53 protein-coding genes and 2 pseudogenes (1 of these 55 running past the window's edge) are annotated in these 57671 nt (G+C 49.8%); 19 read left to right on the forward strand and 36 right to left on the reverse strand.

Annotation, left to right across the window (positions count from 1 at the left end; genetic code table 11):
* From ACW9JE_RS02870 to ACW9JE_RS02890, 5 genes are all read right to left on the reverse strand, one after another.
* A partial coding sequence (locus tag ACW9JE_RS02870) for a heme lyase CcmF/NrfE family subunit (protein ID WP_457431831.1) occupies window positions 1–970 on the reverse strand: 970 nt, incomplete at its 3' end.
* Between the two features lie 3 nt (window positions 971–973).
* Window positions 974–1429, reverse strand: coding sequence for a cytochrome c maturation protein CcmE (gene ccmE / locus ACW9JE_RS02875; RefSeq protein ID WP_457431832.1), 456 nt, complete (start codon window positions 1427–1429; stop codon window positions 974–976).
* Window positions 1426–1602 carry a heme exporter protein CcmD gene (gene ccmD, locus ACW9JE_RS02880; RefSeq protein ID WP_457431833.1) on the reverse strand — a complete coding sequence of 59 codons (177 nt, stop codon included), beginning with the start codon at window positions 1600–1602 and terminating at the stop codon, window positions 1426–1428. Before ccmD ends, ccmE begins: the two co-directional genes overlap by 4 nt.
* Before the next feature lie 4 nt (window positions 1603–1606).
* Window positions 1607–2371, reverse strand: coding sequence for a heme ABC transporter permease (locus ACW9JE_RS02885; RefSeq protein WP_457431834.1), 765 nt, complete (start codon window positions 2369–2371; stop codon window positions 1607–1609).
* Window positions 2372–2455: 84 nt separating this feature from the next.
* Window positions 2456–2881, reverse strand: coding sequence for a c-type cytochrome (locus ACW9JE_RS02890; protein ID WP_457431835.1), 426 nt, complete (start codon window positions 2879–2881; stop codon window positions 2456–2458).
* A 367-nt stretch (window positions 2882–3248) separates the two neighbouring features.
* On the opposite strand from ACW9JE_RS02890, the gene ACW9JE_RS02895 reads away from it, so the two are divergent.
* The 3 genes from ACW9JE_RS02895 (at window position 3249) to ACW9JE_RS02905 (ending at window position 5816) form a co-directional block, all read left to right on the forward strand.
* The gene (locus tag ACW9JE_RS02895) at window positions 3249–3860 is read left to right on the forward strand and encodes a cytochrome P460 family protein (RefSeq protein WP_457431836.1); all 612 of its coding nucleotides are present in this window, start codon (window positions 3249–3251) and stop codon (window positions 3858–3860) included.
* 368 nt (window positions 3861–4228) lie between these two features.
* A complete protein-coding gene (locus tag ACW9JE_RS02900) occupies window positions 4229–4903 on the forward strand; it encodes a peroxiredoxin-like family protein (protein WP_457431837.1) in 675 nt (224 codons plus the stop codon).
* 34 nt (window positions 4904–4937) lie between these two features.
* Window positions 4938–5816: a helix-turn-helix transcriptional regulator gene (locus ACW9JE_RS02905; protein WP_457431838.1), complete on the forward strand. Its 879-nt coding sequence runs from the start codon at window positions 4938–4940 to the stop codon at window positions 5814–5816.
* 80 nt (window positions 5817–5896) lie between these two features.
* Here the strand turns inward: ACW9JE_RS02905 and ACW9JE_RS02910 are convergent, their stop codons facing one another.
* Complete coding sequence (locus tag ACW9JE_RS02910) at window positions 5897–7102, reverse strand: cytochrome c biogenesis protein DipZ (protein ID WP_457431839.1); 1206 nt, start codon at window positions 7100–7102, stop codon at window positions 5897–5899.
* A 204-nt stretch (window positions 7103–7306) separates the two neighbouring features.
* Window positions 7307–7840, reverse strand: coding sequence for a carboxymuconolactone decarboxylase family protein (locus ACW9JE_RS02915; RefSeq protein WP_457431840.1), 534 nt, complete (start codon window positions 7838–7840; stop codon window positions 7307–7309).
* A 114-nt stretch (window positions 7841–7954) separates the two neighbouring features.
* On the opposite strand from ACW9JE_RS02915, the gene ACW9JE_RS02920 reads away from it, so the two are divergent.
* Complete coding sequence (locus ACW9JE_RS02920; protein ID WP_457431841.1) at window positions 7955–8947, forward strand: AraC family transcriptional regulator; 993 nt, start codon at window positions 7955–7957, stop codon at window positions 8945–8947.
* A gap of 527 nt (window positions 8948–9474) precedes the next feature.
* Window positions 9475–9999 (forward strand): YkgB family protein, encoded by a 525-nt coding sequence (locus ACW9JE_RS02925; RefSeq protein ID WP_457431842.1) that lies wholly within the window; start codon window positions 9475–9477, stop codon window positions 9997–9999.
* A 75-nt stretch (window positions 10000–10074) separates the two neighbouring features.
* Here ACW9JE_RS02925 and ACW9JE_RS02930 read toward each other — a convergent pair whose 3' ends face one another.
* Window positions 10075–10983, reverse strand: a complete 909-nt coding sequence (locus ACW9JE_RS02930; protein ID WP_457431843.1) for a LysR family transcriptional regulator — start codon at window positions 10981–10983, stop codon at window positions 10075–10077.
* Between the two features lie 308 nt (window positions 10984–11291).
* Between ACW9JE_RS02930 and ACW9JE_RS02935 the strand changes: the two genes are divergently transcribed.
* From ACW9JE_RS02935 to ACW9JE_RS02960, 6 genes and pseudogenes are all read left to right on the forward strand, one after another.
* Window positions 11292–11825, forward strand: coding sequence for a carboxymuconolactone decarboxylase family protein (locus ACW9JE_RS02935; protein WP_457431844.1), 534 nt, complete (start codon window positions 11292–11294; stop codon window positions 11823–11825).
* A 455-nt stretch (window positions 11826–12280) separates the two neighbouring features.
* Window positions 12281–13168 (forward strand): helix-turn-helix domain-containing protein, encoded by an 888-nt coding sequence (locus ACW9JE_RS02940; protein ID WP_457431845.1) that lies wholly within the window; start codon window positions 12281–12283, stop codon window positions 13166–13168.
* Between the two features lie 154 nt (window positions 13169–13322).
* Window positions 13323–13955 (forward strand): cytochrome P460 family protein, encoded by a 633-nt coding sequence (locus ACW9JE_RS02945; protein WP_457431846.1) that lies wholly within the window; start codon window positions 13323–13325, stop codon window positions 13953–13955.
* Between the two features lie 368 nt (window positions 13956–14323).
* Window positions 14324–15295, forward strand: coding sequence for a YeeE/YedE thiosulfate transporter family protein (locus tag ACW9JE_RS02950; RefSeq protein ID WP_457431847.1), 972 nt, complete (start codon window positions 14324–14326; stop codon window positions 15293–15295).
* Between the two features lie 1241 nt (window positions 15296–16536).
* A pseudogene (locus tag ACW9JE_RS02955) lies at window positions 16537–16653 on the forward strand (HAMP domain-containing protein); the annotation flags it as partial.
* A gap of 150 nt (window positions 16654–16803) precedes the next feature.
* Complete coding sequence (locus tag ACW9JE_RS02960) at window positions 16804–17517, forward strand: methyl-accepting chemotaxis protein (protein ID WP_457431891.1); 714 nt, start codon at window positions 16804–16806, stop codon at window positions 17515–17517.
* Between the two features lie 195 nt (window positions 17518–17712).
* Here ACW9JE_RS02960 and ACW9JE_RS02965 read toward each other — a convergent pair whose 3' ends face one another.
* From ACW9JE_RS02965 to ACW9JE_RS02985, 5 genes are all read right to left on the reverse strand, one after another.
* Window positions 17713–18075 (reverse strand): histone-like nucleoid-structuring protein, MvaT/MvaU family, encoded by a 363-nt coding sequence (locus ACW9JE_RS02965; protein ID WP_457431848.1) that lies wholly within the window; start codon window positions 18073–18075, stop codon window positions 17713–17715.
* A 403-nt stretch (window positions 18076–18478) separates the two neighbouring features.
* A complete protein-coding gene (locus ACW9JE_RS02970) occupies window positions 18479–18928 on the reverse strand; it encodes a GNAT family N-acetyltransferase (RefSeq protein ID WP_457431849.1) in 450 nt (149 codons plus the stop codon).
* Between the two features lie 125 nt (window positions 18929–19053).
* Entirely contained in the window at window positions 19054–19683 is a 630-nt protein-coding gene (locus ACW9JE_RS02975) for an FMN-dependent NADH-azoreductase (protein WP_457431850.1), read from the reverse strand.
* Between the two features lie 357 nt (window positions 19684–20040).
* Window positions 20041–20586 carry a carboxymuconolactone decarboxylase family protein gene (locus ACW9JE_RS02980; protein WP_457431851.1) on the reverse strand — a complete coding sequence of 182 codons (546 nt, stop codon included), beginning with the start codon at window positions 20584–20586 and terminating at the stop codon, window positions 20041–20043.
* Between the two features lie 34 nt (window positions 20587–20620).
* A complete protein-coding gene (locus ACW9JE_RS02985) occupies window positions 20621–21238 on the reverse strand; it encodes a nitroreductase family protein (protein ID WP_457431852.1) in 618 nt (205 codons plus the stop codon).
* A 620-nt stretch (window positions 21239–21858) separates the two neighbouring features.
* Here ACW9JE_RS02985 and pdxR point away from each other — a divergent pair.
* Window positions 21859–23223, forward strand: coding sequence for a MocR-like pyridoxine biosynthesis transcription factor PdxR (gene pdxR / locus ACW9JE_RS02990; RefSeq protein ID WP_457431853.1), 1365 nt, complete (start codon window positions 21859–21861; stop codon window positions 23221–23223).
* 428 nt (window positions 23224–23651) lie between these two features.
* Here pdxR and ACW9JE_RS02995 read toward each other — a convergent pair whose 3' ends face one another.
* From ACW9JE_RS02995 to ACW9JE_RS03035, 9 genes are all read right to left on the reverse strand, one after another.
* Window positions 23652–24197: a carboxymuconolactone decarboxylase family protein gene (locus ACW9JE_RS02995; protein WP_457431854.1), complete on the reverse strand. Its 546-nt coding sequence runs from the start codon at window positions 24195–24197 to the stop codon at window positions 23652–23654.
* A 34-nt stretch (window positions 24198–24231) separates the two neighbouring features.
* Window positions 24232–24849 carry a nitroreductase family protein gene (locus ACW9JE_RS03000; RefSeq protein ID WP_457431855.1) on the reverse strand — a complete coding sequence of 206 codons (618 nt, stop codon included), beginning with the start codon at window positions 24847–24849 and terminating at the stop codon, window positions 24232–24234.
* Window positions 24850–24999: 150 nt separating this feature from the next.
* Complete coding sequence (locus tag ACW9JE_RS03005) at window positions 25000–25191, reverse strand: hypothetical protein (protein ID WP_457431856.1); 192 nt, start codon at window positions 25189–25191, stop codon at window positions 25000–25002.
* A gap of 263 nt (window positions 25192–25454) precedes the next feature.
* Window positions 25455–26411, reverse strand: a complete 957-nt coding sequence (locus tag ACW9JE_RS03010) for a cupin domain-containing protein (RefSeq protein ID WP_457431857.1) — start codon at window positions 26409–26411, stop codon at window positions 25455–25457.
* A 218-nt stretch (window positions 26412–26629) separates the two neighbouring features.
* The gene (locus ACW9JE_RS03015; protein ID WP_457431858.1) at window positions 26630–27127 is read right to left on the reverse strand and encodes a DUF3788 domain-containing protein; all 498 of its coding nucleotides are present in this window, start codon (window positions 27125–27127) and stop codon (window positions 26630–26632) included.
* A gap of 421 nt (window positions 27128–27548) precedes the next feature.
* A complete protein-coding gene (locus ACW9JE_RS03020; protein ID WP_457431859.1) occupies window positions 27549–28067 on the reverse strand; it encodes an acyloxyacyl hydrolase in 519 nt (172 codons plus the stop codon).
* 244 nt (window positions 28068–28311) lie between these two features.
* Entirely contained in the window at window positions 28312–28866 is a 555-nt protein-coding gene (locus tag ACW9JE_RS03025) for a carboxymuconolactone decarboxylase family protein (RefSeq protein WP_457431860.1), read from the reverse strand.
* Window positions 28867–29250: 384 nt separating this feature from the next.
* The gene (locus ACW9JE_RS03030; RefSeq protein ID WP_457431861.1) at window positions 29251–29799 is read right to left on the reverse strand and encodes a carboxymuconolactone decarboxylase family protein; all 549 of its coding nucleotides are present in this window, start codon (window positions 29797–29799) and stop codon (window positions 29251–29253) included.
* Window positions 29800–29882: 83 nt separating this feature from the next.
* Window positions 29883–30419 (reverse strand): carboxymuconolactone decarboxylase family protein, encoded by a 537-nt coding sequence (locus ACW9JE_RS03035; protein ID WP_457431862.1) that lies wholly within the window; start codon window positions 30417–30419, stop codon window positions 29883–29885.
* Window positions 30420–30754: 335 nt separating this feature from the next.
* On the opposite strand from ACW9JE_RS03035, the gene ACW9JE_RS03040 reads away from it, so the two are divergent.
* Complete coding sequence (locus tag ACW9JE_RS03040; protein ID WP_457431863.1) at window positions 30755–31717, forward strand: LysR family transcriptional regulator; 963 nt, start codon at window positions 30755–30757, stop codon at window positions 31715–31717.
* A gap of 228 nt (window positions 31718–31945) precedes the next feature.
* Here the strand turns inward: ACW9JE_RS03040 and gcvH are convergent, their stop codons facing one another.
* Entirely contained in the window at window positions 31946–32329 is a 384-nt protein-coding gene (gene gcvH / locus ACW9JE_RS03045) for a glycine cleavage system protein GcvH (protein WP_457431864.1), read from the reverse strand.
* A 645-nt stretch (window positions 32330–32974) separates the two neighbouring features.
* Between gcvH and ACW9JE_RS03050 the strand changes: the two genes are divergently transcribed.
* Window positions 32975–33385 (forward strand): hypothetical protein, encoded by a 411-nt coding sequence (locus tag ACW9JE_RS03050; protein ID WP_457431865.1) that lies wholly within the window; start codon window positions 32975–32977, stop codon window positions 33383–33385.
* On the opposite strand, the gene ACW9JE_RS03055 is transcribed toward ACW9JE_RS03050, so the two are convergent.
* From ACW9JE_RS03055 to ACW9JE_RS03065, 3 genes are all read right to left on the reverse strand, one after another.
* Window positions 33358–33810, reverse strand: a complete 453-nt coding sequence (locus ACW9JE_RS03055; protein ID WP_457431866.1) for a DUF6957 family protein — start codon at window positions 33808–33810, stop codon at window positions 33358–33360. The genes ACW9JE_RS03050 and ACW9JE_RS03055 overlap by 28 nt on opposite strands.
* 127 nt (window positions 33811–33937) lie before the next feature.
* Window positions 33938–34246 (reverse strand): hypothetical protein, encoded by a 309-nt coding sequence (locus ACW9JE_RS03060; RefSeq protein WP_457431867.1) that lies wholly within the window; start codon window positions 34244–34246, stop codon window positions 33938–33940.
* A 120-nt stretch (window positions 34247–34366) separates the two neighbouring features.
* Window positions 34367–35098, reverse strand: a complete 732-nt coding sequence (locus tag ACW9JE_RS03065; protein WP_457431868.1) for a metallophosphoesterase — start codon at window positions 35096–35098, stop codon at window positions 34367–34369.
* 179 nt (window positions 35099–35277) lie between these two features.
* On the opposite strand from ACW9JE_RS03065, the gene ACW9JE_RS03070 reads away from it, so the two are divergent.
* On the forward strand, window positions 35278–35727 hold the full coding sequence (locus ACW9JE_RS03070; protein WP_457431869.1) for a helix-turn-helix domain-containing protein: 450 nt from the start codon (window positions 35278–35280) through the stop codon (window positions 35725–35727).
* Between the two features lie 166 nt (window positions 35728–35893).
* Here ACW9JE_RS03070 and ACW9JE_RS03075 read toward each other — a convergent pair.
* Both ACW9JE_RS03075 and tnpB read right to left on the reverse strand, forming a co-directional pair.
* A pseudogene (locus ACW9JE_RS03075) lies at window positions 35894–36103 on the reverse strand (IS66 family transposase); the annotation flags it as partial.
* A 169-nt stretch (window positions 36104–36272) separates the two neighbouring features.
* Window positions 36273–36551 (reverse strand): IS66 family insertion sequence element accessory protein TnpB, encoded by a 279-nt coding sequence (gene tnpB / locus ACW9JE_RS03080; protein WP_457431870.1) that lies wholly within the window; start codon window positions 36549–36551, stop codon window positions 36273–36275.
* A gap of 480 nt (window positions 36552–37031) precedes the next feature.
* Between tnpB and ACW9JE_RS03085 the strand changes: the two genes are divergently transcribed.
* The gene (locus tag ACW9JE_RS03085; RefSeq protein WP_457431871.1) at window positions 37032–37667 is read left to right on the forward strand and encodes a hypothetical protein; all 636 of its coding nucleotides are present in this window, start codon (window positions 37032–37034) and stop codon (window positions 37665–37667) included.
* Between the two features lie 291 nt (window positions 37668–37958).
* On the opposite strand, the gene ACW9JE_RS03090 is transcribed toward ACW9JE_RS03085, so the two are convergent.
* The 5 genes from ACW9JE_RS03090 to ACW9JE_RS03110 form a co-directional block, all read right to left on the reverse strand.
* A complete protein-coding gene (locus tag ACW9JE_RS03090; protein WP_457431872.1) occupies window positions 37959–43112 on the reverse strand; it encodes a RecQ family ATP-dependent DNA helicase in 5154 nt (1717 codons plus the stop codon).
* 709 nt (window positions 43113–43821) lie between these two features.
* Window positions 43822–44712 (reverse strand): HNH endonuclease, encoded by an 891-nt coding sequence (locus tag ACW9JE_RS03095; RefSeq protein ID WP_457431873.1) that lies wholly within the window; start codon window positions 44710–44712, stop codon window positions 43822–43824.
* Complete coding sequence (locus ACW9JE_RS03100; RefSeq protein WP_457431874.1) at window positions 44709–46379, reverse strand: AAA family ATPase; 1671 nt, start codon at window positions 46377–46379, stop codon at window positions 44709–44711. Before ACW9JE_RS03100 ends, ACW9JE_RS03095 begins: the two co-directional genes overlap by 4 nt.
* 343 nt (window positions 46380–46722) lie before the next feature.
* Entirely contained in the window at window positions 46723–47454 is a 732-nt protein-coding gene (locus ACW9JE_RS03105) for a DUF6710 family protein (RefSeq protein WP_457431875.1), read from the reverse strand.
* 310 nt (window positions 47455–47764) lie between these two features.
* Window positions 47765–48694, reverse strand: a complete 930-nt coding sequence (locus tag ACW9JE_RS03110) for a hypothetical protein (protein ID WP_457431876.1) — start codon at window positions 48692–48694, stop codon at window positions 47765–47767.
* Window positions 48695–48974: 280 nt separating this feature from the next.
* Here ACW9JE_RS03110 and ACW9JE_RS03115 point away from each other — a divergent pair, with 280 nt between their 5' ends.
* Together ACW9JE_RS03115 and ACW9JE_RS03120 are read left to right on the forward strand one after the other, a co-directional pair.
* Window positions 48975–53051, forward strand: a complete 4077-nt coding sequence (locus tag ACW9JE_RS03115; RefSeq protein WP_457431877.1) for a KAP family P-loop NTPase fold protein — start codon at window positions 48975–48977, stop codon at window positions 53049–53051.
* 61 nt (window positions 53052–53112) lie between these two features.
* Window positions 53113–53337 carry a hypothetical protein gene (locus ACW9JE_RS03120; protein ID WP_457431878.1) on the forward strand — a complete coding sequence of 75 codons (225 nt, stop codon included), beginning with the start codon at window positions 53113–53115 and terminating at the stop codon, window positions 53335–53337.
* Here ACW9JE_RS03120 and ACW9JE_RS03125 read toward each other — a convergent pair.
* Both ACW9JE_RS03125 and ACW9JE_RS03130 read right to left on the reverse strand, forming a co-directional pair.
* Window positions 53324–54790 (reverse strand): hypothetical protein, encoded by a 1467-nt coding sequence (locus ACW9JE_RS03125; protein ID WP_457431879.1) that lies wholly within the window; start codon window positions 54788–54790, stop codon window positions 53324–53326. The two genes, ACW9JE_RS03120 and ACW9JE_RS03125, sit on opposite strands and share 14 nt — an antisense overlap.
* A 55-nt stretch (window positions 54791–54845) precedes the next feature.
* Window positions 54846–55898 carry a hypothetical protein gene (locus ACW9JE_RS03130; RefSeq protein ID WP_457431880.1) on the reverse strand — a complete coding sequence of 351 codons (1053 nt, stop codon included), beginning with the start codon at window positions 55896–55898 and terminating at the stop codon, window positions 54846–54848.
* Window positions 55899–56352: 454 nt separating this feature from the next.
* On the opposite strand from ACW9JE_RS03130, the gene ACW9JE_RS03135 reads away from it, so the two are divergent.
* Window positions 56353–57387 (forward strand): ParA family protein, encoded by a 1035-nt coding sequence (locus ACW9JE_RS03135; RefSeq protein WP_457431881.1) that lies wholly within the window; start codon window positions 56353–56355, stop codon window positions 57385–57387.
* A 74-nt stretch (window positions 57388–57461) separates the two neighbouring features.
* Here ACW9JE_RS03135 and ACW9JE_RS03140 read toward each other — a convergent pair whose 3' ends face one another.
* Window positions 57462–57671 carry the final stretch of a hypothetical protein gene (locus ACW9JE_RS03140; protein WP_457431882.1) on the reverse strand. 312 nt of this gene lie beyond the right edge of the window, so 210 of the gene's 522 nt are visible here — the last part of the coding sequence; its start codon lies off the right edge, out of view; it ends in the stop codon at window positions 57462–57464.

Below are 57671 nucleotides of genomic sequence, written 5' to 3' on the forward strand. Positions count from 1 at the left end.
GGAAGATCAGGATGAACACGCCGCGCTCCGGGTCGGAGGCGAACGCGTGAACCGAAGTCAGTACGCCGGAACGCACGAGGAAGGTGCCCAGCAGGCTCAGGGAGAACGCTGCGATGGCCAGCAGCACGGTCCAGCTCTTGAACACGCCACGTTTTTCCGTGACCGCCAGCGAGTGAATCAGCGCAGTGCCCACCAGCCATGGCATGAAGGAAGCGTTTTCCACCGGGTCCCAGAACCACCAGCCGCCCCAGCCGAGCTCGTAGTAGGCCCACCAGGAGCCGAGGGTGATACCGATGCCGAGGAAGGCCCAGGCGACGATGGTCCATGGACGCGACCAGCGCGCCCATGCCGCATCCAGGCGACCGCCCAGCAGTGCGGCAATGGCGAAGGCGAAGGCCACGGAGAAACCGACGTAACCCATGTACAGCATCGGCGGATGCACGATCAGGCCGATGTCCTGCAGCAGCGGGTTAAGGTCACGACCGTCGCCCGGAATCTGCGGCAGGATGCGCGAGAACGGGTTGGAGGTGAGGATCAGGAACAGCAGGAAACCGGTGCTGATCATGCCCATGACCGCCAGCACCCGCGCCAGCATCACCTGCGGCAGCTGCCGGGAGAACACCGACACGGCGAAGGTCCAGCCACCGAGGATCAAGGCCCACAACAGCAAAGAACCTTCGTGGGCGCCCCACACCGCGCTGAACTTGTAGTACCACGGCAGCGCGCTGTTGGAGTTGCTGGCGACATAGGCGACGGAGAAGTCGTCGGTCATGAACGCGTAGGTCAGGACACCGAAGGCGAACAGCAGAAAGGCGAACTGGCCCCAGGCGGCGGGCTGGGCCAGGCTCATCCACAACCGGTCACCACGCCAGGCGCCGAGCAGCGGGACCACGGCCTGAACCAACGCGAAACACAGCGCCAGGATCATCGCCAGATGTCCCAGTTCAGGAATAAATACTCCAGCTGTCATCTGCTATCCCTCTTTCGCAGAAACAGTCGCCGACTGACCGCTGTCTTTCAACGCCTTGGTCACCTCCGGTGGCATGTACTTTTCATCGTGCTTGGCCAGCACTTCGTCGGCCACCACCACGCCATCGGCATTGAGCTTACCCAGGGCTACGATGCCCTGCCCTTCGCGGAACAGATCCGGAAGAATGCCGCGATAGGTGATGGTCACGGATTTTTTCAAGTCAGTAACGACGAACCTGACGTCCAATGAATCGCTGGAGCGTTGCAGGGAACCGGCCTCGACCATTCCGCCAGCGCGGATGCGCGTGTCAATGGGTGCTTCGCCATTGGCGATTTGGGTCGGCGTGTAAAACAGATTGATGTTTTCGCGCAATGCACTCAAAACCAACGTAGAGGCTGTGGCAATACCTAACACCATACTTAGCACGAACATTAACCGCAGTTTATGGACCTTACTCATGTGCCTTCCTCCCGCCGTAGCCTGCGAAACTCCTGCTGCAAATAACGCCGACGAGCTAAAACCGGCAGCAGAATATTTGTGGAAAGAACAACAAAACAAACACCATAGGCCGACCAAACGAATAGACCATGCTGTCCCATGCCAACGAAATCACTGAAGGAAGAAAAAATCATTCTCCTAGCCTCCTCGGACAATGGCTGGATAACTCCTTAAAATTTCAGTCTGAACCCACCCTGCGCGCGACTCACGCATGAGTACCTCCAGACGCATGCGCAACAGCAACACCGCGCCAAAAAAACAATAAAACCCAAGCGTGGTGAGTAATAGAGGAAGCCACATATCAGCTGGCATGGCGGGCTTTTCAGTCAGTGTGAAACTCGCACTTTGATGAAGTGTGTTCCACCATTCGACCGAGTATTTAATAATGGGGATGTTGATCACTCCTACGATGGCCAATACTGCGCATGCCTGCGCAGCACTGTTACGGTTAGTGATCGCGTTACCAAGCGCGATGACCCCGAAATATAAAAACAACAAAATCAACATAGATGTTAATCGCGCGTCCCAGACCCACCAGGAACCCCAAGTTGGCTTGCCCCAAATAGATCCAGTGATCAAGGCTATTGCGGTCATCCAGGCACCGATGGGGGCCGCACACTTTAGCGCGACATCAGCAATTTTCATCTTCCAAACTATTCTAACGACCCCACACACCGCCAACATGACGTAACACGATTGCGCAAGCATCGCAGCTGGAACGTGTATATACATAATGCGAAAACTATTACCTTGCTGATAATCGGGTGGAGCAAAGGCCAATCCCCAAATCACGCCTGAAATAACCAGCAGTGCAGCAAGCCCGCTCAGCCAAGGCAGAAAACGGCCACTGATTTCATAAAACCATTTGGGCGACCCCAACCGATGAAACCATAGAAAGGACATAGCCTAGATCCAAATCATGAGCGTGATAATCGATTTTAATGGATGGTCGTCGTATCAACGACACGCAATCTCATCATTAAAACTTCACTTTTTACTAAAAGTCTCGATGTAAGCAATCACATCACGACGAGCCTGCTCGTCACTCACTTTCACAGTCATTCTGGTAGTGACGGACTCGTCCTTGACCGCGCTCCTGATATAGTTCTGGGGATCTCCAAGCCAACTAAATATCTTATCCTTATCCCAAGTAAGCCCAGCCGCGGACGCTTTTTGCAAGCCTGTGTCGTAGGAAAAATCTGCAACTGAGCCCATTTTTCGGCTCAACACACCCGTCAGATTCGGGCCAATTCCATTAGTCGCTGCAGGCCCAATCTGATGGCAAATCGAGCACTGCTGAAAAACAGCTTCACCTCGCTTTGGGTCGCCTTCTTGGGCTACCGCAGACTTAAGCGACACAAGCGTCAACAGGCCAACGAACAACGAAGCAGAGCATTTTGATAAAGTTTTCATATACCACTCCAAATATTAAAACACATTAATCAACCGCCTTAGTTATAAGGGCCTCCAGCAAGCAACAAACGACAAATATTTAGCTCTAAATGCAATACGGCGAGCGGATTTCAAGATCATTAAAACGTCAGATCATAGACCGCGGACGACATTTCATCGTTTCTGCAATATGCTTCAGATATGCCTAAGTGAATTTTATTCTCGGAACGCAATCACTCTATGTCAAGCGACGCATCCAATGAAGGACAAAGTCCGCACGATTTTGAAAGAGGTGCATGGTCGCCTGCGCTAGCCTCCAATTGCACCATATCCAATCATTCCGTGTGCTGGATCAGAAATTCGAATCTTGCCAATTGGAGCTAATACGATGAAAAGCCTGAGACTCACCAAGGCGACCGCGATAGCGGTTACAACATGCATAGGTTTATATGCTGCAGCCGCGCACTCTTCAGATTACCCGGATGTAAAAATCGGCCCGAAATTCAACGAAAAAGGTCAACTCATACAACCAAAGGATTTTCGTCAATGGGTCTTTATTGGATCCCCCATAACACCCAACGGGCTGAACAACGGGAAAGCCGGCTTTCCCGAATACCACAACGTTTACGTCGAGCCAGCCGCTTTCGAATATTATCGAAAAAAAGGCGAGTGGCCTGAAGGCACGATGATGGTGAAAGAACTACACCTGACCCAAAAAGGCCAGTTTCCGGATGGATCAAGTGTTGAGCCATCAGGTCGAGGGTACTTTCCTGGCGGCGGACCCAGCGGTCTAGACGTCTCCGTAAAAGACAGTAAGCGATTTGCAAAAACCAAAAACTGGGGCTTTTTCAACTTCGGCCACCATGCACCTCCATTCGAAGCGGTTTCTACAGAAGCCCCTAAAGAAGCCTGTGCTGGATGCCATATCGATAACGCCAAAGAAGACATGGTATACGTTCAATTCTATAAACCGATCCTAACCCCGCTGCCACTTCCCTAAATAGCGGAAAACAAAAATAAGCCTTATTTAATTAAGAATAAGGCTTATTTTTCCTTATAAAATCCTCAAACCGAAACGAACACCTTTACCCTTCTTTGATATCCCGGCCTGCTTTTCGCCCCCCCCTTGGCTTACAAAATCAACCCTAGGAGCAAGGGTCCTCTCCTCCCGCCAAACCTCGATTAATGTTCAAATCTCGTGAAAAAGCGCATGTTTTTGAAATATACAAATAAAACAATAGGTTACGATGCGATAGGTTCTAATATCACGCAACCGGGACGCTGCGGCCATATACATAACAGCCCCACAGAACTCATGAGCCAAATTTTAAGCCGTTAGAGCGAACCCACTGTGACCAGGAAAAATTGATGGTGCTTTGCACGCAAATGATTGACTTTTTAGCGGAAGATGAGACCCCGCTTGCGGCCGAGGATCAACAGATTTTACGAAATTCTATTACGGAGCTTTGCGGATCGAAACTCTCAGCTGGCTCACTCAAAGCCGGCGATCCAGCCCCAGACTTCACCCTCACCAATATCGATGGCAATGAGATTCGGTTGGCTGACCTGACTCGCAAGGGGCCGTTGATAATCGTTTTCTTTAGAGGATTTTGGTGTAAATATTCGTATATAACCCTTAAAACCTTGGAGGCAATCAACGAAAGCATTGTCGCCAAGGGCGCCTCGATTATAGCTATTTCGCCACAATTACACTTATCGAATACGGACATGCAGCGAAGAAACTTCATCAGCTTTTCGACGCTAAACGACACCCGCGGTCGAGTTGCACTTCAGTTTCAAGTGTCCTGGCGTCTACCGCACGCGCTGAAAAACACATACAAAACTTTAGGTGCTGACCTTGATGCGCTGAACGGAAAAGACAGCGATACGTTACCGTTGCCGTCATTATTTATCATCGACAAACAGGGTATTATTGTATACTCCGACGTAAATTCTAATTACGTGCAACCTATTAACGAAGATGAAATATTTTTGGTACTAGACAATATGCCACCACTTCGCAAACCCCGTCCAATGGAATAGCTGCTCACCTTATTTAGCGAAAACGAGATAAAAAATGCGACACCACAGGCACATACAGTCAGAAAATGAAGAACACTACCACCCTATGGTCTTGGTTAGTGCACGCATTTTAAATTGTGAATCGCCGAGCAGCTACGTTTCAAATACAGGGCGTTTCACGTTAATCATTTTTCTTAGTGATAACGGTCGCCTGGTCTTCGATACCACCTCCGCGAGCATCGATGTCGAAGTGAAAGTCGGTACCACGGTACTGATCGGAGACACCGAAAAAGATCACAAGATGTCTTGGAGCGCGCCAAACAAAATTCTCGAAATCGCCATTGAAGACCGATTCGTTGCCGCTGTGATAGCAGCGGTCACACCCAGTAAGACAGCATTATCAGACGTTATTGGAGTTTATGGCCCCGAAGCAGGGTTTGGTGCACTCGCAAAGCGCCTGGCGGAGAAAATGCATGGCCAACGCAATAGGAGCGCGAGCTTGGTAGCGGATGGTTATTATTGCGCACCTGCTGCCCGATTTCTGATTGCCATGATGGTTAGCATTCGGAACAAAAAGTCTGAGCATAAAAAAAGCCAGAAGAACCTTCACCTACCCGAAAAGACGCTAAAAGCCATTGTCGAATATATTGAAAATGAAATTTCATTTGCCATAAGCGTTTCGGAAATGGCTGAGATTGCCACCCAAAGTAGATTCTATTTTGCTCGTACGTTTCGGGCCAGCACAGGCCGCTCTCCTCATTCTTATGTATTGGACAGCAGACTGCGTCGTGCAGAATTTCTATTATCTGAAACAGATATTAGCTTATCGCAGATTGCAAACGATTCGGGCTTTAATTCCCAATCCCATTTTACGACCGCATTCAAGAAACGTGTTGGCATCACACCCGGACAATATCGAGAACTCCACCGCTAAGAATCTCAATAGCACAAAATCTAAGGCCTGCCACACGCCGAGCAGGCCTCTCTAAAAATTTGCTTTTCTACGCCACAGGCTTAGCCTTTAACTTTGGCTTCCTCCAGCAACTGCTTAATCATATTTTCTTGATCTTCATAACTACCCTCCCCAAAATGGGTATATCGCACCTGGCCTTTTGCGTCGATAAAATAATGGGCGGGCCAGTACTGATTGTGAAAATTTCGCCAAATGGTGTTGTTGTTATCAATGGCTACCGGGTAGGTAATACCATACTCTTCGACCTTATCCTTAACATTGTCAATAATGCGCTCGAATCCATACTCAGGCGTATGTACACCGATTACGACAAGTCCTTCCTTCTCATATTTTTTTGCCCACAGTTTGACGAAAGGCAGAGTCCGCTTGCAGTTAATGCAGTCAAACGTCCAAAAATCCACAAGCACGACTTTTCCTTTCAACGAATCGTTTGTAATCACAGGCGAGTTTAACCACTGCACAGCACCTGCCAGGGAAGGCATGGCACCCTGTGTATTATCGATGGATTGGTCAGCTGCCGCGCTAGGGAAGTAACCAGTCCACTTGGGCAAGAGCTCAACGACTCTTTTTTCGAAATTGCCAACCCCTTCCGATGAAGCGCCAGAAAAGAGTGAACTGTCAGCACCTGTGGAGATGATTGCTGCCCCCATCAACACTGCCACCCCTCCCCCTCGTCGCATCCAATCGACTGCAGGAAGAGACGGTTTAAAACGATTAACCAGGCTACGGCCAGCGAAGATGAAAAAGCCCAGAGAAATTGCGCTTCCTAATCCATAGGCCATCAATAACAAACTGGTACTGACATTGGCACCTTGGAGCATGGCTCCCGTAAGAATGACCCCTAGAATGGGCCCAGCACAAGGTGCCCATAGCATGCCAGTGGCCACACCAATCAGAACTGAACGTGGCCACCCTGATATTCCGCGATTGATTGGATCAAGGCTGTTGCCAAGCATGACAAAAGGCCGCGTGACCCAGTCACCTACCCGGGCAAAGATGAGCGAAAGAGCGAACACTACCATCACTACTAATGCTACCTGGCGCCCGATGTGAGTGGCTTGAACAACCCACTCACTACTGACCACCGCGAGGCTGGATATCACTGCAAAAGTCAAAGCCATACCGAGCAGCGTCAGGAGAATTGACAAGCGACTGCGGTCTGCACCGGCAAATAGAAATGGCACTACGGGCAGGATACAAGGACTTAGGACAGTCAACATACCGCCTATGAAAGCAATAAATAACATGCGCCACCTTTGACGTGAGGATATCGTTAGCTATTAACTACGGACTGCCGACATTGCCAAACCAATCGACAACGTCGGCACCCGCGTAGTCAACTCAATGACCTATAACTTTAGAAGAGACATCCTTGAGTATTTTCCCGGCGCAGCTGCCAAGTTACTTCTGGCGCTGAAAACACAGCGCATTACATGCATGGTTATTTATTGTTAGATTTCAGGATAGTCCAGAACGGTGTCGTTGATTCGATTGACTGTATTGATAAACATTGTTGAAGCAATTGTCAGCGATATCCCTATTATCTGGCTTTCGGAATAGCCGGCTGCAATGATCGCCTCCACATCCAACGAGTCGAGCGTCCCAGTACTCGATACGATATTGCGAACGAAATTGATGAGGGCATCTCTTCGTGGGTCACCTGTGGTTCTAGATCCTCGTATTCTCGAAATAGCATCATACGAAAGCCCGGAGAATTTAGCTTTGAGGCTATGGACAGCGACACCGTATCGGCACCCTGACCAAACACTTACAACGAGTCGAATGATCTCTAGATCGGCATCTGAAATCTCGCTCTGGGCAACGACTTCATCCAGGCGCAGTACAGCATCCAACCCTTCAGGGCTGTGTGTTCCAATGGTTAGATAGGTGTTGGGGATGATACCCGCAGCTCTTTTTATGGATGCGAACGTTTCAGCCACTAATCCGGTAGCTTCATGCGGATCCATAGTGGTAAGGCGTGACATCGGGGACTCCTCTGGATACAGCTTCCAGCAACAATTTATGACGCTTTAAGCCTAATCCTCGACGTTCACCATGTTAATGCTAGTATTTACCATTATTATGCTCGAGCGTCTCAAATGGACATCTTAAGCAGCTTGCTTTACCTCATGCCGGTGAGCGGTGCTCTGGACACCCGATGCCATTTCAGCCCCCCTTGGCGACTGGATTATGCAGCCACCGGCCCCAGAGAGATCCCCTACCATGTGCTTCTGCGCGGGACAGCTCAGGTGGATGACGGTGAAAACCCTACACTGTCGATGCAAGCGGGAGATATTTTACTGATACCTTCCGGTGTGCCCCATGTGCTGTATGAGGGCAGCGGTTTACCTTCAACGGCTGGCAAGATGCGGCGCGAAAGAGGACTTCAGGTTCGAACAAATGTCGAAGATCCGCAACCCGTCAATATGCTTTGCGGCAGATTCATCTTGCCGTCATCCCCCCGGCAAATGATCAAGGAAAGCCTTCCTCGGCAGCTCATCATTAGAGGCGTGGAGGTACCCGAGGATTTGATTCATCTGACCGATGAACACGTTGCCAGTAGCCGCTTGGCTCGCTTAATCACTTTGATGCATGAAGAAGCTATAGAGCACGGCCCTGGGAGCGAGTCGATGATGAACCACATGTCTGGGGCACTTTTCGGTATGACGCTACGCCTAGCCAGCGAGAGTGATGAACCCCCTATAGGCCTTCTGCGTCTGGCACAACGCCCGAGGCTTCAACCAGCGTTTACAGCCATGTTTGAACACTATTCCAGAGCATGGACCATGGCCGAACTGGCTGACCTATGCTTAATGTCAAGGGCAACATTTGCAAGACAATTTGCTGAAGCAGCAGGTCGATCAGCCAACGATCTGCTCGTTGAGATACGAATGGCAAATGCGAGCAAGCAACTCGCCGAAACATCAGATTCAATAGCGAAAATAGCTCAAGACAGTGGATATAAATCAGATGCCGCATTCCAGAGAGCCTTCAAGAAACACATGCAGATGACGCCTGCAAGGTGGAGAATTCAATCTGCGAACTCAGCGGGAAAGGGTCTTACTGATAAACACAAGCTGATCTCTGCATGACACGACTCTCGCCATACAAGCCCCATTACACCTAATGACGGCCATCTAGTTCACAGCTTTAACTAGCTACCTTTCCAAGGAAAATATTCGGAAAAATTAGCACGAATTTGAAATAAACAGTCGATTCAGCAGGATAATCTGTGCCGGCTCTAAAGCTGAAGTATGTACCCAGGGCTTGGTTTAGTCTCTGAATTACGGGTCTCACTAAAGGAACTAGTAAGGTCGTCCCTTGGGTGGGCGCACGCTTTAGGGATTATGCGCTCACTCTTTTTTCCTATAACGAATTATTTGAACGATATCAAACACGCCCGAACACGCTATTGGCAAGATTTTAAGCCTTAGCCTTTCTGCTCAGGCAGAAAAGCTAAAACCCTTCCCACCCAGTATTTCCCCATAAAATTGGCATTATAAGCAGAGTCATTAATACACTTAACTGAGTCCTTAGAGCCACTCGACCTAAGGCAAGCAATCAGCGTTTCTCGACAGATAACGGGCACCATTTAATAACCACATCTCGAGGCAATACGATGAATACTTCCCCCAATCAATCGCTGACACAAGATCCCGACGCCCTCGTTGTAATCGCCAACCCCACAGGCTCACGCATTAATCGCATCGGCGAGTTTGCAACCTTCGCCGCTTTAGCCATAATCTATCTATGGTTCGGAGGAATGAAATTTACATTATATGAAGCAAATGGGATTTCCGGCTTCGTAAGCCACAGCCCTCTTCTTTCATGGATGTATGGTTTCATGAGCATCAATGGATTTTCATATTTCCTGGGCGTTCTTGAAATTGCGATTGGATTGCTGATTGCGGCGAGATGCCTATCTCCGAAATTATCACTTGTCGGGGGAGTTTTATCAGCCGGGTTATTTATAACGACACTCTCTTTTATGCTCAGTACACCACTCGTATTCGAGCCTGCTCTAGGTTTCCCTGCCATAACCGTTGTTCCTGGGCAGTTTCTATTAAAGGATGTCGGCCTACTCGCTGCGTCCATTGTCGTGATCGGAAATTCTTTGTCAGCGATCGAGGCAAGGCACAGATAGATATAGGCCAGATCATTCTACTTATCTGAGCCTAACCCAAGCAGGAACTCGACATACGAGCTTCCCAATCACGATTCAGGGGAGCTCGATGCAAAGAGCCTGTTTATTGAACTCAGAAGCCAGATGACTCATGAACGATCGTGCGACTGTCTTCGATGCTGCACCCGCAGGCAGGGAGGCGTAGAGTTTGATATCTCCCATATCCCAACCTTCAAGTACACGCACCAATACACCCGAATCCAATTCAGACTGACACGACCAGAGCCCCGTAGACAAAATACCAACACCACTCACTGCAGAAGCCATGGCCACTTCGCATGCATTCGCGGTGATTTTCCCGTCGACGCTAATCGACACGGCCTTCCCGCTTCGGCAGAACAACCACGGTTTTCCACCTGACTGCGAAGGACCGATGATGAGAGAGTGAGCTAGAAGAGCCACAGGCGAACTCGGTATCCCGTTACGTAAAAGATATTTTGGCGAAGCGACTAGCACCCTGGGTGTACTTGTGATGAGTCTCATTGCAGTTGTAGCTTCTTCAGGCGTAACGACTTGTAAAGCGAGATCAACCTGCGCCCTCAATCCATCCCGACCAGGCTGATCCGCGACCAGGTCAACACCCAGTGTTGAGTGAAAATCGAGAAACGCTGATAGCTTGGGTATGACCTCTCTCAAAGAAACGCCGGCGTGCAAGCCCAACCTCAACCGCCCTCGAAGTTCCTCCCCTCCTTGAGCTGAAAAATTCGCTTCTTCAAAGGCGGCTAATATGGGCTCGATATCTGCCAAGTAACTAGCACCTGCTGGTGTCAATGCCATCGCGCGCGTAGTTCGCACCAGCAACATAACCCCGAGATCACGCTCTAGCGCGGCAATAATCCGCGACGCTGATGACTGAGAAATACCCAGCTCTCTGCTGGCACGCGAAAAACTGCCTGTATACGCGACGCGCACGAACAGACGAAAGGGAAAAAGATACTCATTCATGCAAAATCCAAATTTATGTTATTTACGCTGGATGACTAGTCAATTAAGTAATAATCACCGACTATCTTAGAGTTGTGGATCAACAATATAGACAAAAAGGATCAAGATCAAGATTGACGCATTATGAACAAACAGCCCCAAACATTTCTTATTGCTCCGCGATAGCTAATATTGCTGCGACTTTGATGAATCTTGGAAGTGGTGGGTGCGTTCACTGCATATTACTATATCTATTTTAAACCTAATAAAAATCGAGCGTGCCGTCAACGCGCTTATTTACCATACCATTAGACCTGGGGGAAGCATCAATGTCTCGCTTATCTACCACCCACCCTTCGTCAGCTCAGGGCACGACTTCAGAGATTTATGCCTCGATTAAGAAAGCAGCCGGTATCGTCCCGAATGTGTACGCGACTATCGGAACGCATTGCCCAACCGGATTAAAAACAATCATTGAACTGGATAACGTTATAGAAGGGAGCACCCTTTCAGAGGCTGAATTAGCGGCAATACGATTGAAAGTGAGCACACACGCGACCTGTGACTATTGCGTCACCGCCTATGCGTTTCTTGGGAAGTTTGCAGGATTGTCCAAAGCCGCCATAGAAAACATCAGAACTCGAAAACCGACGCTCAATGAAAAAATAGACAAACTGCTCGAATTTGTTTGCATCCTGATTACCTCACAAGGCGTGATTGACTTCGAAAGCGTGCAAACTCTTTTAAATGCGGGTTACACCGAAAACAATTTAATCGAAATTTGTTTGGTCGTGAGTAATACAACCTTCATCAATCTAGTAAATAGAGTGAACAACACAACAATTGACTTTCCCTCGGCTTGACAGCAAGAGCGGATCCAAGAAAAAAACCATCAAATGCGCACGTTTTTGTAATCGCTGACTCTTTGATTGGGCTAGCCTTGGTTCGTCCGCCTTGCGCTACGCCCGTCGACTCAGACGTTGCGAGAAAGCGACAAAGCGATGACACCTTTACCTTGAGGGCTTGGTCCTACAGGGTTAAGGTGAATTTAAATCAGCTCGACACCAAATGGACGGGACGCTTTCCAGAAAGCGTAGGGCATACGCGGTAGCAGCGCAAAAGGAAGGCGCACCTACGATGGAGTAAAAAAATGTGCCACCTTGTCTTTCTGCCCATGGATTTTAAACCAGGCGAACCAAGGATTTGCAATCGCCCAAGTTTCACAGTGCAGGCACAGCGCTATGAAACAGAATTTGGATTCTGATTGTAGTTTAAATTCTCGCTAAAAAATGCGGGATATTTAATAAGAGAGGCTAATATGGCTACGCTACTCCTCCCTGATTCTACTTCCAATTCTACAGCTTCGCAAATCTACACAGTTGTCTGCGCACGCTTTATGAAGCAAAAGGGTAATCAATATTACTCTTCCAATAGCGGACAGATGACCATTTTAATTTTCCTCACGGGAAATGGTGTGCTTTCGCTAACAGAATCCAATACACTGAAAGAAGTGGAAATTAAATGTGGCACATGCATCGTCCTCGGAAGCACTGAAGGCGACCAGACTGCCTCATGGGAATTACCAAACAACTTTGTCGAGATAATGATTGATGATCATTTTTTATTGAGAACAATTGAAACCCTGAAGCTGAATCTTGCATCGCTCAAAAACATAGTCACACATTACGGTCCCGAATCCGGCTTTGACAACGTAGCGCAACGTGTTGTAGAAAAAATAGGAGAAGGCATTATTTCCTGCGCAAGCTTGGTGAGGAATGGCTTTCATTGTCCAGCTGCTGCAAGATTTATTCTTGCAATGTTACTCAAGTGCCGTAAACACAATGAAATCAGCTTCGAGGTAGCACTTCCAAAGTCACAACTACCGGAACCTAGATTTAATAAGGTTGCTGAATACATTGATCAACGCATCAGTACGGCAATACATGTGGGTGAACTCGCGAATATCGCTTCACAAAGCCATTTCCACTTCACACGCACGTTCAAAGCCAGGACGGGTCAATCCCCTCACGCCTACATATTGGAGCATAGAATACGCCGTGCGGAATATCTGCTTGCAGAAACGACCATAGGATTGGCACAAATTTCTCAAGAGTGCGGATTTAGCTCCCAATCTCATTTCAGCACTGCTTTTAAACAACACATTGGTATAACACCTGGCCAATACAGATACTTATGGCTGTGCTAACAAATAATTAGCCCACTCATTTGTATTCAACCAATGTGCGACATTCGCAAATTGTTGCTTAAGAAACTCTGTTGACGGTAAGTGATCTGCTCCGCGGAGTGATGACACATTGCAAGTAAACTAACAATGGCTTAATCAAAGGCAGGGTACTAACATGCGTATTAAATACATTAAACCTCTCTTAGTCTGCGTGGCAATACTGGCGTGCCTTCAGCCAGCGCTATCAAACGCAGGCACCCCGAGTGCATCCCCAGCCAACAGCAAACCCACCTACACCCGTACTTTTGAGCAATACGTGGACAAGAACGGGAACATCAAAGTCCCTAAAGACTATAGGACATCTTTCATATTTTTAGGCTCATTTGCAGTACCCGGTGGAGACTCGCTGGGCGGATTAAAACAGTTACATCAGGTGTATGTGGACCGGGACTCGGTTGATTATTTCAAGGCCCATGGTGAGTTCCCAGATGGAGCCATTCTTGTGAAGGAGTTGCAGGGTACTGCTGCTGCTGACTTAACAACAGGCCACGCTTCATTTTGGGATCAAAATCTTGGTTGGTTTGTGATGATCAAGGACACTAAAGGCCGCTATCAGAAAAGCGGAATATGGACTGATGGCTGGGGATGGGCATTAATTGCACAGGAAGCTCCAACGATAACAACGAATAAAGATACCAGCACCTGCATTTCTTGCCATACCCCTGTCAAAAAGACCGACTGGGTACACATTTGGGGTTACCCACTGCTCGACGCACACGACAAAATTTCCACACTCAATACTCAATAGGCCTATGGCCCCAACGCTTCTGGAAAGAAGTAGCACAACGAGTTCGCGCTTGAGCTTGTACTGGGTTCCAGGTGGCTGATTTTCACCCTGATTGAGAACTACCATTTTCTAACTCTAAAAACCTATCATTTTTGATATAAATTCAAGCGTGGTTGAGGATACATTGAGAGGCTCATCCACGCTGACCTCCCCATCTGCGTCTAACCTTTAAAACCTCGGTAAACCTTCCAGGAGCGACCCGCTCAAATTTTTTTGAAACCTACGAACCAGAGGATCATTGTACCTGGAATCGTAGACCCGATATCCGAAGCGATATGCTTCTGTCTATGTCGGTGTTGTTGTTTCGGTGCTAACGAGGGTTCATTCAATTGTCTGAATTAATTACCTTATTAGCTATAAGCATACCCCTCGCTTTTTTCATGGGCTTCGCCATAGGGCGTGGTGATATTTGTGCGGTGGCCGCAGTGAGTTTCTGGGTTAACTCTAAACGTGCTGCCTATCTCCGTGCGTTCATCATAGCCATAGCGTCAGCTGGATTAGCTCTCCTCCCCACTACCTGGCTCTTTCCAGACATCATAAAACTATCGAAAGCCTATCAAATTTCTGAAATTACGCTCATGGCTGGGGCACTGTTTGGTTTGGGCGCCTTCCTGAATGGTGCGTGCGTGTTCGGAACACTCGCACATATCTCAAAAGGGGAAATCAACTATGTTGGCACCATTGTTGGTATGTTTATTGGAGCTCTTGCCACGCCACTTTTGAAACCCCAGATTGAAAGTGACTATTTTTTAGATCTATCGCATCCGACCCCACTTACGATTCTTACGTGGTTTGCATTTATTTTGATCACCGCTAATGAACTCCGATTGAGGCGTCAGTTGATCAAATTAAACTATTTCGCCATTCAATCAAAACATGTTTGGGATCCTATTTTGTCGATGGCCATCATCGGCATCAATGGCGGATTACTGTATGCCACAATAGGCAATTGGGGTTATTTGACGGTGCTTTCCCACGACGCCGCAAAATTGCTCAACCCCTCTATACCCGACGTTACTATTCAGGTGTTTTCAGCTACGGGCGCACTTATTTTGGGTGCTATCGTGGCGGCTTGGAAAACCCACAAATTGAAGATCCGCAAACCCGGTGCCGTTATGTTTCTTCGAAAGATGCTAGGCGGCTCGTTGATGAGTTTCTCCGCTTTGATAATTCCTGGTGGCAATGACACCTTGTTGTTGTATGGAATTCCCTCTCTCGCTCCTCATGCTTTCGTTGCGTACCTTATTATGCTTACTGCGTTGTTTGCTCTCTTTTGGATTCGCAAAATCCTACCAGCTTGAGCGTGCCTACCTTTTAGCAGGTCTACCTGTTCTGAATCCGACTCCCTACTTCCTTTCTCGTTTCGATTTTTACTTGAACGCAACGATGACGCTTATTCAAAATTCAGTAAGCTTAGCGTTTAAGCACTAGTAAAACCATGCGTACTTGAAGAAAGGATTCGCACGATTTTGGAATAGTTATTTCATTTCTTGCGTTAAGCTTATTCCGGCGCTTGATCGGCAACGATCTTGGAAATAGCAAGCTAATGAGCACATACAGCCATCACCGCGTGATCGCCGAGTGAGCTTTAGAAAAACTCGTGGATTGCTACTGATCCACCTTTAACGACGCCCGTTGGATTACCCGTCAGAATTTTGGCAAATTGATGATGAAATAAACTTTTCAATAACTTCCATACTCGGGCATGCATCTCCAAGAAGAATGCGCACGCCCTAGCTCCAAGGCTTGGTTCACAGGCTTTTCGCTCCCGCGCCTCATCTATTGATCAAAACAAGGAGAGTACAATTTGTCTATTCAGCGGCTTTTTACAATCATTTTTTCCGCTATTATCGTCAGCGCAATAACGCTCAGCCTGGTCGTTTTGGCCATGATTGATAATCAACAAAGCTTGAGTGATCGAGAAGAAAACCGCTATCGGTCGTATTTACTGGCAGATGAATTAAGGCAAAGCTCGGACGATTTGAGCCGAATGGCTCGCACCTTTGCGGTGACGGGTGAGCGCCGCTACGCACAATTATACGATCAGATTTTGTCGATCAGGAACGGCCAAGATAAGCGCCCCTCTAACTACAATTATCCTTATATCGACTTTCTCGCTGCCGGCCAGCAGTTTAATACCAAGTATGACCCCGCTGTCGCATTAATTGATTTAATGCGGAAACAGGGTATGAATGAAGCTGAACTGGCAAAGCTTAAACAAGCTGAACAAGCATCAAACGAGCTCGCGAAAATCGAATCTGAAGCGATGGACATTGCTTCGGGGGTAAAAGGGTCAGCGCCAGATCTTGATGCATCCACTCGCCTAGTCTATAGCCCTCGATACGATGCAGAAAAAGCTCGTATTATGACGCCAGTAAAAGAATTTTTCGCCTTACTCAACCAGCGGACTCATCAGGAAGTAAATGATTTGCGCCATACCGGCTCCGTTTACATGAGTGTGGTGTGTGCGATGGTTGTATTGGTCATCATCATTGCGGTCATCGGCATTATTACGATACGACGCAAAGTAGGCGGTGCACTGATGCGACTTTCTAACGACGCGCAAAGGGTAGCTGAAGGTGACCTCAGTACCAATCTGGACGCTCAAAACGGAGGAGAATTTGGAGTTCTGTCTCAGGCATTCGGCAAAATGGTGATAAGACTGCGTGACGTTGTAACTAATGTTGTGAACTCTAGCAACCAGCTCGGCGTATCAGCGGAACAGCTCACTAACACAACGCGCATCACACTCGAAAATATTAGACAGCAAGAACTGCATACCTCGGAAGTCGCTACCGCCATCACAGAAATGGCAGCCACTGTTCAAGAAGTTGCACACCATTCGGCCCAGACAGCAGAAGCCGCCCAAAAAGCAGACAGTTCCGCCGCAAGCGGTCGCGAGGTAGTAGAGCAAATGGTGGTGACTATCCAGCAGTTACACGATGACATCGGCAAGGCCGCTGAAGTGATTCAAGCCCTGGCCGCAGACACATCCAGTATTGGGGGAATTCTGGATGTCATTCGCAGCATTGCCGACCAGACCAATTTGCTCGCCCTCAATGCCGCAATCGAGGCGGCCCGAGCTGGAGAGCAGGGTCGTGGGTTCGCTGTTGTAGCAGATGAAGTCCGCAATCTGGCGAAACGCACCCAGGATTCGACTCAAGAGATTCAAGATATGATCTTGCGATTGCAGGAAGGCGCCAAGCAAGCCGTTACCGTCATGGATCAAAGCCGTAGCCAGGCGGAAGCTGGCTCGCGTCAGGCCGATAATGCCGGTCACGCTCTTGAGGATATTACCCACGCCAATCGGGTGATCAGTGACATGGCGGTTCAGATTGCGAGCGCTGCTGAGGAACAGGCTGTGGTTGCTCACGACATAAGCCAACGAATCGAACAGATTAGAGAGCTAGCGAGTCATAACGCTACAGGCTCAGATCAAGTCAGTAGCGCCAGCGAAGGTGTTGCTCGCCTTGCCGAAGGTTTGAATGTCCAGGTAAGGCATTTCAACCTCCTGCGCAACTGACGTTGATATTCGGCAGAAGCGATCAAAAGCTTCTGCCTACCGATTCTTTCAGGACGGTTTTCCTCACAAGAGAAGCCAACTGCATCAGATTTTTCTCAGCGCGCGACTCGTTACTCATGACATACCACCCTCTGAGCACTCGAGGCACACAGACAAAACAGGCCCTAAGCGGGCCTTTTTTGTTTTTAAGTCAAATCATTTGGTAAGCCAGGACTCGACGGTTGCAGAGCCATGCTCTGACTTCCACTCTTTAAGTATTTTGTGATTACCGCCCTTAGTCTCGACTATCTCGCCGCTATGAGGATTCTTATACACCTTCACTTGCCGCGGCTTACGGCTGCCAACCTTGGATTCAGTAGCAGGAACGCTTCGAGCTTGAGGGTCTAGCAGGTTGATTACGTTTTTCAGGCTGAAGCCATATTCAGCCAGCAAAGCGCGCAGCTTACTTTCGAACTCCATTTCCTTTTTCAATCCGGAGTCGCTTTTCATGGACTCCAGTTCCGCGATCTGCAGAGCGAGTTGCTGTTCGAGCTTACGAAATTCAGCCAGGCGAGACATGAGCAAATTCCTTATCGTGTGGATAGCTAAGCACCATGATATAAGGTTTAGCGATCTAAATCCCTTTCGAATTGAAACTTTCAGAAATCATAGCTGAGGTGGCTAATTTACCAAGTATCTCTGTAGCTGGTATTGCGTGCAGAGGGCCGCGCTCGCGACCTATGCCGTGGAGGAGAACATGAGGGAAAAGGTGCGGAAAAAGTATAAGGAGATAACGTCGTTGCCAGGCCCGCTACAGAATTAATGTCAAATTATTGCCTAAGGGTCGGCCGGTACCTCGGCTTTTTGCTGCTCCCAGTTATCGCCTACACTGAATCGAATGCGATGCTGCGGCTAGATCAAGCGATTTCTAAACCGTCGCACACTGCCAAGGTATGAGGCCGGCTCATAATGGAACAATGCATCAGAGTAAAAGCTTCCGATATTGAATAAAGCTCGAACGATCGGCAATCCGGTCATAAAGCTGCATCGCAGTATGGTTGGTTTCGTGTGTAAGCCAATGCACACGGGACGCGCCGCGACGCCGTGCATCTTCATAGACGTGCTCGATCAACGCCCTTCCGATCCCATGACCACGCGCATAATCCGCGACGAATAGATCCTGAAGGTAACAGTGATCACTCATTGCCCATGCTGATCGATGGTAAATTGAATGCACCAGCCCAGATGCCTGATCTCCGATCATCGCCAGCGCCGCAAACATCGGTTCTGCTGGATCCAAGAATCGCAACCAGGTATTGAGCGTCACACACTCTGGGATATCGACTTCGTAAAATCGCTGATAGCTTTTCCACAGAGGGAGCCAATTATCATAATCCTTGCTCTCAACGGCTTTGATTTGAACTGATTGCATAAGATGCTCCTCTGACGCATATGGCTGTTGTCGTGCTTTGGCTCATACGGGAACAGCGGCTGCCGAATACCTCGCCCCAACCATCCCAGTGACTCGTTGTACCGATTGGTCGGAAATCACCTCGATTAACATTCCTCTAAAAGAAGCTCCTTCACCTCTCTCAGATCGATCATCGCGAGCGCTGTATCCCTGGCTAAAGTCGCTTGCTCACTGTCCAGGAACGCAGTCGCTTGTATGGAGAAAAACTGCAGTTTTTTTAGGCCAACGCTCTCCAATACCACCGAGAGATAAGGCGTGAGAAAATCAGGCTGGGACGCACGATGACCAGAAAAGACACCTCCGGAAGCCACGCCTATGAATACTGGCCGATCCCGAAGCATCCCCACCTTCCCCGCCGGCGTTGACATGAAGGTACGACCGGCACGAAGAATCTGGTCGATCCACGCTTTGAAAACAGACGGAACCGTTAAATTGTTCATGGGTGTTCCGATAACAATAACGTCAGCCGCTTCAACCTCTTGAATAAGAGTCTCAGAAAGATCGAACGCTCCAGCTGGCGGATTCGCCAATGTGGTCGGAGTCGATAGCGCCAATGAATAAGCAGGCGACATGTGCGGCAGTGGTACAGTTCCAATATCACGACGGGTAATGCTCACTCCTGAAGCGAGCGCAAGGAGCTTTTCGACTATTGCTGCTGAAAGCAAGCGGCTTTGCGACCCATGACGTGGACTGCAATCGATGTGGAGAATGTTCATAAATATGCCCTTAGAGACTACACAGCCTTCTTCTCGCCTGTTTCCCTAATCAATACTTAACAAACTAAGCTATGATAAATGTTACTTATACCGCGGGGTGTTGCAGATCCACCGCAGGCTAGTTTTGGGGAAAAGAATCTAGAGTGCCAAAAGACTCTCTTCGAAAGCGCACACCATCACCCTGCATGTGACTGATGGAGTGGCCATGTTATTGCAACCACTTGATGTGTCCGCTCAAAACGAAAGGCCGAACACAACCCGGAAGGTCACTCCGGGACACGTCCGGCCTTTCTCACCATGCTTGAAATGCATCAGCTCCAAGGTTTTTCTCTTGGAGTCGATTTGGTCCGCTAAGACTCAGATTGATCCCGCCGGCAAAACAGCGGGAAAATCTCTCTCTGGATCAAAAACATTATTGAAAAAGTTCGTCAGTGAATACATCGCCACCAACGAGATGATTTCCATCACGTTCGCCTCTGTGTAGCCCGCTTCCCGGACGGCCTTGTAATCCGCATCACTGACCTTGCCGCGAGTTTCGACAATTTTGTGTGCGAACTTCAGTGCAGCATCACGCTTTGGGTCTGAGGCATGCCCCTTGCGCGCGAGAATGATCTCATCGACTGACATCTTGGCCATATGCTCGGCTGTATAGCTGTGAACAGTCAGGCAGTAATTACAGCCGTTTGCTTCTGAAACAGCGAGACCGATACCATCACGCGTCTTCACGTCAAGCGCCTTACTCAATGAGCCGAGCAGAGTGGCCCATGAGTTGAACGCAATTGGACTCTGCGCGAAGGTCATCATCATATTTGGAGTGAACCCGATGTTCTTAGTGAACGCATCGAGCGTTAGTTTCGAATCAGCCGGCACTTGTTCCGGTTTTACAGCTGCACTTCTAGGCATTGTAGACTCCGTAAGTTACTGGGTTTACTGACAATTAAACGAGATCCAACACTTCCGCCAACGGACGACGTGGTTTTTGTGCCCAGTTCCCTGGGCGTTCCGCACCAATTGAAAGCAACATGACCGGCACTTCGTTATCGCCCAGCCCGAATTCCCGAGACACCGCTTCAGCATCGAAACCGATCATGGGTGTAGAGCCTAAGCCCAGCGACCGCGCGGCGTAGATCATCGCTGATGCGCCAAAAGTGCCCGTACGCATGGCTTCATCTCGCTGACGCTGTGGATGTTCTAAATACAAGTCCCGAGCAGGGAGTTCCCAATCTGAAACCATGGCCGCAGGCATTACCCCGGCTGCAACCAAAGGTGCCAAGCGTTCTGGTATCACACTTGAGTCGGCCAACTGACCGCAGATGATGAAGGTTACAGCGGCTTCGGTGATCGGAGGTTGACTCCAGGCGATAGGACTTAAACGCGCTTTGGCTTCTGGCGATCGTACTGCAATAAAACGCCAGTTCTGTATGTGGAAGGATGTCGGTGCTGAGGTGCCGATTTTCACCAATTCACGGATTTGATCGTCGCTCAACACAGCAGTTGGGTCGTAATACTTAGCAGCACTGCGACTCACGATACATTCGATGACAGCGTTGGTCATGATGACTCCTATGATCAAACAGTAAGTTGAGGGTCGGTGGAGTTCTCGTTAGGGACATGCCGGCTCCTTTCGAGATATTGTTCAGCAGATGTCTCTAGTTCTTTGGGACGCTCGCTCATGTGGGACATGATATCTACGCTTCGAATTATCTGACGTGCTGCGTTCCTGCCTTCTAATTCACTCTTGATAGCGAATCATTCTGCTTGGCAGAAGAAAGCGTCGTTCCTCCAACTTTCACTACACTCTCTCAACCATCACTCGTTGCTGCGTAAGCGAAAACTTGTTAATCAACAGTGGCTGCCGCAATACACGTTGATGACCGAAAATGATCTCACCAACATTACGGCTGCAATATTTGTCATTAAGGTCAACACCATCTCACGCTTCGGCACCCGAGCTATATCATCTTCTTGCGGTATTTCTGAGTGTGTGATCTAGCACAATGTTTTACTTGAATGAATTGGCGGGTTATTTATCATTGCCATGAATGCAGCGACCCATCTCAGTCTTTGCATCTTGTTCCGTTGATAGTACGAATATAAGAACCAAGATCATCAACTTTTGTGTGTACCAAGATTATGAACTCACACCTGCAGATTCAGCTTGACCGAGCAGCAAAGATGTCCCTGTCGGAACAAATTCGTTTAAGCATTAGCAGGGCAATAGAATCAGGCTTGCTAGCGCCAGGCACCCGATTACCTTCATGGCAAGATCTGGCTTCGCATTTGGGGGTAGCGCGCGGGACTGTTCAAGAAGCTTATGAGCGTTTATCTGATTCCCAGATGATCGAAACGTCCGGTGCAAAAGGCACCCACGTTGCACCGCGGCCCCGAACCGCGGTCGCTCAGTCAGCGCCACCGGAGCCTGGCGCGTTCATGAAAGCCTATGAGCGGATGAACGCCGGTCCTGCGATCTTTCAGTTGGGCATCCCTGCATTTGAGGGCCTTGAAAAGTTATTCGCACGCGCCCGATCGTCCAATTTGTTGAAGGCAGGCTCTTTTTCTTCACTGATTTACCCCGACCCCAGGGGCGAGCTCGAGCTACGCCGAGAGATCGCAGGATACCTTTCTATTGCCAGGAATCTTCATTGCTTTCCTGAGCAGGTGTTTATTACCTCCGGCTACAGTTCCGGCTTGGGACTTGCTCTTCGGGCTCTCGGCTTGGACCGCAAAAAGGTTTGGATGGAAGAGCCCGGCTTTTTTCTCACCCGCAAAGGTCTGGAGCTGGCTGGTTTGAACATCGTTCCAATCCCCGTAGACACAGAAGGTCTCAATGTTGGCTACGCGATTGAGCACGCTCCGGAAGCTGCCCTTGCTGTTGTGACACCTGGGCAACAGGCGCCCTTGGGTTCAACCCTGTCTTTAAGGCGACGACTGCAAATGCTTGAATGGGCGGTAGCGAATGACGCCTGGATTATCGAGGATGACTACCTCAGTGAGCTTCAGCTGGATGGGAGGGCGGCCCCTGCCCTAGCGTCCCTGGATGATGGCATGCGGGTCATCCACGTGGGCTCATTCAGCAAAACTGTAAGCCCGGGTTTGCGTCTTGGATTTGTCGTTGCGCCAACTGAACTAGTCACCGCGTTCTCTGAGGTGGCCGCTACGCTAGCCCCTGCCCCCTCTCCGGTCATTCAACTCGCCACGACTCAATTCATGCACGAAGGCCATTACATCCGACGTGTTCGCCGGCTTAAGCGCCTATATCTTGCCCAGCGTGAAGCATTATGTGCGCGGCTAAGAACGCACAATGCTGACTGGTCAAATGCTGGGTTGGCAGTGCTTCTCAAACTCCCGGATGCTTCACCCGACGTCCAAATCGTGCGTGAGGCAATGAACTATGGGATGGCTCCGTCGCCTCTGTCCGCTTGGTTTGCTAGCCCATCCGCGAAGGCTTCCGGCCTCTTGCTCGGTGTTGCGACTGCGCCAGAACCGTCTCTCGATACTTCCTGCAACCGACTCTTCGAAATCATAGAACGGCTTTGTTGAGGTAATGCCCTCAACATCGAGCAACGAGCAACCGTCCTGAGAAACCGTCCGAACGGTTTTCCTTGCACCGTTACTCGGCCCCTTCATCCTGATGTCTTCCTTCGGGTACTTCCCCGTTCCGACGGTGCGCGCGCCCAAACTCACAGATCACTCGTGCGCTGCGCACACTGCATAAACTGCAACGGACTCCGTAATCATTACAGCCCCTAAAGGCAAGCATTAATGAGTACCCAGGAGCGGAAATCTCGTCGATAAAGAAAATAACAAACGCTGATGTCATCTCTGCTCAGCAAGGCAGCGGTTGCTAATAGCGGAAAGCCCGGATGCGTATCCAGAATTTTATCTGGAGCGCCCCAGGCTTAACCGTTACTTGCGCATCACATGACATTCAGCATTGTTCAGAGAATATCGATGTGTGCGGATGACGTTCAGATCGACCCTGCCAATGCCACGGCAGGAAAGTCTTTCTGCGGATCAAACACGTTATTGAAGAAATTAGTCAGGGAATACATGGCGACCAACGCGATGATCTCCATCACGTTCGCATCCGTATAGCCCGCGTCGCGGACAGCTTTCAAATCCGCATCGCTGACCTTGCCGCGGGTCTCAATCACTTTGTGCGCAAACTGAAGGGCTGCGTTGCGCTTTGGATCGATGGCCTGGCCCTTGCGAGCGAGAATAACTTCATCGGCTGGCAACTTGGCCATATGCTCGGCCGTAAAGCTGTGAACAGTCAGGCAATAGTCGCACCCATTGGCTTCAGAAACGGCGAGACCGATACTGTCACGCGTCTTTACGTCGAGCGCTTTGCTCAAAGATCCGAGCAGTGTCGCCCAAGCGTTGAACGCAATTGGACTCTGCGCAAAGGTTGCCATCATATTTGGAGTGAACCCGATGTTCTTGGTGAACGCATCGAGCGTTGGCTTCGAATCAGCCGGTACTTGTTCCGGTGTTAAAACTGTACTTCTAGACATGGCACTCTCCGTCATTTACTGGTTTTACTGACAATTAAATGAAATCCAACACTTCATCCAAGGGGCGACGTGGTTTCTGCGCCCAGTTTCCCGAGCGCTCTGCGCCAATGGACAACAACATGACCGGCACTTCGTTTTCGGCCAGTCCAAACTCGCGGGTCAACGCTTCGGCGTCGAAACCAATCATTGGCGTAGAACCAAGGCCCAGCGACCGAGCGGCATAGATGATCGCCGACGCACCGAAAGTGGCAGTGCGCACAGCTTCGTCCCGCTGGCGCTGCGGATGCTCCAGATACAATCCGCGCGCAGGAGCCTCCCAATCCGCCACCATCGCAGCAGGCATGACGCCTGCTTCAACCAACGGCGCAAGGCGTTGTGGAATGACACTGGAATCAGCCAATTGACCGCAAATGATGAAAGTCACTGCGGCTTCAATAATTGGGGGCTGGCTCCAGGCAATCGGACTTAACCGCGCTTTCGCCTCAGGAGTGCGTACTGCAATGAAGCGCCAGTTCTGGATGTGGAAGGATGTGGGCGCACTGGTGCCGATTCGCACCAACTCACGGATTTGGTCGTCACTTAGGGTGGCGGCGGGATCGTAATATTTGGCTGCACTGCGGCTGAGGATGCATTCGATAATGGCGTTAGACATGGTGACTCCTATATGTGAAAACTTTTATGAGTAACAAAACTCTCGAGTTGCCACCCGGAATTTGGGCGAGCGTTGCCAACGCCGCTCGCAAAAGTGACTTACTTCAATTCTGGAAGTTGGTACTACTTAGTGCTTATGCATCTCTGAACATCAAACATAATGGATATCGACATTACGTCTATCGGATGTCGACGTAGCGCAAGCATTCGAAACCGAATTGAGATAGCTGTACGCACCATCCCTATTGGTGCCATGACCAAGAGCAATACCCTTAGCCGGCACAGAGGCATCAAATGCCGCGTCACGGGAGAACATTTCGATGGGAATGGCGATTCGGCTCATGGCTTGGCTCCATCATCACGTTGTCAGGAGTCGCCACTTTAGGCTGCGAGAGTGTTAATTTCGAGACTGGATTAGCTCAACAAAGAACTCAAAAGGATCAATCTAACCTTAATTATGGGCGGCGCTGCGTCACTTCAGGACGTCAATCGTTTTGCCGGGATCGAGATGCACCGCAGGCAGCAAGAACCGTGCTTCTCACTCATCAAGAGGCCGCTCCATCCAGGGGCGAGTGACTGTTAGGCAATCTGTACAAAAGAAGCGCACTACTCGTCGCCATGAGCTTGGCGACGCCATTGCCCTGCTGTCATTCCCATCGTTTGGGAGAATACGCGCCGAAATGCCGCTACGGATCGATACCCGACCCTCTCAGCCACAGCCTCGGAGGTCATCGACGGCTTCTTAAGTTCGTTGGCGGCCAAACTCATCCGTATATCAGTGAGCAGCTCAATCGCGGAGCGTCCCAATTTATCCTGAAAATGTCGCATGAAAGTTGCCCGTGACATGCTGCACAAGTCAGCGAGATCGGGCAAAGTCCAAGCACGCGCCGGATCGTTAAACATAGCTGAAATAGCGGGAGCCAGCCGGGGATGGCCAGCCAGCGCCAGTAGCCCTGATGGCGCTCGTTCGGACTCACTAGCCGTGCGCAATACCAGCGTGAACAGCGCAGAGGAAAGTGCATTGAGCATGGCGTTTCCGCCCGGTTTGTCTCCCCTGGACTCCATCCGCATCAGGCTGACAAGGTTGGCCAGGTGAATCGAGGCGACACCAGTGCCGTCATCATTAAGTTCGTCAACGGCGCGTACCACCAACTGCTTGGGCAAGTAATTGTGAATCACCCGATCATGCGGCGGCTCGATGAAAAACCTTCCGCACAACATATCGAGGCGCTCTTCATTGCCGTCATTCTCACTGACCGTCCATCCTCCGAGCCCCTGATGATTGCAGGTGGGTTTGGGCTCCTGGCCGCTGCCATCGTGCAAAACGTGCGCCGACCCGTATGGCAACAGCACGATGTCGCCAGCCACCAAATCCGTACTCACCGTTCTCTCCGGATCCTCTAAGACGGCTCGCCCGTTGAGTACGATGTGATAAGGAATTTCACGAGCCGGGGACTGGATTCTATCTACGCGCCAAGGCGCACCGTAGGCACAACGGACCTCTAACTGGCCGGTGACGGTGATCATTTTCAGGAGATGGCTGAGCCAGTCGAACTGGGACATAAAGTACTCAAGAACCGAAATCGTTCTGGCATCTTATCGCGGTTGCAGAGGGGGCGTTGGCCGGCTTTTTACCCACATCATCCAGGGCATTGTTCGACTTCAGTTCCGGTCAAGTCAGAGCTTTAACTGAGGATTAAGGGCATCAAGTCGTCAGTTACCGAAATCTTGATTTCGTTGGCACACAGATTGAGTGCCTGCGGCTTTGATGTAAGTGATCTTCAGCCGAGCGCAAGAGGGGGACGTTTCATACTGACCAGCTCCATCACTTCGCGCCGGTCTTCTTCGGATGAAACCTCGATGGCCAGCCACTTTCCGTCAGTGTAGGTGCGCGCATTATCGTAAAGCTTGATTAATTGAGGGCGCCAGAAATAACGCCGCTCCTCGAATGTCTCTCGCTCTGCTCGGCCCAAGACCACCTCGACCGAAAGCAACTTGTACCCAGGGAGTAACGTGCAAAACGCTTTGGTCTTCTTGTAGCGCAGAATCCACCCACGCTTACCGCCGCGGTACCGCCATTCAGGATCAAAGACGCCTGGGTAGGATCGATCAATCCAACTTCGCAGTTGCACCCAATGCTCGAAGGCTTCAGGCCCAATCCAGTCTCGAACCATTCTTTCGTCGGGCGACGTCGATTTGCCCATGATCCTGCCACCGATCTCGGGCAAATGTTCCAAGCCGCTTTCTGGCTGGTTGCATTGATGGTCTCGGAGCTTCATAAATTTCCAGTTCGAGTGGAGTATGCGCGGGAGTGCGACTTTCCTCCGAATGAACGTTCACTGTGGATGCTTCATATCAATTCTCTGTCGATTCTGGACTGTTGACGGTACGGATTGAAGGACCAAGATCCCAGCTTTTGATGTATACCAAGGTCTACATCCACTCCGCAGCGCTGGGTAGATTGTTACAGCATGCACCCGAGCAGAGCTGCATGACGCTGGAGCACTGGAAGACATTGCTCACGCAATTCCAAGAGACAGACGTGCTGAAAATGTACTGATGCTCATGGTGGCAACCTCTTTATCCTGCGCATTCCTCACAGCATTGCCATGGATGTGACATTCATAAATTCCTGCGCAGGATAAAACTTTAGCTGTTCAGTATTTAGTGTCAGCCTTCCGTCTTAGCCATCGTAATGAATCACAGCGGCATGGTGTAATGAACGGCATAGCTCTCTACCCCATCATTATTACTGGTGATCCCAGCATTAGAATAATGGGTCGCTCGAACTCCAATTTCATGCCCACCAGTAAAACGCAATCCTACACCAAAACGATCCTCAAACTGAAAAGCGCTACCGAGACTGTTATTTTCTATCTCGGTATCAGAGAATAACGCTACACCTACGCCCAACTCTATAAACGGCTTGAAGTAACTATTGGAGAATTCGTAAACAAATACGGGTGAAAAGGACAAGCTATTATTGCCTGCCGTCTCATCACCTTCCCAATAGGTATAAGCACCACTCCAATAACCGGTCAAACGACCCACGTCACTTTCCCACCAACTCTTTCCCCAATCTGACTGTAACCCTAGCCGGTAGGTCATAGTAGACTCACCTGTTTGTCCGACCGAGAATTCAACACCGGCCGCTTCGGCTACAATACTATGTCCCATCAGTGTGGCCAGAACTGCTGCCAGGCAAAACGAACGCCCCATTAGAAACCTCATTTCTTGGATATTTTATTGGTTTGTGGGCTTTCAGAGAGAACAATCCCTATCTGGTCTCATTTGCACCCGAAAGCGACACAACCCCGATCGTATTTCGCGAAGGCATCTGGGTATTTCAGAAACGTGCGAGATCAGGGACACGTGTGATTTGTGCCCGTGGCCGAAGAAGTTTGATAACTAAGCGATGGGTAGGACGGGTGAGCTTTGCAGCATCGAGAATCCGCGATGCTTTTCATCCCCTGAACGCGACGTCTTTTCGCTTTACGTTAGGAAAATCAACATCGGTATCCGCCATGTTGTTGATGAAGTTAGTCAGAAGACACAGTACGGTTAAAACGGTGATATCGATGATTTCGGGATCGGTATAGCCTGCAGCGCGTACCGCAGCGAGTTCTTGATCTGTTACTTTTCCGTTGCGCTCCACCAGGTATTTAGCAAACAGAGCTGCAGCAGCACGCCTGGGATCCTCTGATCGCCCCTGCCGATTCAGCGCCATTTCCTGGGATGAAATACTTGCTAATTTAGTCGAAATATAAGCCTGCGCATTCATGCAGTAATGGCAGCCATTGACTTCAGCCACCGCTAACGCGATAGCATCACGCGTCCTAACATTCAAAGCCCTCGACATTGCACCTTGGAAACTGATGACCCCGGAAAAAGTGTCTGGGCTGGAGGCCAACATCCGAAACATATTAGGAATAAACCCAACGTGGCTACCAATTGCATCCAATGTGGAGTGAGTGCTGGGTGAGACTTGATCACGAGTTGGAATAGTAATACGTGCCATACATAAGTCCTCATTCATAGCCTCTGATGGCTTATGAGGAAGCATATTTTCAAATATCTAGATTGATAACCCCTCCAAAGCGGGAACCATCCTCTCAGTTTTCAAGAATCACATTCGGTAAAACGTACAATATCAGCATCAGCTACCTTCAATAACAACAGCTATGCCAAGACCTAGTTCTTACACCATTGACTCAATCACTTGCCCATTATAAGTAATGGCGCTTCAAACCGACCCATGAAACCAGACAAAAGCCTGTTACGCGTGAAAAATGGAAAGTTAAGAAAGACACTTTACGCTTATCACTCAATTGTTGACGGTCATAAAAAAATTATCCGACCCATGCGCGACCACATAAAAACACGTCACGAGCTGGACTCAACCTTAATTAAACGTTTTAAAAACATCAACTTTCGGAAAATCAATCTTTGTGTCAAATACATTATTTACATAGTTGAAAAATGTATACTGGGTAATCAAGCCAATGACAGTGAGAATATCCATGTCGGTAAACCCAATTTCTCGAATCCTTGTGAGCTCCAATTCAGCAACATGCCCTCGAGTGGTTACAACTTTCTTTACAAATTTCCCCAACGCTTCCATTTTTGGATCATTTGATATACCCAGCCTGGCAAGCAGCAAATCGGCTGGATATATTTTTCCGAAATTCATACCTATATAGGTATGAGCCGCTAAACAATATAAACATGAATTCTCTTCAGATACAACAAGAGCAACAAGCACTCGAACCTTTTCATCAAAGCTATCATTCAAAGATCGCTTAACTTCTTCAAGTGCTTCTAAAGCATTCAGCGATAGAGATGTCAAACGCAGTACATTAGGTACGAACCCCATCTTGTTAAAGATCAAGTCAAGTGCAGGTCGAGCCTCTTCCTGAGCGCTGTCTCTTGTGGGAATTATAGTTCGGGTCATTGTCACACCTCGAGCAATATAAGGCGGTAGCGTAAAAGCGATTTCCTACACCAAAGCAGCCACCGCCCTATAGACCTCTGTTTTTAGACCAACATTTCGGTCGGAAAATCAATATCTGTATCAAACACGTTATTGATGTAGTTGGTGAAGCTAAATTGTATCACCAGACCAATAACCTCAATAATTTCAGCGTCAGAGTACCCGGCTTCCCTCACGCAATAAATATCATCTTCGCTCACATGACCGCGCTTTTCCGCAACTTTGGCAGCAAACTGAAGAATGATTTGGGTTTTTGGATTATTTGATTGACCTTTTCGCGCAAGCGCAATTTCTTCGGGACTATCTTTCGCCAGATTTAATCCAACAAAAGCATGTGCGGCCACACAGTAAGGACAGCCGTTGATTTCGGAAACAACGAGAGCAATCCGCTCGCGTGTTTTCAAGTCTAAGGCTTTCATCAACGGAGTTTGCAACCCTACCAAAGCCGCAAGGGTGTTTGGACTCATTGCTGTAAGGCGGTATAAATTCGGGAAAAAACCTATACGTTTCCCAATAACATCCAAGGTTGCGTGAGTTTCTGGAGGCGTATTCTCTCTGCTCGGAATTTCGACCCGCGACATATTATCTACCTTTAATGATAGTAGGGGTGAGTGCTACAGCCTATCGAAGTAACCCCCTAAAAATAAATGTAATATTTCAAGAAGCACCTTCTCAAAAAGTGAAAACTTCTGAGACTTTAGACACTATCTAAACAGTCCAGCACAGCGTGTACCGCCCGGACAAACCTAAAAAGGCACGAATCTATAAATTTATAAAGCACCGAATGCGATTCATTTATCCGACAAGGATTATCTCGGTTTTTGCATAACTGAGAATTAGCCTTTACGTTCTTAAAAGTGGCTGTTAGGTTATCGCCAACACGCATATTCATATCATTCAATGAGGAATGAACGAAATGGATCGTCTTGAAGCGATGGCCATCTTGGTGGCTACCGTTGAGAGCGGAAGCTTTTCTGCCGCAAGTCGCAGGCTGTCCGTTCCACTACCAACAGTCAGTAGAAAACTTGCGGCTTTAGAAGAGCATTTGGGGGTTAGACTTTTAATGCGATCCAGTCGTAGCCTCACGCTGACTGAAGCAGGCATGAGTTACCTCCAATCTTGTAGACAGATTCTTGAGCAGGTAACTGAAGCCGAACGATCTGTGGCCGGTGAATACTCAATCCCACGAGGCGAGCTGGTCGTCAGTGCTCCCGTCGTTTTCGGACGCCTTCACCTGCTACCTATTATCAATGATTTCCTGGCCTCCTTTCCTCAGATTAACACTCGGCTGATTTTAACCGACAAAGTAATGCATCTTGTTGATGACCATATTGATGTCGCCGTACGAGTCGGCCAACTACAGGACAGTAGTATGGTTGCAACCCAGGTTGGGACAGTCTGCAGGGTGGTTTGCGCGAGCCCTGAATACCTGGCAAGTCACGGTAAACCTACGCATCCATGTGACCTTACAGAACATTCGTGTGTTAATTTCGAAGGGCTGCCCTCGGGGCCATTGTGGAGTTTTTCCCCAACTGCAACGCCAATGGATCCGATCACTGTGATGGTGAAACCTCGCCTGTCGGTGAACACCGCTGAGGCTGCGATAGATTCTGCTATTGCAAATGTGGGCCTAACTCATGTTTTGTCATATCAAATTGCAAGTGCTGTCGAACAGCAAAAATTGAGGCTAGTGCTTCGCGATTTCGAACCAACACCTTTACCTGTCAGTTTGGTTCATGCGGGACAATCCCCATTACCTGTTAAAACTCGCAGCTTTTTTGATTTCGTTGCGCCACGACTAAGGGCAGCACTGCTCGGCGATAAGAATAGATTACGAGCAGGCATGAGTACGCCAGTACTCGAATATCCGGGTGTATAACACACAAGAAATTTCTGATAATGACTCTAGCTTTATCACTAGGATCATCACCGACGAGAGGCATTCTCGTCATAGTAAAGAAGCTGAAGATGACGCTCATCGCGCATTGCTGGCGATTAAACGACGTCAACTATTGAAAACACCTTGCTTACAATAATTAACAAGCCAACATGATTAGCCATTCCTAGCATCAGCTTCAGCGTAGGGGGAATTTAGCGCTCGCGCCCGCTACTCACCGACCACCCTGGCATAGTCAGCTGCGGACATTAAGGAGTCAATTTCAACAGCATCATCGGGGTGGACCTTGAACAGCCATTGCTCATAAGGCGATTCATTTAACTCAGTCGGATTACGCTCCAATTCGCGGTTGATAGCCGCAATCTCTCCTGATACAGGGCTATATATATCGGACGCGGTTTTGATCGTTGCAACCATCGCTGCTTGATCGCCTGCATCAAAGATTTGGCCTAAATCCGGGAACTCAATTGCCACAATCTCCCCTAGCATACCTTGCGCATGTCTGGAAATACCCACAGTAATAGTTCCGTCCCTTTCGAGACGTGCCCACTCATGAGTAGCGGCAAAGCGCAATGCGGATGGAATTTCGCTCATATCAACCCCTTAGCGTCCAACAGTTATTGACATTTCGTCCGGGTCTCCCCTCCAAACACGTTATTCAATGAGCTTTCCTGTTTCTTTCGAAAAATTGCGATCTTTGCGCTCGGAGTATATTTCATTCGAAGTATGGGTAGGTGAATTGTGGTCAGTTTATTAAAACAATGTAGCCGGGACAATTTAAGCTATCACATCGCAACCCTTTAAACGCTAGAACCAGCATCTTGCGAATATATAAATCTCGCGAAACAGATAAATGAGTATGTAGATATCCAAAAAACTGGGGGGCGATGCGAGTCGTTAGGACGATGTAGGTTTCGCACAGAGACGTCACGGGCGTTTTCTAACCCAACGAAATAGATCATTTACCCACCTTATCGGCCAAACATAGGCGCAGGCAAACTAGGGAGTTTCCCCAGCGCCCTGATAGATTATGACGCGCGGGTCGGTAATCTCTGATGCAGTGCTGCGCTCGTCACCCGTTTATTCACGCCAGTCTTCTCAAGACTGTCACGCGTCAACACCAGACACACCCACATGTTTTCTCGCTTCACAACCGGATTCTTAAGACTTCAAAAAAAGGTTGCGACCGTCATTGCTCCATTTTTATAATTAAGTCACAACAATAACAAGGAGCGCGCCATGAACTACACCTCTGCGCAATACATCAAGCAGTACAACAAAACGCTGAACGCGCATTGTGATTGGGAAATTCAGCTATCGACCGACGAAGAACATAAGGATTTTTTTGCGGTATTTCATTTAAACACGCATCCTGCAGAACAAGATACAGCCGTATTCATTGGTTATATCCCCATCATCACACCAGTAGAATCGCTCATTTGTTCCGAAGCATTATGCTTCAATTATTGTCGATTAGGGATGGATATTGGACGGAAGGCTCGAATCTACTTATCAGCAGACACTGGAAGACTCGTCTTTGATGAGCAGACCCAACAGCTTCTGAATGAGCTCAAAATTCAAGCTACTGAAGGCTCAGAGCCTCAAAGAAACGGCGCAGCAGTTCATATTCTCTTTCCAGAAGAACAGTAACGGGGGTTCAATCCACCCTCCAACGCTTTGACCGCAGGCAAGCTGGCATGCTTGCGGGCACCACGGCCGGCTAGGATGTAAAGGGTATCTTTGCTTTCAAAAACGCACTCCTCAAAGTCGCTCTGAAAATCGCTGATTACACTATCCCCTGGCTGGAGTTTGTTAGCACTGTCGAACACCACTGCTTGCGCATACAAAACGGTTGCCTCGAGGCCTTGCGCTTTGATTTCCCGTTCTTGAGATTCCGGGAGCATGACATCCAACACCATCCAGTACCTCACGATACAGAAGTGCTGCTTCCCGAATGTATCAGCCGCAAGCGGAATCAACTCTTCGTCGCGAAGTCTCGAACCACCCAGTGTTCGAGCAGAACCAAAAAGCAGATCGCCCAGCAACTCGGGGTCTGTCGCATTCGTTTTCTTCATTCTTACTCTAAAACTTGCTTCCCCCTGGGATTCCAGGCAGGGAGTGATTATCAAACACCGTCCACTACGACAGCTCGGTAGTTCTTAGGCATTCTCGATTGCCGCTCGACCTCTCGATGAACCGCTCTCAATGGTAAGTACGATTCATGTAAATGTTGCAATGCCCAGGGACCCAGCTCACCACGAGGTAAACACTTCCGGTGACCGTTCGAAACAGCGAGAACCCGTCAACAAAAAACACTTCTTTGATCCGTGAAGTCCTGATGCTCGTACCTTCACGGAACCGCCCTTTGATGTCGCCATACACAGTGCCAATCAGCACCGGAGGGCAATCAACCGCTCCCACCAGATAAGCAGTGATGGTCATTCCGAAGTTCATGCGCATAGTCTCTGCGACGATTGCAGGGATCGCCGATTCAGATGCCTGGTCATTCATACCTGTAGACATCCCATGGATGGATCACTGCCACTGAAGGGAGTGAATTTCTGTTTTCCCACTGCGTCATTCACATCACCTGCTCAGATTTAAAATTGAACACCGCGCTGTCCTGAACACTCACGCAAGACTCAGCACCAAGCCAGGATCGAACCCTGTCTTTTCATTCGGGTACCCGCATGGATTGGAGATCACTCGACAACGGCCCAACGAGACGTCGATAGCTTTGTGGGTGTGACCGAAAATCCAGAGGTCAGCTTGCTCAAGGAGCGCGTACCAATTGTTCGCATAGGCTGCGCTCAGATGCCCTTCATGTTTATCCCCAACCACCTCTAGCACTGGAGCATGGTGTGTCACCACAACGGTTTTGCCCTCGAAGGGTTTGCCCAACTCTTTAGCTAGCCAATCGTGCGAAGCGTGGTTTCGAGCTATCACGTCGGATGGGCGTAGTCGTCGATAATTCTCCCCTGTCCGGATGAAGCGAAAATCATTCATCCAATCCGAGGCGACTTGAATCGCAGCAGCTACATTCCCGGTTGAGGAAAAGTCGGTCCAACTCGTCGTACAAAGAAACCGCGTTTGCTTCCAAACAAAAATTTCGTTCTCCAGGACATGGACATTCGAAGATGCCTGCTCCTTCATTTTTCGGTAAGTGTGATCAATGTGGCTGCCGTAAAACTCATGGTTGCCACAAACGTAAATTACAGGGCACGCGAATACTTGATTTGCCCACTTCACCCCTCTCGCTTTGACGTCAACGTCGCCGGCCAAAATGACCAGATCATAATTTCCTGGCGCAGGCACAAACGTAGAAAAGTCGTTGTGCAGATCTGAAAGCACGTGAAGCTTCATCTATAGCTCGATCTCGATTTACAGCTAAATTGATAGCGTGGACACAAGGCTGAGCCAAACCACAGTCCACAGGATTGGGCACACCCGGCCCAAACCGCCACAATTATTAATATATAGATTTGAGTGGCGGATGGCAAACGGGGCATACAGCTTTGTTTTAACGAAACGGAATATTTTCTGTGCGCACAGCATTCGCCGCAGCGCTCAAGGCATTGAGAGAAAAGCGAGGCTTCACGCAACACGCATTGAGTGAAACCATCACTCAGTCGCACATAAGCCAGATTGAAAACGAAAAAACCTCTCCGAGCCTCGAAACCATCATCGGACTCGCTGATGCAATGCAGCTGAATCCTGTAGCACTGATGGCGCTCGTGTATGCCGCGCAGGAAGGGTTGTCGGCCAAAGACGTGCTGAAACTCGCAAGAACGGATCTGCAGTCCATCTCTCTGCTCAACGCGACCATCCCGCTGGAGGCAGGGTCAAAACCGCACCCGAGGATCACGGCCGCTACCCGCTCACGAATGAAAGTCCAAGCGCTGAAAGAAAAAGGCTTTACACAAGCTGAGATCGCACGGGAATTAGAGATGGCTGAGTCGACGGTAAGACGTCATTGGCACAGAGAGAGTTGATGCCATCCAAAGGGTTCAATACCTTCACGATGGCTCTCTCCACGGGGCCATCGTACAGGTGTGCGGCACCAGTGATGCGATGGCATTGAAGCACAACTCGAAGCGGCGCTTCTTACAGTCAGTCCGGACTGGGTAACGCTGGAAAGCCCCTAGAACCGGACTGGATGAGCAGGCTGGCTTGATCCAGTCTCAACTGCTCGCTGCGCTTGGCAAACTTGAAGCGTTTGTACAGTGCAATCTCGTGGGCCAGTTTCTCGTTGGCCGACTTTTGATGAGTGATTTGCTTGTCCATCCTCTCGCCGCGCTGGATCAACTGTGCCGCCAAGGAGCGCAGTTCTTCAGGGTTTAATTGATCGAGATTCGGGTGCGAATTTATGCCGCCGATTTTGCCTGAGAGGGCTAGTGGCGGCGATAGACAGGTGGGCCAACTGCGCTTGCAAGCGCACCATGGCAGACGAGTTAGAGCACCGTGAAGGCTCCTCCGGAACCGACTTCTTGCCAAGGTAAACCGAGCACCAAGGCTTTAAGTTGCTCTGCATCCAACTCTACGTCAGAGCTGTGCCGCACGCTTGACCAAAGAAGCGCCCTTGATTCAAGCGTCCGGCTGCAAGCCAAATCCCCACACCATCATGCACCAAAACTTTCATACGATTGGGGCGGCGGCTGGCGAACAGATAAGCACAATGCGGCGTCGCCGCACCGAACACCGCGACAACTCGCGCTAACGCGGTTTCAGTGCCGGCGCGCATGTCCTTGGGCTCAATGGCGAGCCAGATGGTGTCGATGCAAGTCATCGCAGCAGGGCTAGCAGAAAAGCGGAACATGCCGCTGCATTTTCTGCCGTCCAAATCACCACGACTACACTTTTCGAATGAGGAACTTCGATTCGAATCGTGGCCGGAAGAATTTTAGGTCCGTTGTTGAAGACAATGCCTTGACCGGAATAAAGGTAGCTTGCAGTGCTACGTTTTCTGCGCATGCACCCGAATCCATTTATGGACAAGGTTTGCATTGAGGTTGTGGGTCAAGGCGACATTGGCAATCGAGGTGTCAGCCTGCGCACACTCGGCGATGACCTAGGCTTTAAAGGAGTTTGAATAGGAACGGCGTTCTTGTGACATCGGCGTCCGCTTGAAAAAGGCTAGAAATGGTGTCCACTTAAATTTAGGTGGACTCCATCGCCTCAAGCGGCGGCATCAGGAAGATGTGTTGCCAGAACAGTTATGAAATTCGTTACATACCTTAAATAGAACGAAACCGTCGCCTACACTGTCTTGCAGAAAGCTTATGTGGGAGAGGCGACTATGCGTGACATCATGCATGCTAAACACGAAGCATACGAACACCGGAGCTCTAGCGGGTGGTTGGCGCTTTTCCTACTTACGGTTGCAGTGGCAACTTCACTGTACGGGCTGATCGTGCTTGGATCGGCAGCTAAGGAAATTCTGGTTGCAGTGATTGCAGCCACTGCGTCTGTGCTTTCGGCGGTTTTCGCTTACGCCTTCCAGCGTGCCCGGGATATGGAGAAGGCTGCCCGGCAGAGAGAAAGAGAACTGGAATCAGCAGCAATTCAACGAGAGAGAGAATTGGAACTTGCAGCCATTCGCCATCGACGTGAATTAGACTTGGCGGCAAAAAAGATAAAACAAGACAATTACACCCGCATATTAGAGAAACTAGCACCTTACATAAGAAACCCTACTGCAGCAGGTGATGAGTTCACAACAGCTTACCTCCATGCATGGGTCATTGGTTCAATTGATGTGCTCCGAGAGGTTGATGAGTTCCTCAAAAAAAGGGACTGGAAGTCACTAGACCGACTGCTTGGCGCCATGAGAGAAGATTTGGCGCTCGAGCTTGGAGAGAGTCTTGAAGGCTTAAGCAGTATTGACTTGTTTCCTACACCTCCGCCCCCCGGTGGTCTGCAACGTGAGCAGTGAAAATCAAATCACCGTTCAGCGGCATGCCGCAATTTACGATCTGAAGCAAGCTAAATCGATCTCTTGGCGCTTGCTTCTCTTCGCTACCCCGAAAAAAGCATTTTAATCAGTGTCGATGAAACGTCCAGGCTAGCTTGCCATCGACTCATGCGAAACGTATAGGGGACAAAACTGATTGTCCCTGAACCGCCTCTCCAATCTCATCCGTGGAGCACCTATACGCTTACACTCCTCGAAAACACTTCACTTGATGACACGAACAGGGCTGATCTAAGGAGACCCATTCGTTTTTCAAGTCGGATCCTTCGAGTCCAGGGGCATGCCCGAAATCCTCGGAATCACCACTTCCCAAGCGTTTACTTTGAGTGCCGCATGAAATTGTGGATCGCCCTCCTCTCGATACCTCACCACGATGCCTTCAACATGGCACTTATCAACTGCGATGCGAGGCTTGAAACTCCTGGCGGTACGTCCTATGACTCGACCTTGAGAGTCCTTTAGCAGGTACCGATCGCCGCTGTATTCGAAGGAGAGTGAATCCCCAGCTTGAAGTTCGGCCAACGCGTTGTGAATGGGTTGCGATGCTGCGCTTCTCCCCACATACCCTATGTCAATTTCCCCAAGCGTTAACTGAACATAGCATCGAGCCAATCTAGGGTCGAATTCCCCATCAAACCTATTCGAAGGCACATCACGTATGAGCTGGCGACTGAATGGGTTACCTAAATCGAACTCACCCAGCGTCAGTGTTTCCTCTGCCCGAGTCATGCCGACATAGTACAAACGTCGTTCGGCATCTAACCCGGCGGGCTCTGTGCTCCATCCGCCATCCAATAGACCGACATGACGAAACTCAAGCCCCTTCGCTGAATGCACCGTGCCAAGGTACAAACCTTTCGAACTTTGTTTACGCAGCGCTCGGGGGTACTCATAGAGCCAATCAACGATCGCAAGGGCTGACAGCTGGCAATCACCCATCTCTTGCCGGAGACACAAAAAAGCCGTCTCGAAGAATTCCTGCCAATGGGTGTCTTGTAGATGAGACTGCAATATCGGCATCACCTCTCTTGCTGACATTGATGCTTCAACGGTGCGCAAAATTTCTATCACCTTCAAGAATCCGCGCTGTCGAATCAGAGGGATGGAATCCTCCTTCTCTGAAGCAAGAAAATAAGGTACCCCGTTGAGCTCACACCATGCCTGAACCGGTTTAAGAAACGCATGAGTTCGCCCCAACACTGCACAACCGTCCCAAGACCCGTTTTCTTCCAAGGCAATCAACCGCGCCAGCTCAGCTACCATGGCTTGCGCTTGTAGATTACCGCTACGCCGATCGCTAGAAGATATTTGAATCCTTTGGACCTTACCCATCCGAGCTGGATCTCGCGCCTCCCAATGCCCTCCCATTGGAGTTACATCACGCAGCTTATCAATTGTGATGGGATGCTCAGCCTTCAGGCGATTTTTGTTTGCCCCGATTACCCGGTTTGCCGCATTGATGATGTGAGCCGATGACCGATAGTTTTCGACCAAGTAGGTGATACTCGCCTCGTAGTCATCACGAAACTGTTCGATGTACTGATTGCTGGTATGGCGCCAGTTGTAGATGTTTTGGTCATCATCACCTACAGCTAGAATGCACAACCGCCCATCTTCGTCGGCGTTACGTCCGGCCAGTGCGCTCACCAGTCGATACTGCATCTGATCAATGTCTTGGTATTCATCCACCAAGATGTATCGGTAACCGCGTAATAGCTGCTCGCAAAGATCGTCCTCCCCTAAGGCGTGACCATCACCTTCCAACAACTCAACGGCGTCAGCAATCACTTGATTGAGTCGACCTTCATCCACTTGGTCACCGCGTTCAAAACGTGTTCCAGTCAAACGCATGGACATTGCGTGGTAAGTCATGACACTGACACCGTACGCGTCCGGTCCAACCAGATTCAGCAAGCGCTTACGGATCTCGTTAGCAGCATGACGATTGAAAGCCAATGCAATTATGCTACTTGCTGGCACACGTCGCACACGCAGCAGGTAGGCAATTCGATGCACGATGACCCGCGTTTTCCCAGATCCTGGGCCAGCCAACACCAATCGATTGGTATCGTCATTGTCTGCTACGACAAGCTTTTGAACACCACTAAGCGAGTTGATAATCGACTTCCAGGATTGCTCGCTGGTCGCCAATTTCAAAATTTCTTCACGCCCGCTGAAGTACTCTTTTATGAAGTCACGCTTGGGATAAACAAAGTAAGCAGTGACCAGATTAAGCGCTGGCTGCATATCTGAGAGTGCACGCTCGGCATACTCGCGCATGACGTGAACCTGGATGCATTTCTCGCGGTAGTGCTCATCCAGGCGTCCATAATCGTCTTTGAGAAAACCGACTTTTTTCTCTGCTTTTTCTGCATCTACCTTGATCGTCATCGCCCGTCGCATGACGGTCATTCCATGATTGAGAATGAGCACTTCCTGCCGATGCATGTACAAGAGAACATGCTCAACAGCACGACGAAACTGGTCAGTCGGGATGGAGGACTTTAAGACAAGATCACTCTCAATGACACCTACCAGCTTGCCAAAGGTCGTTTCCACCAACAGATCACGAGCCCTTGAGCCAGCCGGAAGTTGCGCAATGAGATAGCTCATCAGAAGTCCTGCGATGGAACGACGTCGCTCTCCAAACTCTTGAATTTTTTTCCAGCTGTAGCGTCCCGAAAAACGTATTTTCAGTAGATCTCGAGTGACTTGGTGAAGCTCAAAAGTGCTGCGCTGCTGACTCTGGCCATCACGATCCTGCGCCAGGCTTCGCAGCAGTCGAATAACGTGCAAGGGATGCAGCTCATCTCGCTCCAGTCTATCTCTCAAACCGGTGATCAGAGCTGAAATATTAATATCCTGCCAGTCTCCGTTTTCGGCATCAGGGGCCAGTTCAGGCAGCAATTCGAACATTGCTTTCTCCAGCTCCAGTGCCTGAGCCAACCTTTGATTGGACGAGCCTGCAATGCCGTGACGGATGTACACGGTGAGCTGGGAATCATTAATCAAAATCCCCATCTGCTCCAGTTGTTGTAGCGCTCCAGCGACTTCCTCCGCTGATTGTCCAGTCAGTAGCATGAGCTCATCAGTGTTGATTCGCTGATCTGCACTCGCTTGAAATAGATAGGTGAGAATCGCTTTAAATTCAGCGAGTCTACGAACAGAGAGATTGGCATTGAGGGAAAGTCGCTTCTCTGACTCTTCTAAACTGAGTGCAGTACGTGCTGGAAAAATCCGAGTCTGATTTTCCTCCCTGCGCAGGAAGTCACTCCGCTCGAGCCAAGCGATCGCCGTCGCCACTTTGGTTTCGGCATCTCGGTCCTCCGCAGCAAACGTAGTCTCCACCGAAGCGTCTAACAAAATTTCTCCGGCCGTAATCACCAAATCACGTCCTTTGCGCTTCGAAGTCTCAAGTCGCAGCTTCCTCAGGATTTGCTGAATGTCTCGTAGACTGAGCTTTGCACGTTCGCTCAGTCCGAACTGTGCCTCGATATCCTGAGGATCGTAAAGAAGCACGCATCGCGCATTGCCCTGGTCTCTTCCGCCGCGCCCAGCTTCTTGCAGATAATTCTCCAAGGAGCCTGGGATGTCCGCATGAATCACCAGACGAATGTCCTGCTTATCCACTCCCATACCGAAGGCATTGGTCGCGACGATGACACGCCAGACCCCCTTGATGAAGTCGTTCTGAATATCGGACTTCTCCGCAGGAGGCAGACCGGCATGGAAGTGTTTGCATGCCCACCCCTGCCCCACCAAAAACTCGGAAAGCTCCTCTGCTCCTTTTCGGCTTGAAACAAAGATGACGGCCCCGCCTTCCTGACTCGTTAAGCTGTCTTCGAGAAGTTGCTGGGCACGCGCTGGCTTTTCAGCTTTTGTACTGGGGAGAACTTCAAAATGCAGATTTTTACGTTCGTGCGTACCGATGTATTCCTTGAAAGTGATGCCCAGGTTTTCCTTGAAGTGATCTCGAATGTCAGCAAGCACATCAGGTTTGGCTGTCGCGGTGAAACATCCAATCGGCGAGATCGGTTGATCCCGATGGTATTCACGGATGAAACGAGAGGCGTACAGGTAATCTGGTCGAAAATCATTACCCCATTTTGACAAACAATGCGCCTCATCAAATATCCATGCCCCCACCTGACGCTGCTTTATAGCAGCGCGAAACGTCTTATTGCGAAACTGCTCTGGGGAAACCAGTAATACACCAACATCCCCCATTTGGATTTTTTCCAGAACATCAGCTCGCTCTGGCAAGGTCAGCAAACCATTCAGGGCTGCAGCGCATTGAACGTTTTTCGCTAGCAGACCATCGACCTGGTCTTTCATCAACGACTGCAAGGGAGATACGATTACCGTCAAACTTCCATTGCGGTGATACCTATTGAGTGCCGGTACTTGGTAGCAAATCGACTTACCTCCTCCAGTCGCCAGAACGGCCAAAACGTTCTGGCCTTGCATCCCGGAAAGAACGATATCTTGTTGACGGTTCACACCGTCGCTATCGGTTCGAAAGGAGTCGAAATTGAAGTATCTTTTCAACTGCTGAACAGGGTCATGCGTAGTGCTGCAATAGCTGCAGCTCGCCTCACCGCACGGCAGATCGCGAAGCTCGGTCACAATCCGTGTGACTTCTGGAAACTGATACCTCACCCAAGGCGCAATGACTGAGTTACCGCCAGAAACTCTTAACCAAGCAAGTGCATAGGCAAGTGGCCAGTGTAACCCCTGCTCTTCAAGATCACGTTCCAATAACGTCTTGAGGCGAGTCTGACAGACCTTGAAATGTCTATTCATCGTCGGATCACCCTCAATCAAAAGCTGAGGAATTGCCTCTCGCAACGAAGCTTCAGAGAGTGGTTCTGAACCAGTTATTGCGCGAAATAAAGGTTCGAGATCGCTGCCCCGTGGGGCAATCAGCGTTTGGTAACAAAGAAGCTCCAACGCGCTCATTAATTTCAAATCAGAGAATGCAGATTGCTGATCACGAAAGAGTGTCAGTGTCGAGCGACAATCACCTAATGGCGAGTTCAAGCTTTCCCGGATGAGCTTGTAGTCTTTGATCAGTCGGTGGTATGGGTTCTTCGGAAATGCCAAGGGTGAAAGGCGAAGAGTATCGACAACATTCAACCCATGGAGAGCCAGATGCGGTGCTGCTGATTTTAGCAATGGCAAATCATGAGCAATGAGATTGTGCCCCAGCACATAATTGGCTCCTCGCCCCATTGCATCCATTTCAGCAAGAGCTGCATCTAGATTACGAGTAATCTTGAGTTCTAGTTCCTGACCTGTGTCTGAGCGCAAGGCACCAACCATAGTGATCTTGGCGGGCTTCGAAGCGCTCGGCGGCACCACCTCCAAATCGAAAACCAAAGCATTAAGAGGTGTGACGTCACTCATAAATCAAGAATCCTTCCACTGCATGAGGGTCTACCCTGAAACTGTTGCTAAAAACGCGTTTTTTGACGTTTCTCTAGCCCGATTTTTTGCATGTTGATGTACGTAGCCACCACGATTTCAGGCGCCATAGATCGAGAACCAATGACCGTGCTCCATCCCTGAACTGCTGAGCCTCGACCCTACCCTTAAGATTAGACAAGCTTGGGCAGCTATCAATGACTTAAAAATCTCATGCTATACGATAATGGCTAGATGATCTCAGGCAATTTTAGTGAAAACAAGCAACTGAGCAAGTTCCTATAAATATCTCAGGGTAAGCACAGGCGATTGAGCGGCCGTGGATCTCTAGGATATTGCCCTCACTTTGGTCGAATCCCTCATAACAACTTAGTCATCCACGTCACTGCTAGATATAAAACACAACTTTTATCCATATTCTCCATTGAGATTGCAGTGTATCAATAAATGCTAAATACAGAAAAAGCGTCTTTAATTGACGTACCCTATACACCGTCTCAACGACACCAGCCCGGCAATTAAAAACTTTCCGCTCTGGTCAAGCTTTTAAAAACTTATCATCAGCCAATACCTGCAACATCCCACTGATTTACACCAGAAGAACGCCCTATTGAAAACTCTGAACATTCAAATCTGGCAGGTGACATAACCAAGACGCTTTCGCCAAGACGCCTAGCCCTGACACACCTTGCTATAGATTGTCGATGTCGTCTAAAACATCATCAGATAATGGCAGTACCTGCGCGAAACCTCCGTCTGTAAATTCGTTGTGCCGTGCCAGTGCCCTCAATAGCGTCGGGCGCCAATGATTCAAATAGAATTTACCCTTCTCGAAACGAGCCTGCAGACTTAGGAAGGATTCGACGGAAGCTTGCCCACCAACGCGATGCTGAAGGTGAAGAGAGATCGCATGACTGGAAATGTAGGTGTTTACCTCTTGCTCGTAACGATCATTTAGGTTCAACGAGGTCATCTGTCGTGTAAGACGATTGGCATAACCCTCCGGTAACTCTACTTCGGTTGAAATGCTGAAGGTAACGACCAAGCCACCACCCCGCATATCTATGCTCGCTTCGAGGAATGGCTCGTCGGGCATGATGTCAAAGTAAGCGTGAATGAAGCGTGATTCCTCGTCATCTTGATCTCCAAATCCCGCCAGTTTTGTATGGTTGCAGGCGTGGCAGAGCGGAACAAGGTTGCGCGGGTATATCGAAAGCATCTTGAATTCTGACCGCGGTAAAAAATGGTCGAGCTCAACAGGGGGAGTGATTCCACAAATGGGGCATAACTCAACGCCTTCGAATAAGCGCTCCCGCAAAGGGTAAAGCTGTCGACCCTCCTGCGTTTTGTCATATGCCGCTTCCAAGGCATCAATCAGTGTTCCAGGGAGCTCATTACCCTTCAGAGTGTTGGATGCTACACCCCGATCTGCATCGTAACGATCATAGACAGCAAGCACTTGAGTGATCTCTTGCTCTGTAATCGTATGGCCACGCGACTCCTTCTTATACGTATAACGCTTGATGGCTTTGACAAGATCTTCTTGTGCCGAATGACGGGAAGGGGTGGGGATATTTTTCATTTTCTCTTACGATCCTTCGCCATCCTCGTCAATACATAGCCCCGTGCTTGTCCGCTAAGCCCAGGTTCGAACACCGCATCGATTTCATCGAAATCTGCATAGTCTTCAACCAGCAGGTCTAAGGCCCGGTGGTAATCCGTACTTGACGCTGTCAAGCCAAAACTGTCGTAAGAAAGGATGCCTATATTTTCGCCAAAGGTCTCGAGTTTGGGCTGTTCGACAGTCAGCTTCGAGCCATTCCTACTCACATAGCGTACATGACGGGCAAGGGTCTCTTGCAACATGACAGGGGAATGGGTCGCGACGATACAGAATGCGTTCATCTCAATCAGTACTATCCGGACAGCATGTATCAGTGCCGCCATAAGCGGCGGATGAAGATGTGCCTCTGGCTCATCAAACAATACCAGCGACCTTGGTCGTGTATTTGCCACTAATGAAGCAATCACATGCAAAGCAATTTTATGGCCCGTGCTCCACTCCATAAAAAGACGCCTGGCTCGAGCTGATGCCGATAGAAGAATATCTAGTTGGCTGTTCAGATCTGCGAAGGAAGGATCTGCCGCAAGTGGTGCAACAGCGGCTTTGAAAAGATCAAGCATCTCATTCTTACGTATACGAGCAAGAAGCGTAACGAATTCATCCGCAAGTTTGTCGACTGATTTTAGTTTGGTGGACGTGCGTCTTTCCACCAGGATCTCCGTTTCTTCGTCCTCTTCCGAAGCCTTTTCTTCAGCTCGTTTTACATCCTCACGCACCTCAGCGACGATGTCTCTTAACCCGCAAAACACGAAGCGCCCCTCGCCATTTTCTATATCATCTGTGATTTGTGAGAGGTCACGAGCGACCAAGCCTGGGACGATGAAACTGTCGAAAGCGCTATAGGAAATCGTAATAATGCGCATGAAACCGATTGCTTTTGGCTCCAATTGGCCTAGAGCCTTCATTTTTTTTGTCGCACGCTCTTGCGGGGAAGCAAAGGCAATACGTGCGAGGCGAGACAGCAGCGTGCTCTTACCTGTTCCATTTCTCCCAACGAGAACAATCATCCTCTCCGGTAACAACATTTTCTTACGACTTGGCCCCAAGCGGCGGTATGCCCCCGTGTACCCCTCCGGTTTCGGAGCACTAAAGTCGAAATCTATCGCTTTGGCGGCTCCAGCAGGCTTGTAAGAAAACAGTTCTTTAATGTCAGGTAGAGCACCGAAACTTCCTTCATACAGTGTACGAGCATCCTGTAAAAACTCAGCCCAATCGTAATTATCACGAAAAAGCGATGTCTCCCACCCCTTTTCGTCTTTAAATTTTTCCACAAGGTCTGGAAAAGCAACTACATCATTGAGTGCTCGCATAATCGAAGCACGGTGTTTCTCTGGAATTTCATTTAATCGCTGATAGTAATCAAGACTGGTCCCTACAGAGGCCCATTGAGCATTAAGACGTGTAAAAGGCTCTGTCAGAAGCGTAGGATCGAGCTTCGTCTGCCCTCGTTTCAAAATCTTGACTCCGCCGATGTAGATGACGTCATCATTCTTGGATGTAGGTTGGTAATGCAGATGGTAAAGCGTTTGAAAACTAAAGTCGTTCCAATCGTCTTGCTGCAATGCAAAGCGGGTGTCGATGTCCTGCAAGGCGTGGCGCGAAGGTGGGTAGATTCCAATCGGCATCGGCGAATCCATTCATTAAAGGGTTACTGAAAGAGCTAACCCGCATTGCACCACGGGCTCATACTCACAATTGCATTCACTAGAATGCGCACCAGATTACCGTCTATCTACCACTGAGTGATCGTCAAGTACCATAAAAATTTTACATAGCTTAGAAATGATTGGCTTCAGTATCCATACGCACCACAACCCAGCCTGCCCTGGCCTAACTGACCCAAAAATTTTATCGTGATTGAAATACGAGAAAAACACAGACGCGCAACCAACCGATACGTTTTCATTGAGTCATCCCTGCACAGTAGGTAGGCAATGATAAAAAGGTGATAAACTGCCTCTCTTAAAGCTAATATGATTCATGATTACGTGCTTGATCTCTCATCGACTTGAATGCTGAAAAATTCAAATCATGCATCATTCTCCCGATCTCAAAGACCGCAGCTCTACGGACATCCTCAACAGGAGTAAGCTGCCCCGTACGATCCGAAAAAAACCTCCCATCACAATTAATTTCTTCGAACAAATAGCTCATATCGAATACATATTCTGGTGTAATCTCTCCTTCGCCAGCTAATATTCCCGCAGTGATAGAGTGATTCCCCCCGTTCACAAAACCAATACCCCAAGGCAGCCATAACTCAACCTGATGGTTATTATCCTGGCGCCAAGGTCCTTGACTCACCCGACTCCATTTATTCTCACAGACAATCTCTTTATCCGATCCAATTGTAGCTAACGCATCAACATAACGACCAAAATCCCAAGCCCAAGGGAGCACAATGTCTCGTGACAACCTCAGACTGAAGGCCTCGCTTCCCAATCGTGCTCCTCTAAAGTTAACACCGTCAGAATCGAATATACGATCGCGTATAGCTTCTCCGAAAAACGTAAACGATCCAATCGTTGGCAGAGCATCTTGCCCTCGTTCCGCAACACCTAGAAGGTACTCAGACTGAAGTGGGCGCAAGATAGCGCGTACGAGGTCAACTAATCCACGTGGATTAGTCTGAGCGATAAGCTTTGCCGTTTGGATAAGCTGCTCAAAGTGAGCAATTGATTGCGATTTAGTATTATCCATTAAACACCTTAAAATAAGGACTGCTATTCAAAACCCCCAATCATGCCATTCTTAAAATCACTACAACCAAATGTTTTCTGCTTAAAGCCAAATCTTGATTAGCTTACATGCTGCGACCAGAAATCATTTGGATACATCTGTTGACGTCAGAATGGCATTTTAGGCGGCTAATGGCGCCACCAAGTCGCGACAAAGGGTACTTTTAGAATGCGCTTCAAGTGCACTCACAGTTGCCTAGATCAGCTAACCATTCCTCAAAATCGCTTCAGGACTGTCCTCAGCAGACACTGCCCCTACTCGCCTATATCGCTCACGGGGTCGACCCATTTCTGGTCAAGTGGGCGACATTGAGATCAGTGGACCGGACCATTTGGCGAACCAGCAGGAAAATCCCCGCTTCGAGCTCCGCCAATCGAACTGAAATTGAATGCGCACTGGAAAAATTCCGCAGAGATGTAAGGAACAGTCGGTAGCCCTTCGCGTTCAGGGCGAAACCAAGCCCCTCACTGAGGACTTCGTCCAGCACAGCGTATTTATCAGGATCCACCATACGCAAATGTTTGCTGGCAAAAGAAACTCTTAGCCCACGAATTTTTATACCTTCTGCAATGGCCTCTTCATCACTGAGATCAGGGGTTCGCTTCAACCATTTTTCGAGAGCACTCTCTAACTCATCTTTATTGTTCAAGCGACCTAGATTTCCCCAAACGCGCTGTCCATCGCCCCATCTGCACACCTCTTCACTGAACACCAAGACATCGACCTGCTCGCCCGCTGCTATGCCCTCCCAGATCTTTTCGACTTTTTCGGTGGTATCAAACTCAATGCGCGCCAGTCGAATCGCGCTATTGAGTGCAGTCCGTGAAAAACGAAAGCCGCAAAAATCCAAATCCTCGGACTCAACGTTCCGGCTTTGCGTATTGAAGTCACTGCTCGTGCGCATCACCCCATCAGAGCAAGCGAAAGGCCAAGGAATACCGCCTGCACTGAGTGTTGCCGCATCGCAAAATGGGCAGGCGTGCACCCATTGGGTTTTCGAAAAACGCTCGAACAGTTTTGTATGGTTGTTTTTCTTGAGTACGGCACTGAGTGTCCGACCATTTATCCGAGCAAGCAGTGCCCCACAGGTATGTTTATTCGTTGTCATACTGAATTCAGAGACTCGTAGCGATGAATGAAAAAGCTGGGATTTTTCAGCGGTCTCATGGGTGGTGTGGTAATGCCTCACAATCTGGGTCATGGATGGAAAAGCCTGCGACCACGTTGGGAGTCCTCCGTCAGCCTGGGTACCTGATTCAAAAAAACATTGCCTCATAGGACTCTCTACCGTCACTTGAAAAATGGGGCAGCCCAGGATGGCAACTCAGCCCGTACCTTGAGTAGCTCTCGCGGACGCCCCTAAAACAGCCTCCCAATAACGGGAACACGAAGATGTCTAACGATCACTGGTCTCCAATCGCTGATCGCAGTAACCTTCTTCCCACAATAGCTAAACGCCATGTGAGATTAGGGATGATCGAATGCTAGATTCTCGTCGCTCAATGCCTGCTGTGCTGGATCGCCACATCGAAATAGAAGAACAGGATGCTTTCGGCCATCGGCACTACGCACAAGCATTGCGCTGCTTGATCGAGGATGAAAACCACAAGCCGCCTTTCAGCATTGGTCTGTTGGGAGGTTGGGGCACCGGCAAAAGCTCGGTGAAAGAACTCTACACACGAGCTCTGAATAACGACACTTCAGCCGCAGGCGGACGTCAACCACGCAGCCAACGCTTCAAAAGCATTACCTTCAACGCCTGGCGTTTCGGCGGGAAGGAACAGGACATCAAACGCGCATTGCTTCGTCATGTTTTCCTTGAGTTGGGTGGTGACGAAGGCAAGCTTCATGACGAGCTTTACCGAAATGTAACGCATACCGAATCGGTCACCAAATCGATAGGTGCGTTGACCAAACAGCATCTGATCAGTTGGGCGGCTCCAGTGCCCGCCTTCGCGATCGCCTTCATCACCTACCTGCTCTTTATCGCGGCCGGCCTGAAATGGCTGCCACTTGATAATGGCCTCACTCAGTCATTTTTCATCGCGGCCGTTAGTGGCATCTATGCCTACTTGATCAAGGTGATGAAACCCTCCGCAGTCAGCCCGTTCAACACCATCACCCGGGTGCATTTGCCCAGCGTCAACGCCGAGCAATATGAAGAACTACTGCTCCAACAGCTGCGTAAGTTCAAACCCACCAAAGGCAACGCAGTGCCTTACGAACGCCTCGTCATATTTGTAGACGACCTCGATCGTTTATCGGCAGAGGAGATGGTCTTGGGCCTGGACGCCGTCAGAACGTTCATGGAGATCCCAACAGACAAGCTTCCTGAAAACCTGGGACTCGTGTTTGTCATTTCCTGTGATGAAGGCAAAGTCGCTGATGCCCTTTCGCGCCGGCGCGGCAACCCCGAGCAACCTGGCTCCATTTTCAACCCCACTGATGCCAGGCGTTACCTCGATCGAATCTTCCAATTCAGGTTGGAAATCCCTCCACCACCACGAAATGATATGCGCCAGTTTGCGCTATCAAAGCTCAAAGCGTTTCCGGATCTTGTGAAGGAGATCGCGGACAAAGGTGCATCGGTTGAACAGGTCGTCGACCGCATGATTCACGCCAACGTTACCGACCCGCGCAACGCCCTTCAAATAGTCAACGCTTTCACGCAAACCTGGTGGCTTGCCAAAACCCGAGAACTTGACGCAATTGGCAGTGAGCGCCCGGGTGGCCTGCATGAAGGCGCGGTCACCCAACACCCCATCGCGCTCGGTGCACTCAGCGCAGCCCGCGTCAGCTTTCCAGCATTCTATCGAGATCTGCAGGAAGACCCTCAGTTGCTGTTTCGCCTGACGAATCTCATGGTCAGACAGACACTCCTGAAAGATGAGCCTTTGGATTCCCACCACGTACTCAAGCGATACGTCGCGGAAGACAGTAGTGGAAAAACGATACTGGTGGAGGGATGTCGAGATCTGCGGCAGTTCCTGGCAAGCCTAGTAGGAACGCCATGGCCAGAGTCACTGCAAAGCCTTTTATTGCTTACAGAGGATTCAGTGACCCGCCAATATGGCGGCCAAGCAACAAGAATCTACGGCTATCTGGTATCCGGGGATACCCAAGGCTTTCTGGAAGCCCTCTCCCCGCGCGCCAATGACTATCTCAGCGATCAGGAAGTACAACTGCTGCATGGCATGCTCAGCGAGCTACATCGCACCGAAGAAGCCCTCAAGTTCAACGCCATGCGCGTGGTCGCGGATATTATTGACCGCCTGCCGCCACGTACCCGGAATTTGGTTCTCGGCATCCTGAGCAATGACATTGTGACATCCCCAGAACTCAGGTCACTGCTCGGCATTGAAAAAATTGGGCGAGTCACTGCCGTCGCTAACTCCGTCGACCAGCAACACATAGCGTCTGTCCTTATTGATGAACTGCTCTCGAGTGGAAAAGTGAGCACAATGCGCCTGCCGACAGGCCAAACACCTAATATGGACGAGGCGATTGGCATGGCCAAGGGAGCCGTCGAAATCGCCTTGTCCGTGCTGGCTGCGCATGGGTTACCGGCTCAAGCAAAAGAGTCGCTTTCGAAATGGCTGTCAGAGCGCACTGTCTCCGCTGCTGCTGGTTCAATTACGCTCCCCTTCATCGAACTCCAACAATGGGTTGATCGCTACGAAGCCTCATTACTGCCAGAAATCGGGGATGTCTATGTCGATCAGCTGACGACAGCGCTCCACCATTTTGAGGAAAAAGCGAGCGATGACATTGAGCCGCTTGACACTCTGGATATGCCACTGACCGCGACGCGAATAAACACCGTCTGGGAGCGCCTGGCAGGTGAGGGAGGAGAAAGTCGCGAGCGGCTGTGGGAGCAGATCACCCACCTGTCTACCATGCGCGCCCCTGAGATGGCGGAATGTGTGATACAGGCCTTGGAGCGGTACATCTCCCATACTGATGACGAGCACTTACTGGAATGCCTGACCCGATTCAGCCGTCGAGTCGCTGAATTCAAAGAAGCACCACTCGACTACAAACGCGCATTCAGCTTGGTCGTTAACCTTGGCGCCGAGCGTCGAGCACACTTCAAACGAGAACACTACGAAGCTTATGCCGATTTTGCTGTCGCACTGAGTGAAATTGCCGACTGCGAACAAGATGCGGCCGACGTCTTCCACACCGTTGTCGCACCTAAAAAACCAGCAGTTAGCAGCGTGGCCAAAAGATGGATCAGCCACCCACTCGAACAAGTCCCAAGCGTATGTCGCATTGCGCTGTTCGAGGCATACGAGCATTTACCTGAAGAAGACCGACTAACACTCGCCGACCATTTGACAGCGTTGACTACTCGCACAGTACTCGATGACGAGGATGAATCACTTTACACGGAAGCTGCGACCCACATCCCTGAGCAGTATTGGGGCGAAAGTACCCTTAAAGCCCATTTGGATGGTTTGCTACCCATTCTGCTGACCAGAATCGACAGCTGGGATAGCTACCTGGCTCACGTGATTCCAGGGTTCTCACTGGTGTTCATCCATGCATCACAAGCCGTCCTTGGTCCATCGTTACAAAAGCTGTTCAGCAGCTCCAGAACGGAAAAAAACACGCTTGAATCGCTGCACCGCTACTTCAAGGGGCGCTGGCCGACCGTAGAGCAACTGCCAAATGGATACGCGCCGAACAGTCTCTTCATGGAAGCCTCACAGGTAGCCGTCGCATCGCCAGGCTTCGTCGGCCAGCACACGCTTGCCTCCATGGAAAGCATGCTGACGATGGGAATCGTGCCGGCCGATCTACACCCACAGTTGATCGAAACAGCCTGTCTGGTTTGGCAGCAGCGACCTGCAGAGGCGGTAGAGTTTCTGAGTTCAGGCAACAAAGAAATGTCGGTCACCCAGATAGCCGCTCTGTGTGAAGCCATCGATTTCAATACCTCATTGCAAGTCGACATGCTGGAGCACACCTGGAAAGCGTTGATTCCTGAGTTAGCCATTTCGGATCGCACCGAAGCCACCAAAGCTGTACTGCTCAAAGGCTCGCTCGGTAATGTCAACGATCCTGACCTCGCCTTCAGCGTATGGTCCCGCGCACTTCAGGGAAAAGCATTCCATGAGCTCAAGACGCTGTTACTGGGCAACGAGATCAATGATGAACAGCGCAAGCGCGTGCTCGGCCACATTGTCCATGTCCGTCAGGATGAGAAAGAGTCGAGGGAATTGCTGCAATTAGCAGTGCAGCTACTCAAGCTTCCTGAAAGCCCGCTCACGTGGGGAGCCGTCAACGCATTGCGCTCGGAGCTCAACAAGCGGTTGGTGACTCCAGAGCAAAGGCTGGCCTACGCCAAGCTCTTGCTGGGCGAGCTTGCGGATGCGGCGTCTGACACTGCGAAGGGATACATGGCTGGGTGGGCCAAAACGCTGGGTACTGAGGCGGTGTTGAAAGAAGTGAGGCCCGAGAATTTTTCCGAGGGAGATATAAATATCATCAGTACTGCCTTCGGCCCGAGCCGCACCTTGACGGGGTTAATCAAACGCTGGACAAATCACCGGTAACGCTTGGCTATCTCACCAGTTCAAGGGCAATACGTTTCAGACAGTCAATCATGAAGAGGACATGAGCATGGTCGTTTCTGAGGGGCAGTTGCGCGGGGCATTCAAGGGATTCAAGGATACCGACACTGTCTTCGAATTCTATGGCGGTCGAAAATGGCAACAAGCAATTTACCAATACGAATACTTCTACGCCTACATGCCACGAGCGAAGGTAGTCCAGGAGGGAGGTGTTTATGTGCTCAAGGTGGAAGGGATGACGAGCAGCGTAATAGTCAAGCCCGCTTGAGGTTCAGTGAACGATCGTCTACACGATAACTCAGCGACTCTCGTTCAATAGACACAATAATCGGTGGGTCTAGCGTTAGCCACTTCTCATTACTGCGATCCATCCCGGAGCCATTGTGCTTAGGTTTAGGCATTGCCGGCGGAACGACTCTACGCTGCTGATTGGCAGGTTCGCCCGAAGGATCTTTTTTGTCGACTATCGCTGGCGCACTGTGGGTGAAGGCGAAAACAACGACCCCAATCGCCGATAGGCCAAGGATGGATAGTCCGACGATACTGACTCGACGAAAGATCCCCTCTGCATCCCCTATTGGTTTTTCAACCATTTTTTTGAATTCGGCTGTCGAGAGAAAACGGTACAGCTTCGATTGCCACTCTGCACGCAGGGCTTGCTGAATTTCGATAAACTTCCAGCCAGAGAATACATTCATCGCGGTGTAGCCGAGAGCCACAACCATAACGACCGTAATAAGATAGGGGTTGATCTGAACTGTTAGTCGAGCCGCTATCAGCCCCAGGCCTACCGTTAACGCGGTAGCGATCGCAGCTACGGCTTGTCTCGTCGCATCGGTGGCTTTGGAGGCCTCTTCAGTCACCGCCTTACGAAGATCACCCAGCGACTTTAAGGTGTCCTTTGTGATCTCGGACACTGCCATTTGATAGGCGATTTTTGCGCATTCGAGAGCAGCGGCCAGATGCTCTCGAAAATATTCAGCGACCTCTCCGTCTGACCTTCCTGACCGCGCAATCTCTGCTGAAAGCAGAATATGCTTCACCTCTGCTTCCCTGGCGTTATCGAAAACCCAACCAGCTGCTTCCTGGATGAGCTGAAAATCCACCAAACCAACGTTTTCGGACTCTCCTACCGCAGGGGATTGCGCAAAGGTCAGATTGAGTTTCGGTGGCCCTTTGAACGTCAACGTATTGCCTGTCGAGTCAATTTCGTTGGCAACGCAGCGACTCAGAGCATTGAAGGCATTCGTTGCCCATATCTGTTGATAGGAATTGTCTTCGACTAGGCCTTGGCCCTCCGCGAGCAACCAGTGCCGAACATCCTCAGGAACCGTTCGAATAGTGGCAGATTCCTTCACCAACAACCGCGGTGCCTTGGTAGCCGGTGCCACCTCGAGCATCAGGTCATCATCCCACCCGCAGTACACCCTGGCCCGCGATATGAAGGCCTTGTTTAAACCAAGCAAACGCCAGCGAACGGCCGGGTGCCCTTTCTGCAAATAGTTCCTGAATCCTACTTCTGTGACCAAAAATAGATCATCAACCTGTTCTTGCGCTAAAGGCACTACTTTCTCAAGCTGGATACGGAACGGCGCGAAATCTTCATGAACTTCATCAAGCTCATATTCACTCCCATGGCCGTCAACGATGCTGACCGGCCACGACGCGTCGCTGCCAGCCCGCGCAACCGTAAGGGCCACACTAGAAGACAGATTTGACACGATAAGGCTCGAAGGGCCCTCTGAGATCAGCGCGAGCCCTTTTCGAACCAAGTCGTTAAGCAGATTGGCCAGGCTTAGGTGCAACAACGCTATCCTCCGTGACCATGTCAGTTTCCACGATGATTTGCCTTTTATCGCCTTTGAGTGCTATCACCTTCACATTTGGATTTTCGACCTTGTCCGGGAATAGGATAGTCACCCCCTCCACGGTCATGATCTTGCGCATGTAAGGCTGTTTGAGAATTCTGCGATCCGGTTTGAAACTTAGCTCGTGCACCTTGCTTGTTCTCACCCGCTTACGCGTTTCACGCTCAAGTCGATTGGCAACCTTTTCATCTTCAGGATGACCAGCAGCAATCAGTACCGCTTCGACAATGGCATCCTCGTCAATCTTACTGCGCGAGCCTAGTGACGCCTGGGCCTTCTTGACGGCCTTCGACACATCCTCGTCTGGAAGATCCTTTTTGCAAGCTTGCAAAGTCGCCCTGATCAATTTGCGCGTGATTTCGCTTAGTTCAGTATCAGAAACCGTCCTGGCAACCGAAAGGAAGTCGGCAAAATAATCTGCGATATCAGGCCCCTGCTTCGTCCGATCAGTAGCCGAAACCTCTTGGCTAGCCACACCACTGACAACGCGTATCAAAGCAGTTTTCTGAATCGCTTTTTTGTCATCAACCAATGCATTCACAATCCGCCGCAGCGCGTTAGCTGGTGCGATGTCGTCCTGCTCTAGCGCCAGCCTGTAGTCATATTTTATTAAGCTGTAAATCTTCACATCAGGATCATTGACTGTGAGCTCGAACATGCACAACACCCCGTCAGCACTGCTGATGACGTGTTGGGTGTTGAAGCTCAGGGCCAAGCTCTGAGCTCCACGCTCAAAGGTGGTGTCACCATTAGCGATGGCCTCGATCTCGCGCCGCGTGGTGGAAAAGCTCTTGAACATGAACACCGGCGCTGCGGCCGTATCCAGAATCTTTCCAACGAAAAAACTTTGCTCCTCCAGTGCCCGCTCTGGCATGGCTTGGAAAGCCTTGGTACCAACGACATGAAGAATCATTCTTCTGATCGTTAGCGACCCTTGCTCTTCGTCCGTAAAAAAGCTCATCTAAACTCCAAGTGCAGCCGCAACTCCCTGCAGGGCAGCAGGATATGCATGCTTGCTGCGATCGCTCAGGCAAGTAAATAGGGTTTCAAAAATAGGCGCCGAACGTCACATGCACCGTATAGCGGGTTCGGTAGGTAATATCTGATGCTCTCCCCCAGCACGCCAGCATATGTCGAAGCTCGAAATGCTAGCAAGCAGCCATAATCCATTAACCTCTGCTGCCGCCCACATAGCCTAAAAATTGAGATAAAACTCTGTCTGGCTTTCCTCAGCGACCGCGTAGCTACCTTGCCGCGCTTGTGCTTTAAGCCTTCGGTAAGCGCGTTCACACCCAGCGCTGGCCCTTATCAATCTCACCCGCCGATCAAATGGTTCGTACAATTTTGATTGCACGACTCAAAATATTGACCTACGATCAACAAATACTCACAGAGTAATGATCGAGAGTCAATATATGTTGAATGCATTGCTTTTAAAACGTGCGATGAAGTATCTCAATCTCAGTGGCGTAGCCTTGGCTGAAAAAGTCAGTGCCCTGCGAGAAGATGGCAGGCGCACTGCACCTGAGACAATCAGCCGATGGCTGAACGGAACGCGGCCAGTTGACCCATTTCTCATGGGTTGGATTGCGGAAATGGTGCGATCCAAGGTTATGACGGACGATAGACCCCGAGTTCAGCTACCCAAAGCAGGGCTGATCATTGCGATCGCCAATCTGAAAGGTGGAGTCGGCAAGACAACTGTCGCTATGTACCTTGCCGCGATTGCAAAATCGCTTCGCTTGAAAACGACATTCCTCTTCGCCGAATACCCCAAAACAAGGCCATACGCGGAACACATCTTTCGCAGCCTGGAAGCACTTAAGATTGACTGCCCTGCGATCAGTCCACAGGGCATTCTCGCCTACCGACCGACAGCAGGTGAGATCGTGATTGTGGACGTTGCTAACAGCGTCACCCGCGACTCTTTCCTTCCCCGCGAAAACTCAGAAGATCGCCTCAAGGCAGATACCAAGGGCTTCCTAAAAAAATTCCATCCAGACATCTACTTGGTGCCAGGCGATTTCAGCAGCAGCCTGGACAATTGGGCACTCAAAGACTTTATCGACAGTGATGCGCTGGATGCTCCGGTGCAGCTACTGCACCGCCCACGCCTGATGTGTATGGATTTTGCTGCGACCGCAAGCGCCGACGGGCTTGATGTGACAACCGAACTATTCTGCCCTTTCTTCATCCCTCAGGCGGTGTCTACATCATCTGCGTTGCCTCGCGATTTCATGAGCGCGTGGGAGAATCTGGATCAACAACATCATCACTACCAGCTATTCGAACATCTTTTGCAATTGCTGGGCGGGGAGATCATTGACAGCTATCAGGTCATTCAAAATGTACAAAACGCAAGTCTCGCCGACCTTCTGGACTTGGCGGAGGACTCACCACAGTTCAGAAAAGATCGCCTGAGTGCGGCTGCTTTGGGAGAAAACACTTAACGTACCCAGCTCAGGAAGCCGTCGGTGTCCCCGTGGCGGCTCACCTCATGCTTAGGGTCTTACCCTTCCCAGCATTAGAGTCCCAGATCCTCAGCCAGCGTCAACTCCCAGATAGCCTCACAGTCCGCTGCGGCCAAGAGCCCCCTCATCTGATCAGTCAAATCGGCCCAGCCTAAACCAGACTGATCGCTCCAAGAGTAGTCCAAATCCGCCAAGCACTCTCTGACCCGCTCTCGGACCAACCGAGAAAGTATTTTCATCACCGAGTGATTTTTTTCAGGGCA

It is taken from the genome of Pseudomonas sp. SDO55104_S430 (genome assembly GCF_054070595.1).

Bases quoted from the DNA above. Each gene is read 5' to 3' on its own strand.
- ccmE (WP_457431832.1), bottom strand. From the start codon at position 1,429: ATGAGTAAGGTCCATAAACTGCGGTTAATGTTCGTGCTAAGTATGGTG.
- ccmD (WP_457431833.1), bottom strand. From the start codon at position 1,602: ATGATTTTTTCTTCCTTCAGTGATTTCGTTGGCATGGGACAGCATGGT.
- ACW9JE_RS02885 (WP_457431834.1), bottom strand. From the start codon at position 2,371: ATGTCCTTTCTATGGTTTCATCGGTTGGGGTCGCCCAAATGGTTTTAT.
- ACW9JE_RS02890 (WP_457431835.1), bottom strand. From the start codon at position 2,881: ATGAAAACTTTATCAAAATGCTCTGCTTCGTTGTTCGTTGGCCTGTTG.
- ACW9JE_RS02895 (WP_457431836.1), top strand. From the start codon at position 3,249: ATGAAAAGCCTGAGACTCACCAAGGCGACCGCGATAGCGGTTACAACA.
- ACW9JE_RS02900 (WP_457431837.1), top strand. From the start codon at position 4,229: ATGGTGCTTTGCACGCAAATGATTGACTTTTTAGCGGAAGATGAGACC.
- ACW9JE_RS02905 (WP_457431838.1), top strand. From the start codon at position 4,938: ATGCGACACCACAGGCACATACAGTCAGAAAATGAAGAACACTACCAC.
- ACW9JE_RS02910 (WP_457431839.1), bottom strand. From the start codon at position 7,102: ATGTTATTTATTGCTTTCATAGGCGGTATGTTGACTGTCCTAAGTCCT.
- ACW9JE_RS02915 (WP_457431840.1), bottom strand. From the start codon at position 7,840: ATGTCACGCCTTACCACTATGGATCCGCATGAAGCTACCGGATTAGTG.
- ACW9JE_RS02920 (WP_457431841.1), top strand. From the start codon at position 7,955: ATGGACATCTTAAGCAGCTTGCTTTACCTCATGCCGGTGAGCGGTGCT.
- ACW9JE_RS02925 (WP_457431842.1), top strand. From the start codon at position 9,475: ATGAATACTTCCCCCAATCAATCGCTGACACAAGATCCCGACGCCCTC.
- ACW9JE_RS02930 (WP_457431843.1), bottom strand. From the start codon at position 10,983: ATGAATGAGTATCTTTTTCCCTTTCGTCTGTTCGTGCGCGTCGCGTAT.
- ACW9JE_RS02935 (WP_457431844.1), top strand. From the start codon at position 11,292: ATGTCTCGCTTATCTACCACCCACCCTTCGTCAGCTCAGGGCACGACT.
- ACW9JE_RS02940 (WP_457431845.1), top strand. From the start codon at position 12,281: ATGGCTACGCTACTCCTCCCTGATTCTACTTCCAATTCTACAGCTTCG.
- ACW9JE_RS02945 (WP_457431846.1), top strand. From the start codon at position 13,323: ATGCGTATTAAATACATTAAACCTCTCTTAGTCTGCGTGGCAATACTG.
- ACW9JE_RS02960 (WP_457431891.1), top strand. From the start codon at position 16,804: ATGGCAGCCACTGTTCAAGAAGTTGCACACCATTCGGCCCAGACAGCA.
- ACW9JE_RS02965 (WP_457431848.1), bottom strand. From the start codon at position 18,075: ATGTCTCGCCTGGCTGAATTTCGTAAGCTCGAACAGCAACTCGCTCTG.
- ACW9JE_RS02970 (WP_457431849.1), bottom strand. From the start codon at position 18,928: ATGCAATCAGTTCAAATCAAAGCCGTTGAGAGCAAGGATTATGATAAT.
- ACW9JE_RS02975 (WP_457431850.1), bottom strand. From the start codon at position 19,683: ATGAACATTCTCCACATCGATTGCAGTCCACGTCATGGGTCGCAAAGC.
- ACW9JE_RS02980 (WP_457431851.1), bottom strand. From the start codon at position 20,586: ATGCCTAGAAGTGCAGCTGTAAAACCGGAACAAGTGCCGGCTGATTCG.
- ACW9JE_RS02985 (WP_457431852.1), bottom strand. From the start codon at position 21,238: ATGACCAACGCTGTCATCGAATGTATCGTGAGTCGCAGTGCTGCTAAG.
- pdxR (WP_457431853.1), top strand. From the start codon at position 21,859: ATGTCCCTGTCGGAACAAATTCGTTTAAGCATTAGCAGGGCAATAGAA.
- ACW9JE_RS02995 (WP_457431854.1), bottom strand. From the start codon at position 24,197: ATGTCTAGAAGTACAGTTTTAACACCGGAACAAGTACCGGCTGATTCG.
- ACW9JE_RS03000 (WP_457431855.1), bottom strand. From the start codon at position 24,849: ATGTCTAACGCCATTATCGAATGCATCCTCAGCCGCAGTGCAGCCAAA.
- ACW9JE_RS03005 (WP_457431856.1), bottom strand. From the start codon at position 25,191: ATGAGCCGAATCGCCATTCCCATCGAAATGTTCTCCCGTGACGCGGCA.
- ACW9JE_RS03010 (WP_457431857.1), bottom strand. From the start codon at position 26,411: ATGTCCCAGTTCGACTGGCTCAGCCATCTCCTGAAAATGATCACCGTC.
- ACW9JE_RS03015 (WP_457431858.1), bottom strand. From the start codon at position 27,127: ATGAAGCTCCGAGACCATCAATGCAACCAGCCAGAAAGCGGCTTGGAA.
- ACW9JE_RS03020 (WP_457431859.1), bottom strand. From the start codon at position 28,067: ATGGGGCGTTCGTTTTGCCTGGCAGCAGTTCTGGCCACACTGATGGGA.
- ACW9JE_RS03025 (WP_457431860.1), bottom strand. From the start codon at position 28,866: ATGGCACGTATTACTATTCCAACTCGTGATCAAGTCTCACCCAGCACT.
- ACW9JE_RS03030 (WP_457431861.1), bottom strand. From the start codon at position 29,799: ATGACCCGAACTATAATTCCCACAAGAGACAGCGCTCAGGAAGAGGCT.
- ACW9JE_RS03035 (WP_457431862.1), bottom strand. From the start codon at position 30,419: ATGTCGCGGGTCGAAATTCCGAGCAGAGAGAATACGCCTCCAGAAACT.
- ACW9JE_RS03040 (WP_457431863.1), top strand. From the start codon at position 30,755: ATGGATCGTCTTGAAGCGATGGCCATCTTGGTGGCTACCGTTGAGAGC.
- gcvH (WP_457431864.1), bottom strand. From the start codon at position 32,329: ATGAGCGAAATTCCATCCGCATTGCGCTTTGCCGCTACTCATGAGTGG.
- ACW9JE_RS03050 (WP_457431865.1), top strand. From the start codon at position 32,975: ATGAACTACACCTCTGCGCAATACATCAAGCAGTACAACAAAACGCTG.
- ACW9JE_RS03055 (WP_457431866.1), bottom strand. From the start codon at position 33,810: ATGAAGAAAACGAATGCGACAGACCCCGAGTTGCTGGGCGATCTGCTT.
- ACW9JE_RS03060 (WP_457431867.1), bottom strand. From the start codon at position 34,246: ATGAATGACCAGGCATCTGAATCGGCGATCCCTGCAATCGTCGCAGAG.
- ACW9JE_RS03065 (WP_457431868.1), bottom strand. From the start codon at position 35,098: ATGAAGCTTCACGTGCTTTCAGATCTGCACAACGACTTTTCTACGTTT.
- tnpB (WP_457431870.1), bottom strand. From the start codon at position 36,551: ATGTTCCGCTTTTCTGCTAGCCCTGCTGCGATGACTTGCATCGACACC.
- ACW9JE_RS03085 (WP_457431871.1), top strand. From the start codon at position 37,032: ATGCGTGACATCATGCATGCTAAACACGAAGCATACGAACACCGGAGC.
- ACW9JE_RS03090 (WP_457431872.1), bottom strand. From the start codon at position 43,112: ATGAGTGACGTCACACCTCTTAATGCTTTGGTTTTCGATTTGGAGGTG.
- ACW9JE_RS03095 (WP_457431873.1), bottom strand. From the start codon at position 44,712: ATGAAAAATATCCCCACCCCTTCCCGTCATTCGGCACAAGAAGATCTT.
- ACW9JE_RS03100 (WP_457431874.1), bottom strand. From the start codon at position 46,379: ATGCCGATTGGAATCTACCCACCTTCGCGCCACGCCTTGCAGGACATC.
- ACW9JE_RS03105 (WP_457431875.1), bottom strand. From the start codon at position 47,454: ATGGATAATACTAAATCGCAATCAATTGCTCACTTTGAGCAGCTTATC.
- ACW9JE_RS03110 (WP_457431876.1), bottom strand. From the start codon at position 48,694: ATGACCCAGATTGTGAGGCATTACCACACCACCCATGAGACCGCTGAA.
- ACW9JE_RS03115 (WP_457431877.1), top strand. From the start codon at position 48,975: ATGCTAGATTCTCGTCGCTCAATGCCTGCTGTGCTGGATCGCCACATC.
- ACW9JE_RS03120 (WP_457431878.1), top strand. From the start codon at position 53,113: ATGAGCATGGTCGTTTCTGAGGGGCAGTTGCGCGGGGCATTCAAGGGA.
- ACW9JE_RS03130 (WP_457431880.1), bottom strand. From the start codon at position 55,898: ATGAGCTTTTTTACGGACGAAGAGCAAGGGTCGCTAACGATCAGAAGA.
- ACW9JE_RS03135 (WP_457431881.1), top strand. From the start codon at position 56,353: ATGTTGAATGCATTGCTTTTAAAACGTGCGATGAAGTATCTCAATCTC.